The sequence below is a fragment of the Acidovorax sp. BoFeN1 genome (assembly GCF_003345135.1).
GTDB lineage: Bacteria > Pseudomonadota > Gammaproteobacteria > Burkholderiales > Burkholderiaceae_C > Acidovorax > Acidovorax defluvii.
Map to the genome: position 1 here is coordinate 57672 of NZ_QOZT01000001.1, position 52294 is coordinate 109965.

General features: G+C 63.2%; 58 protein-coding genes and 1 pseudogene (1 of these 59 running past the window's edge). 47 read left to right on the plus strand and 12 right to left on the minus strand.

Annotated elements, in window-relative coordinates; all coding sequences use genetic code 11:
• The 3 genes from typA to DTW89_RS00230 form a co-directional block, all read left to right on the plus strand.
• A protein-coding gene (typA, locus tag DTW89_RS00220) for a translational GTPase TypA (protein WP_024814843.1) crosses the window boundary here: on the plus strand, positions 1–1344 show its 3' portion. Its footprint begins 477 nt before the window's first position; 1344 of the gene's 1821 nt are visible here — the last part of the coding sequence; its start codon lies beyond the left edge, outside the window; it ends in the stop codon at positions 1342–1344.
• Positions 1345–1449: 105 nt separating this feature from the next.
• A complete protein-coding gene (locus DTW89_RS00225; protein ID WP_114654463.1) occupies positions 1450–2322 on the plus strand; it encodes a DMT family transporter in 873 nt (290 codons plus the stop codon).
• On the plus strand, positions 2319–3434 hold the full coding sequence (locus DTW89_RS00230; RefSeq protein WP_236636978.1) for an enoyl-CoA hydratase/isomerase family protein: 1116 nt from the start codon (positions 2319–2321) through the stop codon (positions 3432–3434). The genes DTW89_RS00225 and DTW89_RS00230 overlap by 4 nt, the downstream gene beginning before the upstream one ends.
• 255 nt (positions 3435–3689) lie before the next feature.
• Here DTW89_RS00230 and smpB read toward each other — a convergent pair whose 3' ends face one another.
• Entirely contained in the window at positions 3690–4163 is a 474-nt protein-coding gene (gene smpB / locus DTW89_RS00235) for an SsrA-binding protein SmpB (RefSeq protein WP_024814846.1), read from the minus strand.
• A gap of 132 nt (positions 4164–4295) precedes the next feature.
• On the opposite strand from smpB, the gene DTW89_RS00240 reads away from it, so the two are divergent.
• Positions 4296–4736: a type II toxin-antitoxin system RatA family toxin gene (locus DTW89_RS00240; RefSeq protein ID WP_024814847.1), complete on the plus strand. Its 441-nt coding sequence runs from the start codon at positions 4296–4298 to the stop codon at positions 4734–4736.
• The gene (locus DTW89_RS00245) at positions 4729–5076 is read left to right on the plus strand and encodes an RnfH family protein (RefSeq protein WP_024814848.1); all 348 of its coding nucleotides are present in this window, start codon (positions 4729–4731) and stop codon (positions 5074–5076) included. Before DTW89_RS00240 ends, DTW89_RS00245 begins: the two co-directional genes overlap by 8 nt.
• Before the next feature lie 54 nt (positions 5077–5130).
• Here DTW89_RS00245 and DTW89_RS00250 read toward each other — a convergent pair whose 3' ends face one another.
• Positions 5131–5664 (minus strand): DUF4124 domain-containing protein, encoded by a 534-nt coding sequence (locus DTW89_RS00250; RefSeq protein ID WP_024814849.1) that lies wholly within the window; start codon positions 5662–5664, stop codon positions 5131–5133.
• Between the two features lie 108 nt (positions 5665–5772).
• On the opposite strand from DTW89_RS00250, the gene guaB reads away from it, so the two are divergent.
• The 5 genes from guaB to DTW89_RS00275 all read left to right on the plus strand — a co-directional run bounded on the left by guaB (position 5773) and on the right by DTW89_RS00275 (position 11361).
• On the plus strand, positions 5773–7248 hold the full coding sequence (gene guaB, locus DTW89_RS00255; protein ID WP_024814850.1) for an IMP dehydrogenase: 1476 nt from the start codon (positions 5773–5775) through the stop codon (positions 7246–7248).
• 70 nt (positions 7249–7318) lie between these two features.
• Complete coding sequence (gene guaA / locus DTW89_RS00260; RefSeq protein ID WP_114654464.1) at positions 7319–8938, plus strand: glutamine-hydrolyzing GMP synthase; 1620 nt, start codon at positions 7319–7321, stop codon at positions 8936–8938.
• 301 nt (positions 8939–9239) lie between these two features.
• The gene (locus DTW89_RS00265; protein WP_028838258.1) at positions 9240–10496 is read left to right on the plus strand and encodes a tyrosine-type recombinase/integrase; all 1257 of its coding nucleotides are present in this window, start codon (positions 9240–9242) and stop codon (positions 10494–10496) included.
• Between the two features lie 60 nt (positions 10497–10556).
• Entirely contained in the window at positions 10557–10832 is a 276-nt protein-coding gene (locus tag DTW89_RS00270; protein WP_083881241.1) for a hypothetical protein, read from the plus strand.
• A gap of 4 nt (positions 10833–10836) precedes the next feature.
• Complete coding sequence (locus DTW89_RS00275) at positions 10837–11361, plus strand: helix-turn-helix transcriptional regulator (protein WP_028838257.1); 525 nt, start codon at positions 10837–10839, stop codon at positions 11359–11361.
• Between the two features lie 14 nt (positions 11362–11375).
• On the opposite strand, the gene DTW89_RS00280 is transcribed toward DTW89_RS00275, so the two are convergent.
• The gene (locus tag DTW89_RS00280; protein WP_028838256.1) at positions 11376–11759 is read right to left on the minus strand and encodes a helix-turn-helix transcriptional regulator; all 384 of its coding nucleotides are present in this window, start codon (positions 11757–11759) and stop codon (positions 11376–11378) included.
• Between the two features lie 268 nt (positions 11760–12027).
• Between DTW89_RS00280 and DTW89_RS00285 the strand changes: the two genes are divergently transcribed.
• Genes DTW89_RS00285 through DTW89_RS00300 form a run of 4 tightly spaced genes read left to right on the plus strand, consistent with a single transcriptional unit; the run spans position 12028 to position 14932 of the window.
• Positions 12028–12495 (plus strand): TIR domain-containing protein, encoded by a 468-nt coding sequence (locus tag DTW89_RS00285; RefSeq protein ID WP_028838255.1) that lies wholly within the window; start codon positions 12028–12030, stop codon positions 12493–12495.
• Positions 12495–13121, plus strand: a complete 627-nt coding sequence (locus DTW89_RS00290) for a hypothetical protein (RefSeq protein ID WP_083960885.1) — start codon at positions 12495–12497, stop codon at positions 13119–13121. The genes DTW89_RS00285 and DTW89_RS00290 overlap by 1 nt, the downstream gene beginning before the upstream one ends.
• Positions 13122–13124: 3 nt before the next feature.
• Positions 13125–14261: a nucleoside triphosphate pyrophosphohydrolase family protein gene (locus DTW89_RS00295; protein ID WP_028838254.1), complete on the plus strand. Its 1137-nt coding sequence runs from the start codon at positions 13125–13127 to the stop codon at positions 14259–14261.
• Positions 14258–14932 (plus strand): uracil-DNA glycosylase, encoded by a 675-nt coding sequence (locus DTW89_RS00300; RefSeq protein WP_083960884.1) that lies wholly within the window; start codon positions 14258–14260, stop codon positions 14930–14932. Before DTW89_RS00295 ends, DTW89_RS00300 begins: the two co-directional genes overlap by 4 nt.
• A gap of 3 nt (positions 14933–14935) precedes the next feature.
• On the opposite strand, the gene DTW89_RS00305 is transcribed toward DTW89_RS00300, so the two are convergent.
• From DTW89_RS00305 to DTW89_RS00315, 3 genes are read right to left on the minus strand one after another with little or no spacing between them, the layout of a single operon-like run.
• Positions 14936–15421: a TIR domain-containing protein gene (locus DTW89_RS00305; RefSeq protein ID WP_114654483.1), complete on the minus strand. Its 486-nt coding sequence runs from the start codon at positions 15419–15421 to the stop codon at positions 14936–14938.
• 46 nt (positions 15422–15467) lie between these two features.
• Entirely contained in the window at positions 15468–16055 is a 588-nt protein-coding gene (locus DTW89_RS00310) for an SLOG domain-containing protein (protein WP_028838252.1), read from the minus strand.
• Positions 16056–16057: 2 nt separating this feature from the next.
• Positions 16058–17200, minus strand: coding sequence for a toll/interleukin-1 receptor domain-containing protein (locus DTW89_RS00315; RefSeq protein WP_083960882.1), 1143 nt, complete (start codon positions 17198–17200; stop codon positions 16058–16060).
• Between the two features lie 396 nt (positions 17201–17596).
• On the opposite strand from DTW89_RS00315, the gene radC reads away from it, so the two are divergent.
• The 6 genes from radC to DTW89_RS00345 all read left to right on the plus strand — a co-directional run bounded on the left by radC (position 17597) and on the right by DTW89_RS00345 (position 23039).
• The gene (gene radC, locus DTW89_RS00320; RefSeq protein ID WP_028838250.1) at positions 17597–18103 is read left to right on the plus strand and encodes a RadC family protein; all 507 of its coding nucleotides are present in this window, start codon (positions 17597–17599) and stop codon (positions 18101–18103) included.
• Positions 18104–18384: 281 nt separating this feature from the next.
• Positions 18385–18735, plus strand: a complete 351-nt coding sequence (locus tag DTW89_RS00325) for a DUF2958 domain-containing protein (protein ID WP_028838249.1) — start codon at positions 18385–18387, stop codon at positions 18733–18735.
• Between the two features lie 8 nt (positions 18736–18743).
• Positions 18744–19079: a hypothetical protein gene (locus DTW89_RS00330; RefSeq protein ID WP_442858077.1), complete on the plus strand. Its 336-nt coding sequence runs from the start codon at positions 18744–18746 to the stop codon at positions 19077–19079.
• A 724-nt stretch (positions 19080–19803) separates the two neighbouring features.
• Positions 19804–20631 (plus strand): DUF932 domain-containing protein, encoded by an 828-nt coding sequence (locus DTW89_RS00335; protein ID WP_028838247.1) that lies wholly within the window; start codon positions 19804–19806, stop codon positions 20629–20631.
• Between the two features lie 64 nt (positions 20632–20695).
• The gene (locus DTW89_RS00340; RefSeq protein WP_114654466.1) at positions 20696–22771 is read left to right on the plus strand and encodes a ParB/RepB/Spo0J family partition protein; all 2076 of its coding nucleotides are present in this window, start codon (positions 20696–20698) and stop codon (positions 22769–22771) included.
• 88 nt (positions 22772–22859) lie between these two features.
• Complete coding sequence (locus tag DTW89_RS00345) at positions 22860–23039, plus strand: hypothetical protein (protein ID WP_004355972.1); 180 nt, start codon at positions 22860–22862, stop codon at positions 23037–23039.
• 174 nt (positions 23040–23213) lie between these two features.
• Here DTW89_RS00345 and DTW89_RS00350 read toward each other — a convergent pair whose 3' ends face one another.
• Positions 23214–23879, minus strand: coding sequence for a hypothetical protein (locus tag DTW89_RS00350; protein ID WP_004355974.1), 666 nt, complete (start codon positions 23877–23879; stop codon positions 23214–23216).
• 892 nt (positions 23880–24771) lie between these two features.
• Between DTW89_RS00350 and DTW89_RS00355 the strand changes: the two genes are divergently transcribed.
• On the plus strand, positions 24772–25086 hold the full coding sequence (locus DTW89_RS00355) for a DUF736 domain-containing protein (protein WP_004355976.1): 315 nt from the start codon (positions 24772–24774) through the stop codon (positions 25084–25086).
• 105 nt (positions 25087–25191) lie between these two features.
• On the opposite strand, the gene DTW89_RS00360 is transcribed toward DTW89_RS00355, so the two are convergent.
• The 3 genes from DTW89_RS00360 to DTW89_RS00370 are packed head-to-tail and all read right to left on the minus strand — an operon-like array spanning position 25192 to position 26924.
• Complete coding sequence (locus DTW89_RS00360) at positions 25192–26028, minus strand: macro domain-containing protein (protein ID WP_114654467.1); 837 nt, start codon at positions 26026–26028, stop codon at positions 25192–25194.
• 33 nt (positions 26029–26061) lie between these two features.
• Complete coding sequence (locus DTW89_RS00365) at positions 26062–26625, minus strand: TIR domain-containing protein (RefSeq protein WP_114654468.1); 564 nt, start codon at positions 26623–26625, stop codon at positions 26062–26064.
• Positions 26622–26924, minus strand: a complete 303-nt coding sequence (locus tag DTW89_RS00370; RefSeq protein WP_114654469.1) for a helix-turn-helix domain-containing protein — start codon at positions 26922–26924, stop codon at positions 26622–26624. The genes DTW89_RS00365 and DTW89_RS00370 overlap by 4 nt, the downstream gene beginning before the upstream one ends.
• 240 nt (positions 26925–27164) lie before the next feature.
• On the opposite strand from DTW89_RS00370, the gene DTW89_RS00375 reads away from it, so the two are divergent.
• From DTW89_RS00375 to DTW89_RS00425, 9 genes are all read left to right on the plus strand, one after another.
• Positions 27165–27515 (plus strand): DUF2958 domain-containing protein, encoded by a 351-nt coding sequence (locus DTW89_RS00375; protein WP_114654484.1) that lies wholly within the window; start codon positions 27165–27167, stop codon positions 27513–27515.
• Positions 27516–27808: 293 nt separating this feature from the next.
• Positions 27809–28570: a DUF2285 domain-containing protein gene (locus DTW89_RS00380; RefSeq protein WP_114654470.1), complete on the plus strand. Its 762-nt coding sequence runs from the start codon at positions 27809–27811 to the stop codon at positions 28568–28570.
• A gap of 83 nt (positions 28571–28653) precedes the next feature.
• Positions 28654–28935 (plus strand): helix-turn-helix transcriptional regulator, encoded by a 282-nt coding sequence (locus DTW89_RS00385; RefSeq protein ID WP_114654485.1) that lies wholly within the window; start codon positions 28654–28656, stop codon positions 28933–28935.
• A gap of 26 nt (positions 28936–28961) precedes the next feature.
• Positions 28962–29819: a replication initiator protein A gene (locus DTW89_RS00390; protein WP_114654471.1), complete on the plus strand. Its 858-nt coding sequence runs from the start codon at positions 28962–28964 to the stop codon at positions 29817–29819.
• A 253-nt stretch (positions 29820–30072) separates the two neighbouring features.
• Positions 30073–30711, plus strand: a complete 639-nt coding sequence (gene parA, locus DTW89_RS00400; RefSeq protein WP_114654486.1) for a ParA family partition ATPase — start codon at positions 30073–30075, stop codon at positions 30709–30711.
• Positions 30708–30992, plus strand: a complete 285-nt coding sequence (locus DTW89_RS00405; RefSeq protein WP_114654487.1) for a chromosome partitioning protein ParB — start codon at positions 30708–30710, stop codon at positions 30990–30992. The genes parA and DTW89_RS00405 overlap by 4 nt, the downstream gene beginning before the upstream one ends.
• Entirely contained in the window at positions 30989–31522 is a 534-nt protein-coding gene (locus DTW89_RS00410; RefSeq protein ID WP_114654473.1) for a DUF2840 domain-containing protein, read from the plus strand. The genes DTW89_RS00405 and DTW89_RS00410 overlap by 4 nt, the downstream gene beginning before the upstream one ends.
• A complete protein-coding gene (locus DTW89_RS00415) occupies positions 31519–32118 on the plus strand; it encodes a S26 family signal peptidase (protein WP_004355992.1) in 600 nt (199 codons plus the stop codon). Before DTW89_RS00410 ends, DTW89_RS00415 begins: the two co-directional genes overlap by 4 nt.
• Before the next feature lie 436 nt (positions 32119–32554).
• Entirely contained in the window at positions 32555–34546 is a 1992-nt protein-coding gene (locus tag DTW89_RS00425) for a relaxase/mobilization nuclease domain-containing protein (protein ID WP_114654474.1), read from the plus strand.
• Here the strand turns inward: DTW89_RS00425 and DTW89_RS19575 are convergent.
• A complete protein-coding gene (locus DTW89_RS19575) occupies positions 34535–34987 on the minus strand; it encodes a MarR family winged helix-turn-helix transcriptional regulator (protein WP_202904314.1) in 453 nt (150 codons plus the stop codon). The genes DTW89_RS00425 and DTW89_RS19575 overlap by 12 nt on opposite strands.
• Complete coding sequence (locus DTW89_RS00435) at positions 34984–35640, minus strand: TetR/AcrR family transcriptional regulator (RefSeq protein WP_049756488.1); 657 nt, start codon at positions 35638–35640, stop codon at positions 34984–34986. The genes DTW89_RS19575 and DTW89_RS00435 overlap by 4 nt, the downstream gene beginning before the upstream one ends.
• A gap of 223 nt (positions 35641–35863) precedes the next feature.
• Between DTW89_RS00435 and DTW89_RS00440 the strand changes: the two genes are divergently transcribed.
• From DTW89_RS00440 to DTW89_RS00520, 17 genes and pseudogenes are all read left to right on the plus strand, one after another.
• Positions 35864–37399 (plus strand): efflux transporter outer membrane subunit, encoded by a 1536-nt coding sequence (locus DTW89_RS00440; protein ID WP_035481259.1) that lies wholly within the window; start codon positions 35864–35866, stop codon positions 37397–37399.
• The gene (locus DTW89_RS00445; protein ID WP_052814404.1) at positions 37396–38970 is read left to right on the plus strand and encodes an MFS transporter; all 1575 of its coding nucleotides are present in this window, start codon (positions 37396–37398) and stop codon (positions 38968–38970) included. Before DTW89_RS00440 ends, DTW89_RS00445 begins: the two co-directional genes overlap by 4 nt.
• A gap of 13 nt (positions 38971–38983) precedes the next feature.
• Complete coding sequence (locus DTW89_RS00450; RefSeq protein WP_236636979.1) at positions 38984–40012, plus strand: HlyD family secretion protein; 1029 nt, start codon at positions 38984–38986, stop codon at positions 40010–40012.
• Between the two features lie 25 nt (positions 40013–40037).
• A complete protein-coding gene (locus tag DTW89_RS00455; protein ID WP_226285475.1) occupies positions 40038–40355 on the plus strand; it encodes a DUF3861 domain-containing protein in 318 nt (105 codons plus the stop codon).
• 36 nt (positions 40356–40391) lie between these two features.
• Positions 40392–41336, plus strand: coding sequence for a LysR family transcriptional regulator (locus DTW89_RS00460; protein ID WP_052814403.1), 945 nt, complete (start codon positions 40392–40394; stop codon positions 41334–41336).
• The gene (locus DTW89_RS00465; protein WP_011806066.1) at positions 41333–41611 is read left to right on the plus strand and encodes an EexN family lipoprotein; all 279 of its coding nucleotides are present in this window, start codon (positions 41333–41335) and stop codon (positions 41609–41611) included. The genes DTW89_RS00460 and DTW89_RS00465 overlap by 4 nt, the downstream gene beginning before the upstream one ends.
• Before the next feature lie 235 nt (positions 41612–41846).
• Positions 41847–43850, plus strand: coding sequence for a conjugal transfer protein TraG (locus DTW89_RS00470; protein ID WP_035481265.1), 2004 nt, complete (start codon positions 41847–41849; stop codon positions 43848–43850).
• The gene (locus DTW89_RS00475; RefSeq protein WP_035481266.1) at positions 43847–44311 is read left to right on the plus strand and encodes a ribbon-helix-helix protein, CopG family; all 465 of its coding nucleotides are present in this window, start codon (positions 43847–43849) and stop codon (positions 44309–44311) included. Before DTW89_RS00470 ends, DTW89_RS00475 begins: the two co-directional genes overlap by 4 nt.
• Positions 44308–45360, plus strand: coding sequence for a P-type conjugative transfer ATPase TrbB (trbB, locus tag DTW89_RS00480; protein ID WP_035481267.1), 1053 nt, complete (start codon positions 44308–44310; stop codon positions 45358–45360). The genes DTW89_RS00475 and trbB overlap by 4 nt, the downstream gene beginning before the upstream one ends.
• The gene (locus DTW89_RS00485; protein ID WP_035481269.1) at positions 45357–45752 is read left to right on the plus strand and encodes a TrbC/VirB2 family protein; all 396 of its coding nucleotides are present in this window, start codon (positions 45357–45359) and stop codon (positions 45750–45752) included. Before trbB ends, DTW89_RS00485 begins: the two co-directional genes overlap by 4 nt.
• On the plus strand, positions 45749–46021 hold the full coding sequence (locus tag DTW89_RS00490) for a VirB3 family type IV secretion system protein (RefSeq protein WP_035481271.1): 273 nt from the start codon (positions 45749–45751) through the stop codon (positions 46019–46021). Before DTW89_RS00485 ends, DTW89_RS00490 begins: the two co-directional genes overlap by 4 nt.
• Positions 46022–46036: 15 nt before the next feature.
• On the plus strand, positions 46037–48490 hold the full coding sequence (gene trbE, locus DTW89_RS00495; protein WP_035481272.1) for a conjugal transfer protein TrbE: 2454 nt from the start codon (positions 46037–46039) through the stop codon (positions 48488–48490).
• Complete coding sequence (trbJ, locus tag DTW89_RS00500) at positions 48487–49212, plus strand: P-type conjugative transfer protein TrbJ (RefSeq protein ID WP_035481274.1); 726 nt, start codon at positions 48487–48489, stop codon at positions 49210–49212. Before trbE ends, trbJ begins: the two co-directional genes overlap by 4 nt.
• 12 nt (positions 49213–49224) lie before the next feature.
• The gene (locus DTW89_RS00505) at positions 49225–49557 is read left to right on the plus strand and encodes a hypothetical protein (protein ID WP_035481276.1); all 333 of its coding nucleotides are present in this window, start codon (positions 49225–49227) and stop codon (positions 49555–49557) included.
• Positions 49554–50924: a P-type conjugative transfer protein TrbL gene (gene trbL, locus DTW89_RS00510; RefSeq protein WP_114654475.1), complete on the plus strand. Its 1371-nt coding sequence runs from the start codon at positions 49554–49556 to the stop codon at positions 50922–50924. The genes DTW89_RS00505 and trbL overlap by 4 nt, the downstream gene beginning before the upstream one ends.
• Before the next feature lie 12 nt (positions 50925–50936).
• A complete protein-coding gene (trbF, locus tag DTW89_RS00515) occupies positions 50937–51641 on the plus strand; it encodes a conjugal transfer protein TrbF (RefSeq protein ID WP_004358717.1) in 705 nt (234 codons plus the stop codon).
• Positions 51638–52180 (plus strand): annotated as a pseudogene (locus DTW89_RS00520) (TrbG/VirB9 family P-type conjugative transfer protein); the annotation flags it as partial. The gene trbF and the pseudogene DTW89_RS00520, both read left to right, overlap by 4 nt.
• Between the last annotated feature and the right edge of the window lie 114 nt (positions 52181–52294).

A 52294-nucleotide genomic window follows, 5' to 3' on the forward strand; every position in this document is an offset into this window, starting at 1 on the left:
TTCCCCGTGGTGTATGCCTCGGGTATCAACGGCTGGTCTTCGCTGGAAGAGGGCGCTCCGGGTGAGCAGTGGGGCCCCGACATGTCGGCCCTTTTCAACACGGTGCTCAAGCATGTGCCCGCACAGAAGGGTGATCCCGCTGCACCGCTGCAGCTGCAGATCTCCGCACTCGACTTCTCCACTTTTGTGGGCCGCATTGGCGTGGGTCGCATCAGCCAGGGCACCATCAAGCCCATGATGGACGTGCTGGTCATGGAGGGCCCCGATGGCAAGAGCATCAAGGGCCGTGTCAACCAGGTGCTGACATTCCAGGGGTTGGACCGTGTGCAGGCTACCGAAGCTGGCCCGGGCGAAATTGTGCTGATCAACGGCATTGCTGACGTCGGCATCGGCGTGACCATCACCGACCCGCTGAACCCCGCACCGCTGCCCATGCTCAAGGTGGACGAGCCCACTCTGACCATGAACTTCTGCGTGAACACCAGCCCGCTGGCCGGCCGCGAAGGCAAGTATGTGACCAGCCGCCAGATCTGGGACCGTCTGCAAAAGGAGCTGCAACACAACGTGGCCCTGCGCGTGAAGGAAACCGACGAAGAAGGCATTTTCGAAGTGATGGGCCGGGGCGAACTGCACCTGACCATCCTGCTGGAAAACATGCGCCGTGAAGGCTATGAACTGGCGGTTTCCAAGCCACGCGTGGTGTTCCGGGAAATCAATGGCGAGAAGTGTGAGCCTATCGAGCTGGTGACTGCTGACATCGAGGAAGCCCACCAGGGCGGCGTCATGCAGGCATTGGGCGAGCGCAAGGGTGAGCTGGTCAACATGGAGCCGGACGGTCGTGGCCGTGTGCGCCTGGAATACCGCATTCCAGCGCGGGGCCTGATCGGTTTCACCAACGAGTTCCTGAACCTGACCCGTGGCTCTGGTCTCATTGCCAATATTTTCGATAGCTACGAGCCGCACAAGGGTGAAATTGGCGGCCGCAAGAACGGCGTGCTGATCTCGATGGACGACGGTGAAATCTTCACCTACGCCCTGGGCAAGCTGGACGACCGTGGCCGCATGTTCGTGAAGGCGAACGACCCCGTGTACGAAGGCATGATTGTGGGCATCCACAGCCGTGACAACGACCTGGTGGTGAATGCCACGCGCACCAAGCAGCTGACCAACTTCCGCGTGTCCGGCAAGGAAGATGCGATCAAGATCACGCCGCCCATCGATGCCACGCTGGAATACGCCGTGGAGTTCATTGAGGACGACGAGCTGGTCGAGATCACGCCCAAGTCCATCCGCATCCGTAAGCGCCACCTCAAGGAAAGCGATCGCAAGCGCGCTGGTCGCTGATCCCGGCTCCAGGGGCTTTTGAACCGCTCCTGGCTGCGTCCATCAGGGCCACTGCAGTGCAGTGGCCCTTTTGCCGTCTGAAGCGATTTTTGTCGACTCCCTCCCATGAAACTCACGCATTCCCGCGCCGTCGCATTGATGCTGGTCGTTACGTTGCTGTGGTCCATCGCCGGGGTGGTGACGCGCCATCTTGAGCATGCGCGCAGCTTTGAAGTGACCTTCTGGCGCAGCTTTTTTACCGTCGCTTCGCTGCTGGTGATACTGCCTGTCTTTCAGGGCCGTGGCGTGTTTTCGGCCATGCGCCGCGGTGGTAGCGCCCTCTGGCTCTCTGGCTTGTGCTGGAGCGTGATGTTTACCACCTTCATGCTGGCCATGATGCTCATGCCGGTGGCCAATGTGCTGGTCACCATGGCGGCTGGTCCATTGCTTACGGCCCTCTTTGCGCGCATCTTCATCGGACACCGGGTTGCCGCGCGTACATGGATTGCCATTGGAATTGCCGGTGCGGGCATGGCGTGGATGTATGGCTCGCAGATGGCTGGCTTGCCGCTGGCGGGCACGCTGGTGGCCCTGTGCATTCCGGTGGCTGCTGCCGCAAACTGGACCGTGGTGCAATCCTCGCAGCAGCATGGCCATGCGGTGGATCTGGTGCCGGCTGTCTTGGTGGGTGCCGTGCTATCAGCGCTGGCCACCTTGCCATTGGCGTTGCCGCTACAGGCGACGGGCCACGATATCCTGCTGCTGGCGTTGCTGGGACTGTTTCAGCTGGCCATTCCGTGCGTTCTGGCGGTACGCTGCGGGCGAGTGCTCAAGGCCCCAGAAATGGCTTTGCTGGGTCTGCTGGAGGTTATCTTTGGCATTTTGCTGGCATGGGGTGGCGCGGGCGAGCGCCCGGGCCCGGCCGTGTTGACTGGTGGCCTGCTGGTGATTGGTGCGTTGGTACTTAACGAATTTTTAGGTTGGAAGGAACAAAAATGACGGAGATGAAAGTGCAAGTGTCGGGTGAGGTGCCGAGCGAAGTTCTCAGCGAGGTGCGAGGTCAGGTGGGTTTCATTACGTTGAATCGCCCCAGGGCGCTCAATGCGCTGTCTCTGGGCATGGTGCGGGACCTCATGGGCATCCTGCTCGCCTGGAAAGACGATGCACGGGTGCTGGCCGTGGCGATTCGTGGCAGCAACAAGGAAGGTCCGTTCGGGGCCTTTTGCGCGGGCGGTGACATCCGCTTTCTGCACCAGGCAGGCAGCCAGGGCAATCCGCTGCTCGAAGACTTCTTCACCGAGGAATACGCGCTCAACCACCTGATCCACAACTACGGCAAGCCCTACATCGCGTTCATGGACGGCATCGTCATGGGTGGCGGCATGGGCATCAGCCAGGGCGCGGCCCTGCGCGTGGTGACTGAGCGCACCAAGATGGCCATGCCCGAGACGGCGATCGGCCTGTTCCCTGACGTGGGTGGTGGCTACTTTCTGAGCCGCTGCCCTGGCCGTGTCGGCGAGTGGCTGGCTTTGACGGGCGACACCATCGGTGCTGGCGATGCGGTAGCGTTTGGTCTGGCCGATGGCTGCCTGTCCGTGGAGCAGCAGGCCATGGTGTGGGAGAACCTGGGATCCGGGCACTTTGCTGATGGCGCAGCGGTGAAGAACTATGTTGCTTCTAAATTAATAGCTGATAGCGCAAGTGCATCAAGCGCTAGAGGCACTATTGATCAATATTTTTCGTTGACCTCCGTGCGCGAGATCGTGGGCCAGCTCGAAGCGGCCGATACCGACTGGGTCCGTACCACGGCGGCCACGCTGCGCAAGCGCTCGCCGCTGATGCTGCATGTGGTGCTGGAGCAGGTACGCCGCGCCCGCAGCATGGGCCTGGCCGACGATTTGCGCATGGAGCGCGACATGGTGCGTCACTGCTTTTTTTTGCGCGCCGGCCAGAGCGAGACGGTGGAAGGCATCCGTGCCCTCGCCGTGGACAAGGACCATGCGCCAAAGTGGAACCCCGCGCGCATTGAAGACGTGACACCCGAGATGGTGGCACCGTTCTTCGTCAGCCCCTGGCCGGCGCACGCGCACCCACTGGCCCATTTGTGTTGATCAAAGGCCCCGCCAGCGCTTCCAGCACGTCAGCGCGCAATGCAGGGTCGAAGACGATGGATACCTTCTGAGCCCTTCAAGGGCAGTGAGACATCTGAAAAGAGTGCTTCCCCTACCGGTGGCGCTTGACCAAGGCGCTGTTCACACCCAAGCCGCCGTGCAAGTGCCGCCCCGCTGCACGGGTGGCGTCCCTCTTCCCGCAAAGCGCAGCTTTGCAAGAGAAGGGGAGCGGCGCGCAGCGCCACATGGGTATGCTCACCGGTTGCGGCTTTTCATCGCGCGTTCGACCTCGCGCTTGCCTTCACGGTCCTTGATGGTGTCGCGCTTGTCATGCTCGGCCTTACCCTTGGCTAGCGCTATCTCGCATTTCACATAGCCGTTCTTCCAGTGCAGGTTCAGCGGCACCAGGGTGTAGCCTTTTTGCTCCACCTTGACGATCAGGTGTTTGATGTCGTCCTTTTTGAGCAGCAGTTTCTTGGTCCGCGCTGCCTCGGGGTTGACGTGGGTGGACGCGGTTTTGAGGGGGTTGATCAGGCAACCGAGCAGATACAGTTCACCCTCGCGGATGAGCACATACCCATCGGTCAGCTGGACTTTGCCCTCGCGCAGCGCTTTGACTTCCCAGCCATACAGCACCATGCCGGCCTCGTGGCGCTCTTCGAAGAAGTAGTTGAAGGCCGCCTTCTTGTTGTCGGCAATGCGGGACGTGGGATCGGGTTTTTTGGCCATGAGATGTAGATGCGGCGCAAACCGGGAGATAAAAGGCCTCCCTACAATGGTTGGGTCTCGCAAGAGTGATTCTAATTTCCTCTGGGTGCCCTGGCCGATTCAATGTGCCAGTCGTGCCAAAGCTGCGTCTGCATGAAAACCGTCCACAAATCCGTCCTCATCTGGTACACCCCCGAAGAAATGTTTGCCCTCGTGACGGGGGTTGAGCAATATCCCGAGTTTCTGCCCTGGTGCGACCGATCGGCCGTGCTGGAGCGCAACGATGCCGGCATGACCGCCGAGGTGGGCATCTCGATTGCGGGATTGCGGCAGACGTTCGTCACCCGCAACATCCATGAGGCGGGTCGGCGGGTGCAGATGCACCTGGTCAAGGGGCCGTTTTCACAGCTGGAGGGGGATTGGCATTTTCACCCCGTTGCAGATGGCAGCCAGCGCGCCTGCAAGGTCGAACTGTTGCTGAACTACGGGTTTGACAGCGCGGCGCTGGCGGCTTTGGTTGGCCCTGTTTTTGACCGCATTGCCGCCAGCATGGTGGACGCGTTTGTTAAGCGCGCGGAGCAGGTCTATGGTTGACGGCGGGCAGCTGCTTCACATCACAGTGGTGATCTGTGTGCGGCCGGGCGGCACTGCAGAGTACACGTTGCAACTGCCTGAAGGGGCCACGGTGGCCGATGCCTTGACGGCCTGCGACGCTGGGTTGCAGCCGCCTGAAGATGGAAAGGGTGACGCTGTAGGCGTATGGGGGCGCCAGGTGGCTATGAATAGCAGCCTTGCGCAGGGAGACCGGGTTGAGGTGTATCGGGCCCTGAAAGTCGACCCCAAGGTGGCCCGCCGCGAACGCTTTGCGCGCCAAGGCGCTCGCACCACCGGCCTGTTTGCCCGGCAGCGCCCCGGCGGTAAATCGGGCTACTGAAGGGCGCTCCAGCCGGATGGCGGAGGGGGCGACGCAAGCGCCGTTACCCCAAAATTACCGTGCGCAATCTGTTGCAATGATGCCGTCGATGCGCTTGGATTCTGCCGCGCGGGTGGCATCGTCCAGAAACACCCGCTCGCCCTTGGCATTGGAGTGCGTGATGAGGCGGCCAGATTCAAAAGTGGCCTTGGCTTGGCGCGCGCGGGTGCAGTTGTCTGCCTTGGCTTTTGCAATCTTTTCGTCTTCGGCTTTTTTCTTGGCAGCCTCTGCGGCCTCTGCCTGCGCTTTTTTCTCTTCGAGTTCTTTGTCCTTGCCGCTGCCGGCGGTGCTGGCTGGCAGTTTGGGGGTGGGTGGTGTAGCTGCGGCGGCGGGCTCTGAGGAGTCAGCCGGCTGAACTGGTTTCGCAGCAGCACTCGTTCCCAGGTTGCCTCCAGGCTGTTTCAGGATGCTTTTTTCCGGAATATCCAGCGGTGGCGCGCGATCGCTGAACACCTTGCGGCCATCCTTGTCGATCCATTGCCATTGGGCTGATGCGCCCAGCGACCAGGTGCAGGCCAAGGCCAGCAGCAAAAACTTGTGCATTTTCATGGCGACAAGTTTAGCCGTGCGTCTGGGGAGCCGCCAGTGCACTTGCTTTGGATGGCTGCGTTTTTGCCACAGCCCGCGCGGGTACAATCCGTTTTTTGGAGCTTTCTCATGCGCCTTCTTGGAAAAGCGCTCACCTTCGACGATGTGTTGCTGGTGCCAGCGTACTCCCAGGTCCTGCCCAAGGACACGTCCCTCGCGACGAAACTCTCCCGCAACATCCAGTTGAATCTGCCGCTGGTGTCCGCTGCCATGGACACCGTGACAGAGGCACGGCTGGCCATCGCCATCGCCCAGGAGGGCGGCATCGGCATCGTGCACAAGAACCTCACACCGCAAGAGCAGGCTGCTCATGTGGCCAAGGTCAAGCGCTACGAGTCGGGCGTGGTGCGCGATCCTGTCGTCATCACCCCTGAGCACACCGTGCTTCAGGTGCTGGAGTTGTCGGAGCAATTGGGTATTTCGGGTTTCCCGGTGTGCGACGGTGGCAAGGTGGTGGGTATCGTCACCAGCCGCGATCTGCGCTTTGAAACGCGCTACGACGTCAAGGTCCACCAGATCATGACGCCGCGCGAGAAACTCATCACCGTTAACGAGAAGGACGGCACCACGCCGGCCGAAGCCAAGGCACTGCTGAACAAGCACAAACTTGAGCGCATCATGGTGGTCAACGATGCCTTCGAGCTCAAAGGCCTGATCACGGTGAAAGACATCACCAAGCAGACCAGCTTCCCCAATGCCGCGCGTGATGCCTCGGGCCGCCTGCGCGTGGGCGCTGCGGTGGGCGTGGGCGAGGGCACCGAAGAGCGCGTGGAAGCGCTGGTCAAGGCCGGTGTCGATGCCATCGTGGTGGACACGGCCCACGGCCACAGCAAGGGCGTGATCGAGCGCGTGCGCTGGGTCAAGCAGAACTACCCGCAAGTCGACGTGATTGGCGGCAACATCGCCACCGGCGCAGCCGCGCTGGCGCTGGTCGAGGCTGGTGCCGACGCTGTCAAGGTGGGCATTGGCCCCGGTTCGATATGCACCACCCGCATCGTGGCGGGCGTGGGCGTGCCGCAGATCATGGCCATCGACAACGTGGCCACGGCACTGCGAGGCACGGGCGTGCCGCTGATTGCCGACGGCGGCGTTCGTTTCAGCGGTGACATCGCCAAGGCCTTGGCCGCAGGTGCCAGCACCATCATGATGGGCGGCATGTTCGCAGGCACCGAAGAAGCGCCCGGCGAAGTGATCTTGTTCCAGGGCCGCAGCTATAAAAGCTATCGCGGCATGGGCAGCATCGGCGCCATGCAGCAAGGCAGCGCCGACCGCTACTTCCAGGAATCGAGCACCGGCAACCCCAATGCCGACAAGCTGGTGCCCGAGGGCATTGAGGGTCGCGTGCCCTACAAGGGTTCGATGGTTTCCATCGTGTTCCAGATGGCGGGCGGCGTGCGCGCCGCCATGGGCTACTGCGGTTGCGCCACGATCGAGGACATGAACAACAAGGCCGAGTTCGTCGAGATCACCACCGCCGGTATTCGCGAAAGCCACGTGCACGACGTGCAGATCACCAAAGAAGCGCCGAACTACCGCGCTGACTGACGCCACAGCCTCCCAGGCCCGAACCCACGCAACGGTGTTCGGGCCTTTGTCTTTTTTCCTGTCGCCCACCATGCAACACCAGAAAATCCTCATCCTCGATTTCGGCTCGCAAGTCACCCAGCTCATCGCCCGCCGCGTGCGCGAGGCCAATGTGTACTGTGAGGTGCATCCTTGCGACGTGACCGACGAGTGGGTGCGTGACTACGCCAATGACGGATCCCTCAAGGGCATCATCCTGTCGGGCAGCCACGCCAGCGTGACCGAGGACACCACCGACCGTGCCCCCCAGGCCGTGTTCGACTTGGGCCTGCCCGTGCTGGGCATCTGCTACGGCATGCAGACCATGGCACAGCAGCTGGGCGGCAAGGTGGAAACGGGCCACAAGCGTGAGTTCGGCTTCGCCGCGGTGCGCGCACGGGGCCACACCGCGCTGCTTAAAGATATTGCCGACTTCACCACCCCCGAAGGCCATGGCATGCTCAACGTGTGGATGAGCCACGGCGACAAGGTCACCGAGTTGCCCCCGGGCTTCAAGCTCATGGCCAGCACCGATAGCTGCCCCATCGCCGGTATGGCCGACGAAGAGCGCCGCTTTTATGCCGTGCAGTTCCACCCCGAAGTCACGCACACCGTGCAGGGCAAGGCGCTGCTCGAGCGCTTCGTGCTCGGCATTTGCGGCACCTCGCCAGACTGGGTCATGCGCGACCACATTGCCGAGGCGGTGGAGCAGATTCGCCAGCAGGTAGGCGATGAGGAAGTGATTCTGGGCCTGTCGGGCGGTGTCGATTCATCTGTAGCAGCGGCGTTGATCCACCGCGCCATTGGTGACCAGCTCACCTGTGTCTTCGTGGACCATGGCCTGCTGCGCCTGAATGAGGGCGACATGGTGATGGACATGTTTGTCGGCAAGCTACACGCCAAGGTCATCCGCGTGGATGCGAGCGACCTCTTCCTGGGCAAGCTGGCGGGTGTCAGCGAGCCCGAGCAAAAGCGCAAAATCATCGGCGGCCTGTTTGTCGATGTGTTCAAGGCCGAGGCCGCCAAGCTCAAGTCTGGCAATGCAGGCCACAAGGGCGCCACCTTCCTGGCCCAGGGCACCATCTACCCCGACGTGATCGAATCGGGCGGCGCCAAGAGCAAAAAGGCCGTCACCATCAAGAGCCACCACAACGTGGGCGGCCTGCCCGAGCAGCTGGGCCTCAAGCTTTTGGAGCCCCTGCGCGACCTGTTCAAGGACGAAGTGCGCGAACTCGGCGTGGCCCTGGGCCTGCCGCCCGAGATGGTCTACCGCCACCCCTTCCCAGGCCCCGGCCTGGGCGTGCGCATCCTGGGCGAGGTGAAGAAGGAATACGCCGATCTACTGCGCCGCGCCGACGCGATCTTCATCGAAGAATTGCGCAACTTCGTGGATGAAGCCACCGGCAAGACCTGGTATGACCTCACCAGCCAGGCCTTCACCGTCTTCCTGCCCGTCAAGAGCGTGGGTGTGATGGGCGATGGCCGGACCTACGACTACGTGGTGGCCCTGCGCGCCGTGCAGACCAGCGACTTCATGACCGCCGACTGGGCCGAGCTGCCCTACGCGCTGCTCAAGAAGGTGTCGGGCCGCATCATCAATGAAGTGCGCGGCATCAACCGCGTGACCTACGACGTGAGCAGCAAGCCGCCAGCGACGATTGAGTGGGAGTGAAATCAGGTCTTTCGGGGACTATCGTGACCTATCGAAAAACTGGCGTAACGTGTTGATTTAGAAAGAAATACGTCACGACAGCTATCGGTGGCTATCGCCGACCAGCAAAACGGATTGGCGGTAGAGGTGACGGTAGAAACCGGAGGCCGGATTAAGACCCTCCCGTTTACTATCCAGACCAAACCGGTCTTTGACGGTAAATCACTCCTCAGGAAAGCTTGTTTCATGCGGCTTTCCGAGCATCAGCAGGTCTCCTGACCCCTGACGGTAAAAGCCGTCATGAACAGGAGGAAAAACCTCGATGCTTACCGACACCGCACTACGCAATCTCAAGCCTAAGTCCAAGATTTACAAGGCTTCCGACCGCGACGGCATGTACGTAACGGTATCAACCACCGGTACCGTCACCTTCCGCTACGATTACCGTCTCAACGGCCGGCGCGAGACGCTGACCATTGGACGGTATGGGCCGTCCGGCATTTCGCTCGCGATGGCCCGCGAAAAGCTGCTGGACGCCAAGAAGGCCGTCGCCCAGGGCAAGTCCCCGGCGCATGAGAAGCAGCGCGAGAAGCGCCGCCTGACCGCCGCCAAGAACTTCGGCGACATGACCGCCCAGTGGATGGCCGGTGCCCGGATGGCCGACACCACGCGAGCGATGCGCAAGAGCATCGTCGATCGGGACATCCTGCCGGCCTTCCAGAACCGCCTGCTCAACGAAATCACCGCCGACGACTTGCGCGCCTTGTGCGGCAAGGTGAAAGGGCGGGGCGCCCCGGCCACCGCGGTGCACATTCGCGACATCGTGAAGCAGGTCTATGCCTTCGCCATCCTGCATGGGGAGAAGGTGGACAACCCGGCGGCCAACGTGGGCGCTGCGTCGATTGCGACCTTCGTGCCCAAGGACCGTGCCTTGTCGCCCTTGGAGATCCGTCTGATGTCGCGGCAGATGGAGTCGGTGGCCACCTATCCGACCATCCGGCTGGCGTTGCGAATGATCCTGCTGACGCTGGTACGCAAGAGCGAGCTGATCGAGGCCACCTGGGACGAGGTCGATTTCGAGAACGCGACCTGGACCATCCCGAAGCAGCGGATGAAGGGGCGCAACCCACATGTGGTCTACCTGTCGCGCCAGGCGCTGGACATTCTGGTGGCACTGCACACTTGCGCGGCCGGCTCGAAGTTTGTGCTGCCATCGCGCTACGACTCAGACCATTGCATGTCTCACGCGACTCTCAATCGGGTCACGCAGATCGTGGCGCAGCGGGCCAAGGCCGCAGGCCTGCCGCTGGAGCCGTTCACCGTCCACGATCTGCGCCGCACAGGTTCGACGTTGCTCAACGAGATCGGGTTCAACCGAGACTGGATCGAGAAGTGCCTTGCGCACGAAGAAGGGCGTTCCTCGCGCTCGATCTACAACAAGGCCGAGTACGCCGAGCAGCGGCGCCACATGCTGCAGGAGTGGGCCAACATGGTCGATGCCTGGATCGACGGGCAGACCTATGTGCCGAAGCTGATGCCGGACAACGTGATCGTGCCGGTGTTGAGCGCAATGGCCTGAAGCAGGACCAAGGTTGTCACTTGACAACCTTGGTAAGTATTCTCATACTGGAGACTGTTGATGGCCCGGTCCTCTCATCCGAAGAAAGAAGTCGAGGAAGCACTCAGGCACGCCGAAGGGCAGGGCTGGCGTGTGGAAGTCGGTGGCAGCCACGCCTGGGGGCGGATTTATTGTCCGTACAACGATGCGGAGTGTCGCTGCGGCGAGTTCTGTATCACCAGCGTGTGGAGTACGCCGAAGAACCCTGGCAACCATGCGCGTGCCTTGCGGCGAGTCGTGGACAACTGCACGACGCACCGCAAGCAGCAGGAGGCAGCCGACGATGCCGAGGAGTAGCACGATGGAATACACCTTCACCCTGAAATACCAACTCACCGACGATGACCGTGACCCGGATGCACTGGTCGAGCGTCTGGGCGAGGCCGGGTGCGACGATGCCCTGGTCGGCATCGGGCAGCCGGGGCGGCTCGCGCTGGAGTTCACCCGAGAGGCGGACAGTGCGGACGCGGCTGTGCGCAGCGCGTTGGCCGACGTGCGGAGCGCGGTGCCAGCGGCCAGGCTGATCGAAGTCGCACCGGATCTGGTTGGGCTGACCGACGTGGCCGACATCGTGGGCGTGTCGCGGCAGAACATGCGCAAGCTGATGCTGGCCCATCCGGGCAGCTTCCCAGCGCCGGTGCATGAGGGCAGCGCGTCGATCTGGCACTTGGCGGATGTGCTGGCCTGGCTGCAGGCAAAGGGTAGCTACTCGCTGGCCATGGACGTTCTGGAGGTGGCGTGCGTTGCCTTGCAGGTCAACGTGGTCAAGGAGGGGCGGCGGTTATCGCGCTCAGCTTCCGACGAGCTGGAAGCTCTCGTTGAATGAGGCCGTCGCCAGCCTCATTCCCGACCGGAACCCGCCCGAACAGGGCGGGTTTTTCGCAGGTGGACATCCGGCTTGGCGGCGCTGATGCGAGGGGCTTGCTTGCGCTCCTCGATCCAGGCCTCCACCTCGGCCAGGTCCCACACCACGCAGCGCGGCGTCAGATTGAAACGCCGAGGGAACTCGCCGCGACGCTCCATTTCGTAGATCGTCGTTTCGGCCAAGGGGACGATCTGACGCAACTCATGACGGCGGATGGTGCGCCGAAATGGAAGTGGACTGCGCTTGGGGAACTGTGGCAGCGCCTCGTAGGCCTCCGTCCCAGGCAAAGGGAGAGACTGGCCGGGGACGGCCTCGAGCACATTGGATAGGTGCGATAGGGTTTTCACCTCGAACTCCATGAATACGCTGCATGGCGATATGGTGAATTTCAGTACCTATCGGCACAACCTGTTGTGGCGTAGGAGGGCATAGGAGGTCTACGGCTTCGTGCGCACTCGGTTAAGCGTCATGTCCCAACCAGCGCGCTTCGCCTCGCCCAAAGCGATGGATTTTGACTCTCGGCCCGTCCGGCAGCAGTTCGACCTCAAGCTGGCCAGGAGCCCCTACCACGCCGGCGGTAAACCCGGTTACGATCCATCAAAACATGCGAAACCATGGAGGTGACAGGTGGCAGACAAAAGGAACGTATTCATCAGCCATGTCCATAAGGACGATCATGGGCTCCAGAAGCTCAAGGATTTGTTGGCGCCGAAGGGGGTGGAAGTCCGGGATTCCTCCATCCACACAGGAAAGTTCAACAATGCCACTGATGAGCACTACATCAAGACGCAGATCCTTGCGCCTGCCATCAATTGGGCTGGGGTGTTCATTTGCTATGTCTCACCCCAAACCAAGAACAGCGATTGGGTGAACTGGGAAATCGAATACGCGGCCAAACAGGGCAAGCGCATTGTTGGTGTTTGGGAGCATGGCGAAAAGGAATGCGACCTGCCGGATGCGCTGAAAGAACATGCGGACGCACTGGTTGGGTGGAACGGTGATTCAATCATCGACGCGATCAACGGAAAGGATTCGTGGGAAAAGCCTGACGGCGGTGCCTGCGACCCGGTTCCACTCAAGCGGCATCCCTGCTGATGGCACGTATTCACTCCTATGTCGTGCGGTACGACAGTGGTTTTGCGCCCAACCCCTTTTACAGCTACTGCACGCTCGCGACTTGCAAACCCAGCATCCGAAGAAGCGCCAACATTGGTGATTGGGTGGTTGGCAGCGGAAGCAATGATCAAAGTGTTCGACGCGGTGGGCACCTGGTCTATGCGATGCGGGTCACCGAGGCAATGACATTTGACGAGTACGGCCGAGACCCGCGTTTTGAATCCAAGAAGCCGTACCGCAATGGCAGTCGGAAGCAAAGTTGCGGGGACAACATTTATTTCAGAGTTGCGGCTGGGGCTGCTTGGCAACAGCGCGATTCGTTCCACTCCCGCCCTGATGGCTCTCTGAACCCTGATCACGTTGCTCGTGATACGGGCGTCAACAGGGTTTTGATCAGCAACGATTTCGTATATTTTGGGGGGGAGGGGCCTGAGTTTCCCAATGAGTTGCATGATCAGCAGGGACGTCCTCTATGTAAAACTGGAATAGGTCTCACCACCTTTGACGATGCGCAATTGGTCGCGAATCTTGAGCATTGGATACGCAGCTTGGCCGTGAGCGGCTACCAAGGCGCCCCCTTTGAATGGCTGACGCTTCGCAGGTGACCGATGAAAAAGGAAGGCTCCCTCTTGCTTTCGGATTACGCTGCAGAAATTGCAGCCACGGACGTGCTCAATCCGAGCGACTTCAATCCGGTTCTCCAAGGACTGTACGGAGAAGTTGGCGGAATAATGGCCACGGTTAAAAAACATGTTCGTGACAAATCGGCATACCCTGGCTTTAAGAAAGCTGCGGAAGAAGAATTTGGCGACACCCTTTGGTACCTGGCTGCAATCTGCAGGCGCTTGAATGTTCCTCTCGATGAGATCTTCGGGGAAGCGGCCAATCACGGAAATTTCAAGAATGTTGGTGCTGCAAGTGATATCGCCGAAGGTGCAATGGCCTATATCGCAGTGCCTATTGCTGCGCCTGCATCGTTAGACACTACTCTTGTACGTTTGGGGCAGTCAGCCGCAGCGCTATTGGGAAGTACCCCTGCGCGCACTGAATTGGTCGCGTTCGCACGGGCTTACTTGGATGCAATCCATGCGGCCGAGCTAGCATTTTCGGAAGTGGCTCGCTCCAACCTTCGTAAAGCTCGCGGTGCGTTCTTGGAGCCACAAGCAGATGATCTGCTTGACCTTGATTTCGATAGTAAATTTGGAATCGAGGAACAGTTGCCCAGAGAATTCAGAATCCGCGTCAACCAACGAGGTAGTGGCAAAAGCTATCTCCAATGGAATGGAGTGTTCATTGGAGACCCTTTGACTGACAACATTGCCGACCGCGATGGCTACCGGTTCCATGACGTTTTCCATTTTGCTAACGCGGCGATCCTTCACTGGTCGCCCGTGATGCGGGCATTGATCAGGCACAAGCGGAAGAGCAATCCGAAATTCGATGAAGAGCAGGACAGTGGCCGAGCCATCGTCGTTGAGGAAGGAGTTGCTGCCTGGATTTTTTCAAGAGCCAAAGAACTGAATTTCTTCGAGAATCAGGAGAAAGTCTCACTCGGAATTCTCAAAACCATCGGCGAGTTTGTGAGCGGTTATGAAGTAGAGAAATGCCCGCTGAAGCTCTGGGAAAAAGCTATCCTGGAAGGGTATGCTGTTTTCCGACAGCTCAAGGCAAATCAAGGCGGCTGGATCATTGGAAACCGAGAACAACGCACCATCAAATACATGTCACTTGAGTCCGAAAAATGAAGATCCATCCATTCGTTGAGGCAGTTGCTTCGCTGCAATTCGAAGACTGCTTCAATCCGTATTCGGATCGATGTGAAGTCCATGATCGGCGCGATGCGCCACGGCGCCGCGCTGCAGCACTCTCCGCCATGCTGCGTCGTGCAACCGAGGAGTCTGTAGATGCCATCTGGATCGGAAGGGATCTCGGATATCGCGGAGGGCGCCGTACTGGTTTAGCCCTGACTGATGACGTGCACATGGGCCAGCACGCTAAGCGCTGGAATCTCGATCTGGTCGCAGAGCGGCCCACGATAGGAAGCGCTGTAGCCGAGCGAACTGCGGCGGTCATATGGGGCATGCTGGAACACATTGATGCTCGCATCTTCCTTTGGAACGTCTTTCCCCTTCATCCGCATGAATCCGGAGATCCGTTTACTAACCGCCAGCACAACGCGCAAGAAAGGCGAGCAGGCGAAGAACTGCTCCAGCAACTCATTGTCCTGCTGAAGCCTTCTCGCATCGTCGCCATCGGCAACGATGCCGCCGCTGCAGCTCATCGCATCACAGATGCTGTGCCGGTGATTTGCGTGAGGCACCCCAGCTACGGTGGACAGACACAATTCCAGTCGCAAATCTCGGAACTCTATGGGTACCCCATGAGTACCGGATCGTTGTTTGACGAAGTGCTCTGACTTCTAGCGCGCGGCGATCGCTGCTTCGATCCAGTTCGACAAGTTGTTGCTGATAGAGGTGTAGACCGCGCTACTGCTGGTCCCTGGCGGATCGTAGACGCGGGCGACGGTGGATAGTTTTCTACCGTCATTCAAGGTAAATGAATCGAATGGATTTTCCCCCGCCACCGATGGTTGCTGGTTGTGGTCCAGCAGTTTGTGGATACGTATCCCCAAGAGCCCCTTTCCGCTGTTCCATGATTGCTCGATCTCATATCGAATCCAGGGGCGATTTGCCGTTTCCGTGCCAATCAAAACAATGGTGCAAGTCCGCCCTTGCAATTGGTCGTCGATCCAGCGCTTGATCGCGGCGTCTCCGCCTCGCTTCACCTCTTCCCATTTGTTATCGGTCGCTGACGGGTTGCCCTCTACAACGCCAATATTGCGTATCTTGGAGGCGCGCCAACTGTCGCGCTGATAGTGAAAGCTGTAGAAGACTTTCCGTGGCATGAACAATCCTCGGTTGATGTTCTAGAGGCCAGCGCCGAGAAATGAATTAACTTGGTTTGCCAGCCAAGGGCACCGCCAGGTGCGTATGGAAGAGCTGAGCGAAGTCCACATCAACGAGCGCTTCACCGGTGAAATAGCCATGGTCCTTGGCTAGATTCAACGCCGCTCCGCCCGGCGAGGACACCGGGAGCACCTTGGCTGCAGGATGGAATCGCCTGAAAAGCTCATGCTCGGTTTCTACCCCATCCATTCCACCAATAAACACAGCAGCGCTTAGGTCCGCACGCGAGAGCATCTTTTCACGCATGACAAGCAAGCTCGCCGCCTTGTCATTGGGGACAGCGTCAGTGAAAACTACATTCTGGAAATGCTTGTTCTCTTCAGGGAACACATCTGCAAAGAACGTGCTCTGATACAAGACGACAGACTGCGAGTAATCGACGCCCAAGTCTTCACATATGCTCCAAATCATCGGGGTAATCGCAGGATGCCCACCCCAGACGATCTTGTGCTGGCGAATGACTGCTATGACCAGTTCTCTCACCGCACATTGGATGAGAAATGGATTGGCAGTTTCGTGGTAGGTGCCACGTCCAACAAGTGGCACGCTGGCCGAGAGGAATATTGCGCTCATGGCTACGCCGCCCAGTCAGCGAATTGCCAACCCGCCTCGCTGGCTTTAACCCACCTGGCGGAGTGAATGTGCTGACCCAGCCAGTCCAGATGGCCCAGCCACCTAGGATGCAGGCCTACGTGATCGTAGACAACGGCAACGGATTGTTCCGGTGAATTCGTAGACGCATCGTGCAATGTAGTTGACGTGGGAACTCCGACTGTTGGATAAACAACTACATTCCGCCCATCCGGCAGTTGGACATAAACAGCTCTGTTGGCGCCCACTCCGACAACTTGGCCGCCGATTGTTTGAATAGCGTTGCGCAGATTGCTCACGAGATTGACAGAGCGAACCGCATGGCTCTGGCTGCGAACTTCCTCCAACTGAAGACAGATGCGATCCACCGCGCCGTCTGCGATGCGTCCGGTCGCCGGATCGACTTCTTCGGGTAGCAGTTCCGCCCGACTGGCCGTCGCCGTACGCGCAGAAGGCGTTGTATCCGGCCACCCCACCCGCAAGACGCTGATGCCTTTGGCCAGAGCGCGGCCGAATTCCGCACTCGTCCAACGGCTTTCAAAGTATCCTGGGGTGTCGAGCATCAGCAGGACATCCGAGTCACAAAGCCGATGCCATAGCATGGTCTGAAAATCTTCAGCAGGTGGAATGCCATGTGTATCGAGAAACACATCGAATAGCCGAGCAGACAGCGCATCGAACAACTGCAAGGCAGCTTCCCTAGCCTCGCCCCGCCGATAGCTTACGAACACCCGGCGCTGTCGAGGAAGGAGCCCTGCACATTCCAGCAAAGCAGTTGCGACACGTTGCGCCCCGCCAGCGGTGTATGCCAAGCAGTTGAGCGGTTGCAGCAAGGCGGGGATTTCTGCGCCGACTCGATTGATGTCAGAGGCGACTGGGAGCAGCGGGATGCCTCGCGCCAGGAGCCTTGCCACATTCGCAAGGGGAGGCTCATGACCTCCGAAAAATGCCGCCGCAGACGATCGCTGTTGGTCTGGATTGAATTCATCGGGACAAACCTCCCATCCAATCTCATGCCCCAACCGCAAATTGAACATGCCGACAGCCTTTCCGACAACTTCCTCAAGTTCGGAAATTTGAGCTGCCGTTGGGGTGCCGAGCAGGGCAAGTTGATATAGCGCTGGCATGCCTTTCCTCGCAATTGCGGTGTTCTGACTATCAGACCGGGCGAGACCCAATTCGGGAATCTGTTGGCTCTAAAGATACCCGATTTCAGGGCGTCCCCGAACGGGACGCGCTGTCGTACTTCGCATCGAGCCGCTCTTGGCATCTCGCCCCTACGGGCGTCCATCGCTGACGCCTCCGGCCTGGTCAGGCCTGCGCGCTCCGCTTGCCCAGTCAGTCAGCGTGGGCGGGGAGGGCGGTCTTGCTGTTCCCTTCACCGTATCACGGCGTTCTCGCCGTCAAGGGCTGCGCGCCTTTGGCGCTTGCGGCCGTAGCCGTCTTCGACCCTGTGACGGCTTGCGCTGCGCCGTGTTGCGGCCGGTTCCAGGCAATTCCGCCTGAGCAACCGGAGCACGATCATGTCGCAACTTTCTCTGTCTCTCGATTCTTCGCTGCTGGTGCGTGACGCGCAGGGCCGTTACCTGCAGGCGTCGGCGGACCAGATTCTGGCGGCGGCACGCCAGGTCATCGATCTGAAGAACCCACGCGGAACGCTGTTCACTTCGCCGGCGCTGGTCAAGGACTACCTGCGCACCAAGCTGGCCAGCTTCGGGCACGAAGTCTTCGCGGCGCTGTTCCTCGACAGCCAGCATCGGCTGATCGAGTATGTGGAACTGTTCCGCGGCACCATCGACCAGGCATCGGTGTATCCGCGCGAGGTGGTGAAGGAGGCCCTGCGGCTCAACGCGGCAGCGGTGGTCTTTTCGCACAATCATCCGAGCGGGAGTCCCGAGCCGAGCCAGGCCGACAGGGTCCTGACCCAGCGCCTCAAGGAGGCCCTGGCGCTGGTGGACGTGCGCACGCTGGATCACATCGTCGTGGGTGGCGCAGTCACTACGTCATTCGCCGAATGTGGCCTGCTCTGACCACGGGGGCTTCGGCCCCCTTTTTTTGCTCCGCCCAGCGGTGCAACTCCGGCCCTCGCGGGCCTGCGCGTGCTGCGCACTTGCCGAAGGCAGGTCTGCGTGGGTGGTGGGGTGGGGCGGTCTTGCTGTTCCCTTCATCGTGCCACGGCGTTCTCGCCGTCAAGGGCTGCGCGTGCAAGCACGCTGGCGGCCTCCGGCCGTCTTCGACCCCTGACCGCTTGCGCTGCGCCGTGACCCGGAGGTGACGGGCAATTCCGCCCGGCAATCTTCAGGAGTTCACCATGAACAACGCACTCATCACCGATGAGCAGCGCGTGATGCTGCTGGCCAATGGCCGCGAATCCTTGCAAAACCCGGACTTCGATCCGGAGCCCGTAGTCAAGCTCTTCACGCCGGACGCCGGCGCGACCTGGCTGCTGACCGAGATTGATCCCGACGACCACGATCACGCCTTCGGCTTATGCGACCTGGGCTTGGGGATGCAGGAACTTGGCTGGGTCAGCCTGGGCGAGTTGGCGACTGTGCGCGGTGGGCTGGGCCTGCCGATTGAGCGTGACCTGTCGTTCGGCGCCGAGAAGCGCTTGAGCGCCTATGCGCGCGATGCGCGCCTGGCTGGGCGGGTCGTCGTTTGACCCGGCCCTTGGAGCGCCGCAAGGCGCTCCTTGCACTTTCTCAACCGTTACAGGAAATCAATGCCATGAGCAGCCATCACGACTACATCATTGAAATCACAGCGCAGCACGATGAACTCAAGCCATTCGCGCCGGAGAACGGCCAGCCTTTGCGCTTCAAGATCGGCGACGCGGTGATTTACACGAACGATGCCGGCTTGCAGTTCCGGCGCCGCGTTACCGGGTTCTACCGACCTGCCGAACCTTCGGGGCTGTACGCGCGCGGCGCGCGCTATCTGCTGAACTCGTGCTCGCCGTGGATGCCGGTTTCGGTATCCACCCTGCGTCCTGACGACTCGGCCTGAAGCCTTCGCGCCCCTGACGGGGCGCTCCGCGCTTCGCTTGCCTCCAGGGGAAAGCCCTGCGGCCTATCCCCGCCGCGCAGGCTTGGCGCCCCTCAAAGACCGCCGAACCGGATGCGCCGGATCGGCCATATACCAATCGCAGTTCCAGCAGCAGAGGCCGCTCCTCGATGCTTTGCGCATGAGGGCCGTCCTGGGCGTGGTGTTCGTTGAGGATTGCAGTCTGGGCGTCCCCGGCCAAGAAACATGGCCGGTCGCGCTGTCGTGCTGCGCATCGAGCCACCTGCGGCGTCTCGCCCCATGTCGGGCTTCCATCGTTCCCTCGCTCCGCTCGGCTGACGTCTCCGGCCCGGCTTCCAGATCCGGGCCTGCGCGCTTCGCTTGCCATGCGGTCGGCGCACAGGATGGCCGTTGCCTGTTCAGCCGTCTCCCCTGACTCCATCACCTTGCTCGCGACTGTAGCCCGCGGCCATGTGCCGTCAAGGCGCGCAGGGCCGTGTCCTCGGCTGCGCCTGCGGGCCGCACCCACCCTGCGCTTGTTTCCTTGACGGCCCCCGTCCGCGCGCTCCTGACCGTCGCGGGCGATGAACTCAGGAAAGACGGTGGCAACGAGGCCAACCGGGTTCTTCGTGCCGACCGCACCGAACAGCCGAAAGGCTGGGCTCCGAATCTTGGAATCCGGTGTGCGGTGTGAACAGCAACCCCCTTTTTTGTCAGGAGAAAGATCATGCAACTCGCATCCCGTTTCGCTTCCCGCTCCCCGTCGCTGCGCAGCGACTCCCCGCTGTCCGATGACCAAATCCGCCGCGTGGCCCCGTCCATCTTCGCGGACGCCCCACATGAGAGCCGTTCCGAGCGGTACAGCTACATCCCCACCGCCGCCGTGCTGACCGAACTGCGCAAAGAAGGCTTCCAGCCTTTCATGGTGACGCAGACCCGCGTGCGCGATGAAGGCAAGCGCGAGCACACGAAACACATGCTGCGCCTGCGCCACGCCAGCCAGATCAACGGCGCGGAAGCCAATGAAATCGTCCTCCTGAATTCCCATGACGGGACGAGCAGCTATCAGATGCTGGCCGGGATGTTCCGTTTCGTTTGCAGCAATGGCCTTGTCTGCGGCGACACCGTGGCCGATGTGCGCGTGCCCCACAAAGGCGACGTGGCCGGACACGTCATCGAAGGCGCTTATCAAGTGTTGGGCGGCTTCGAGCAGGTGAAGGCATCGCGCGACCTGATGCGCGGCATCACGCTGGACGATGGCGAATCCGAAGTGTTCGCCCGCGCCGCGCTGTCCCTCAAGTACGACGACCCGGACAAGCCTGCGCCCATCACCGAATCGCAAATCCTGATGCCGCGCCGGTTCGACGACCGTCGCCCCGACCTGTGGAGCGTGTTCAACCGCACGCAGGAAAACTTGACCAAGGGCGGATTGCATGGCCGCGCCGCGAATGGCCGCAGGCAGAGCACGCGCCCGGTGCAGGGCATTGACCAAAACATCCGTCTGAACCGCGCCCTGTGGCTGCTGGCCGATGGCATGCGCGCCCTCAAAGCCTGATCCGTCCCCCGCCGGAGGGGCGGTTTCCCCTCCATTCCTTGTTTCATTCGATTGGAGATACACCATGAACGCCATTACCCAAACCGAAGCCCGCGCCATCAACACCGCCGCCGCTATTCCGCTGGAAGCCGCCGACCCGAGCAAGAACCTGATTCTGGTTCCCCTGTCGCGGCTGGTGCTGCGCCCCACGGGGCGCAACGTGCGCAAGACCCCGCGCATGTCCATCCCCGAACTGACCGCGTCCATTCAGCGCGTGGGCTTGCTGCAAAACCTGATCGTAATCGCCGCCGCCGATGGCGAGCATTACGAAGTCGTGGCAGGTGGCCGTCGCTTCGCAGCCCTCAAGCTACTGGCAAAGAAGCACCGCATCGCCAAAGATTGGGAGGTGCCTTGCCTGCTGGTAGCCGATGGCACCGCCCGTACCGCCAGCCTCACCGAGAACGTGCAGCGCGAAGCCATGCACGCGGCAGACCAGTTCGAGGCGTTCGCCGCGCTGGTGGCCGAAGGTCGGCCCATCGAGGACATTGCGGCGGATTTCAGCGTGACGCCGCTGGTGGTGCAGCGCCGCTTGAAGCTGGCGAACGTCTCGCCGCGCCTGATGGCCGACTATCGCGCCGATGCCGTCACACTCGATCAATTGATGGCCCTTGCCATCACCGACGACCACGCCGCGCAGGAAAGCGCGTTCTACGATGCGCCGACTTGGCAGCGGCACCCGTCCAACTTGCGCGAACGCCTCACCGAGCGCGAGATTGACGCGAACCGGCACCCGCTGGTGCGATTCGTGGGACTGGATACCTACGAAGCCGCAGGCGGTGGCGTGCGCCGTGACCTGTTCGCGGAAGGTGACGCGGGCGTGTATCTGATCGATTCCGCGCTGCTGGACAAGCTGGCACAAGACCGGCTGGCGGGCATTGCCGCCGAGGTGAAGGCCGAGGGCTGGGCCTGGGTGGATGCCACGCCGGGCGTGACCCATGCCGACCTGCACGTCTTCCAGCGCGCACCGAGGGAACGGCGCGAGCCGTCCAAGCGCGAGGCGCAGCGCATCGAGCGGCTGCAGGAGAAGATGCGGGCCATCGGTGAAGCCGTGGATGCGGCGATGGATGCCGACGACGAGGATAAGGCCGACGCCTTGCAGGAGGAAGGCGAAGCCCTGGGCGAGCAGTTGCAGGCGCTGGAAGATAGTTTGCAAGGCTACGGCTCGAACGTGAAGGCTGCAGCCGGTGCCATCGTCACCATCGACCGTAATGGCGAGGCCGTCATTCATCGCGGCCTGATGCGCGAGGCTGAGGCCAAGGCATTGCGCACGCTGGAACGGCTGCGGCAAGGTTCCGGCGGCGAGGATGCCGATAACGATGACGAAGGCGAGGACGGAGACGACGACAGTCAGCCCAAGACCGCAGCCATGTCCGACCGGCTGGCGCAACGGTTGAGCGCCCATCGCACCGCCGCGCTGCAAATCGAAGTGGCCCGGCATCCGCAAGCGGCGCTGGCTGCCGTGGTGCATGGCATGGTGCAGACTGTCTTGCAGGGGGGCCATTACGGCCACAATCTGCCGCTGGGCGTGCGCCTCACGGTGCAAGACCGACTGGAAGGCATGGCCCTGGACTGGCCGCAATCGCTTGCCGCCGTGGCGCTGCGCGAACTGCAACAGGTGGCCGGTGAAGGCTTGCCGGAGGACAGCGCCGAACTGTTCGCCGTGCTGCTGGCGAAGCCGCAAGACGAGCTGGTACGCCTGCTGGCGGTATGCGTTGCCGCAACGGTGGACGTGGTGACGCCCCGCGCCACGACGCACCAACGCGGCGAGGAACTGGCGCAGGCCGTGGGCCTCGATATGGCCGCATGGTGGAAGCCAACCGCAGAAGGCTACTTCAAGCACGTTTCCAAGGCCGTGATTCTGGATGCCGTGGGCGAGTACGCGCCCGAGCAGGTCAACCGGCTGGCGAAGCTCAAGAAGGCCGACATTGCCAGCGAAGCCGAACGGCTGGCGGATGGCACGGGGTGGATGCCCGCCATCTTCAAGGTCGCAGGTCCGCAGCAGGCAACGCAGCAAGGCGCGCAGGAAGAAGGCCCGGAGCAGGACGCCCCGGAGGATGCAGAAGCAATGGCGGATGAACCCGCCGAGGCGCTGGCCGCTTGACCCGCGCCGAAGGGAAGCGCCCCGGCCCCGACCGAGGCGCTTCGCTAGAAGGAGAACCGCCACCCACACCACCACCAGCCGCCCGCGCATGGCGGCGATCTACGCCCCCGGCACGGTACGCGCCCGCCGCTGGCACGGCGAAGGCGACGTGTGCGGCTATCGTCCGCCCTCGGGCTGGACGGCATACGCCGACCTCACCGACATTCACCCCGTCACGGGCTGCGCCTTGGCGCGGGCCGTGTGGTGGATCATCGAGACGAAGGAATAGCCGCGATCAGCACCGCGCCCAGGCCGCTCCGTCCTGGGCGCGGTGGGCGCAAAAATCCGGGCGCGGCAGTGGCCGCGCCCGGTGTTCAAGGCCAACAGCCGAACGAGAACGCCGCTGCCTACGCTTATGCGCAGGCGGCGTTGGCGTATCACTTGAGATGCCTCGTTGCGTCCATCACACCTTGATCGGGCCAAACATCCCTGTGTAGATCAGCGTCTCCCAGACCTTTTTGATGCCTTGTCCAGTTTCCTGGCTTACGAACAGCGATGACCGGGCACCGTGAGGCGCACCCAGGAAATACGAGCGCATCGACTCCCAGGTCTCGGCGACTTGCGACCACGTCCAGCAGGGGACTTCCTTCTCCAGAAGCAGGGGGACAGCGACAGACAGCGGAATCATGTGGTCTGGGAAAAGTTCTTCCCAATGACACTTGACCAGAATGGGCGTCGTCTGCGGGTTGTAGAACTGCACATCCAGCTTTTCCGCCGTGATGTAGGCCGCGTGGTGGCGGGGAAGTGCCAGAACGGAATCTAAAACCTCTTGGCCATCACCATACGGGCAGGTGATGAATCCGTTGACGAAGAACCTCGTGTGATCCAGCCCCTTGTAGCCGCAACGATCGCTGGGGACGGTGACGGGATGGCGGCTATCGTGATTGCGCACCAGCGGATGCCACGAAGGGTATCGGTCAACGACTGGCCCCAGCCCGTCAGCTATGTCCTCTAGCGCCCTCCTGCTTCGCGCCCGCTGGGCCTCATCGGCGTCCCGGGGACGGGGGACAAGGTACTTCTCCACTTCCTCGTACCCGGCGCGTGCTGCTTCATCTGCTCGGAAGGTCATGATTCACCTCAGTTGGCTATGTTGTGCATGATGGTCGATATTTTTGCATGAAAATGATGTTTTGTGCGCCAAATATATTTGTTGCGCATATGGCAGAATGATGCTGCGACGCTCCTGGGCGTGTCGGTGCCTTGCACCGCCGGGCTTTGCGGGCTGCGCCCCGTGCCGTCTTTGTCGTCACGGCCATTCGGCTCCAATCCCTCACGCCTTCGCGCCTGCGGCGCTGCGCGCTCTACTTGCCTCCAGGGGAAAGCCCTGCGGGCTATCCCCGCCGCGCACAGCTTGGCGCCCCTCGATGCGGCCGAACCGGCTGCGCTGGATCGGCCCGACCAGCGCCCCGCGGCGAGGGGACGGGGTGCTGGTGAACACGCTGGCGCTTTCTCCGGCAGGTTGTGCGGATGCGTACCGTCCTCGACGCTGGCGGTTCCTGCCCATCACGTCACGAAGGACGGTTCACGGACAACCCGCCCGGCATCGCTATGGAGCTTCCACGCCACGCCTCAAAACCGGCGCCGCAAGGTGCGGCAGGGGCGTTCTCGCTTGTCGTTGGGGGAATGACCTGGCCCGCGTCAATGTGCGAGCCGGAGAAGCATTCGTGCGGGGATGTCGAGCCGGCCCTATCTCCTTTCGGAGCGGTTCGGCCCAAAGCATCCTTGTCTCGTTGTGAATCCTGGCGGTGGCGCGGCTGCGCCTCGGGCTTCGTGGCTGCAACCGTCCGGCGAAAACAATTTCCCCTCTGCTGCGCAGATTCCTCGCGGGACAAATTCTTTTCGCCTCCCGGCCCTCCACAGCGTTGCGGCCGCAAGCGGTGCAGCCCGCCCGTCCCCCGCCGGCCGGATCACAACAAGGACGCGATGGGCGCGAACCTTGTTCAACCGAAAGGAGATCCATCATGGCCAACATCGGCACCTTCACCACCGACAAAGACGGCTTCACCGGCACGCTTCGCACCCTGACGCTCAACGTCAAGGTCAAGCTGGTGCCCAACGACAAGGGGGACAACGAGAAGGCCCCGGACTTCCGCCTGCAGGCCGCCGGCCACGACATCGGCGCGGCGTGGAAGAAGACCAGCGAGGCCGGGCGGGAGTACATCTCCGTGACCCTCGACGATCCTTCGTTCCCGGCCACGGTCTATGCCCGCCTGATCGAAGGCGAGGGCGGCACGCACGATCTGATCTGGTCGCGCAGCAAGCCCCAGGCGGCGTGACCGCCGCAGCGTCCCGCCCACGCGGCGGGGCGCTGTGCTGCTGATGCAGTACCTGCCCAGACAGCACCCATGAGCAGCAGGTTCGCCCCGAACTCCTATTGGAGATTACACGCCGTTCCTGGCGGATTTAATATCGAGAAGATTGATCTGGTCAATCTTGTCTTCGTGAATCACGATGGTCAGCTTCGCGGGGTACTTGAATCGCATTTCGCTGATTCTGAACGTCCACAGCATTATCTTCAGGAGATCCTCGTCGGAGATGTTTTTGTGTCCCTTGATCCGCGTTATTCCCGAACCGAAGATCGTGGTAGATACGCTTTGCTGGGCGTAGATGTTGTTTACCTTGTCCCAGAAATTGATGAGAAACTCAAGGTACTCCGGCATTGTCAGCAGCGCCTTGTTGTTCTCGTCGAACTTGGAGAACGCGGTCAGGAGGTAGTCCTTGTACAGGCAGATTGTGCCTATCTGATATCTTTTCTTCTTTCCATGCTTCCTGGCCTCGTTCTCATCCAGGATTTCGCTATTATCAAAAGCGTATTCCTCGATGTGGCGATCCAGTTCGGAGAGTGGGACGCCGAGATGCTTCTGGATGAAAACGCCGTTGAGGGAAGTCTCGCCAATTATCTTGTTGTCCACCTGCGTGTCGAAATATTCATTGAAGGCGATTGCCTTCAATCCAGGCTGCTGGAAAATGTCGCCAGTTTTGATCGCGACATCGCTGCCCTCAACATTGATTTCAATGCTGTTCAGGTTGTTCGACCAGAGCCATATCGCCAGATAGGTGAGTGCCAGTAGTGCCAGAAAAGCCAAGCCGACCGTCAGCTTCCACTTGGCAGGGATGTCAACAAAAATAACCACGAAAGACAGCGTGCCGCTGGCGACAGCGGTGATCTCAAGGAATTTCTTGAAGACACGTTTGTCAATAAAACTAACTTTTGCCATAAGATTTCGCCACTTCTCTCGAAGGTCAAGTGCTTACGGTTCGTACCAATAAAAGTCAGGATTTCCCTTGCTAGCTACCATGAAGTCGCCGTTATTCAATGCCTGCTTTATAAGGTCTTTATTCATGGGCACGTGAAGCGTAGGCACTTTGCTCATCGAATCCCGGAACATAGGAAGATTTCCCCAAAGGTTCTTAATGGCCTGTTTTAGTGATCCATTGATCAGCAGGCTTTCCTTCGTGGAGTATTCAGGGTAGATGACAATGACGGGCAATCCTTGATCGTTGATTCCGTAGTCGATTTCTTCCCGAAGGGCGCGAGAGTTTGTTGTGATCGAACTCAAGATAAGAATGATATTTTTCGAGTTCCGAAGGCGCTCCCTGAGTCTTGGCTTCAGGGTGTATTCCCAATCGCTGCCATCGCGGACGCTGTAAGTTTTTTCGTGCGAATCGAAGAAGGGGAACGTCGCATCAGCGCCTTTCCACATCCGCAGGGTGTTGTAATACTGAAAATCCTTCGTTGCATTAGCACCTAGCGAGCTGGGATGGAATGGCTCCGCAACGTAAAAGGCGGTGTAGTTTCCATTTCGATATGTCATGTCTTTTCTCGTTCTCCATCTGAGTCCAATACCGCCTCAAACTCTTGGCGCACCTGCGCCAGCAGCTCGTCGGCCTTGTGCGGGCTGTCGCCCGCGTAGGCCAACGTCAGCAGCGTGAGCGGGTGGATCCCCATCACCTCGCACAGCTCGGCCAGCTTGTTCAAGGTTGGGCTTTTGAGGTCGCGTTCGAGGGTACTCATATAGGTGCGGCTGGACACGTCGGAGAAGGCTTCCTGGCTCAACCCACGTGCCTTTCTGACTGTCTTCAATGCCTTCGCCAATGAATATCTTGCCGCCACCTATGGTTTTCCTTCAAAAACCAAGATGACAGCCTATTGCGCTCTATAGGGCTACAATCTATAGTGTTCATTTGGTGTTCTACGTTTTTGCGTCTTTACGGACATCCGCATCGGCGGGTTCTAGCAATGCCACGCAGGCGCATCCGTGCTTGCGCACGAAGGCGTAAATCCGGTTTGGCGGTTCTGCGCTTGGGCGTGAAACCGCATCCGTGCATCATTGGATTTGTGGGATTGCCGACCATGCCCCAGCTACTCGCCACCGCCCCGGAGCGCGCGCAACTGCTCGCCAACGGCGAGGCCCGTGCCGCTGGCCAGGCCATCGACCCGGTGCCCGTGGTGCGGCTGTTCACGCCGGACGCGAATGTGACCTGGCTGCTGGCAGCACTCGATCCCGCCGATGGTGATACCGCCTGGGGGCTCATCGACCTGGGAATCGGGATGCCGGCGCAGGGAACCGTCAAGCTGTCCGAGCTGGCCGACATCGTCGGGCCGCGCCAGCAGCCTGTGATGCGTGACCTCTACTTCCGCCCCACACGCACGTTATCCGAGTACACCCGGCTGGCCCAGCGTGATGGAGCCATCCCGGACTGAATTCGGCCTACTGTGACTTTTTCAGTCTGGTGCCATGCCGGGCGGGTCTCAATCGGGATTCTTGCGGCATAGCCGCTCCAGTCTGATCCAAATAGTCATGATGCCCAGCGCGGGCTGCGATAGTTTGGTCTGTACGGCGTCCCATGATCGGGACACTGCCGCCGCGGCAACCGCAACACATCGGAGCCAATCGGATAGCCCCATCCACCTTCTTGACCCATGACGTTTCGACGATGGCGATGTAGCGCGTAGTCCTGCCGTGGCGGCGATTCCTGTTCGCAGGAGGAGGCGTCATGGTCGATCCTCACCACGTCGCGCATTGGTATCCCACCGCTGCGTACTTGTATGTCCTTTGGCTGGATACGCTCGCGCTCGCCTGGGAGTACCTGCGCAGGCATCCTGATTACCGGATCGACTGGCAACGCCTTCGTCGCCGACCGCGGGCGGCACAGGAGGCGGCGCAGCGCTGGGGCCTGCGCCTGCTGGAAGACCCGGCCCTGGATGCGCGCGACGCGCATCCGGCCTGGGTACCCGGCCACGATGCCGTGGTGCAGCTCTACCCGGATGCCGATCCGCCCGTGGATACAGAGCTCTTCTCTTTCTGGCGCATCCCCGGCCATAAGCAACTGCTGCACGACGGCAGGGGGCTGACGCTGATTGCGCGAAGCCTCGGCCGTTGTCGGCGCTTCGTGCTGGCGCCCGGCCTGGAAGACGGCATGGTGGTGGCCTATGCCTATCGCGGTCGTGGCATCACGCATGCGCCCGACACGCCGGCGCCAATGGCTCGGCCCAGGCCGCCGCCTGCGGCGCTGCTGGAGCTGCACACCCTACAGGCGCTCGATGCGACCCTGGCGGGCGCGTCCTTGCGCGAGGTCGGCGAAGGGCTGTTCGGTGCCGACGCCGTGGCCGATTGGTACAGCGACGGTGGCCTGCGCTCCAAGGTGCGCCGCCTCACGCGGCGCGGCGATGCGTTGATGCGCGGCGGCTATCGCCGCTTAGCACAACTGTCGCCGCTTGAGAAGGGTCGTCTTGACGACGACGCAAAACGGCCCTGAGCGGCAAGGCCGCGTTTTCTGAGACTGCCTCCATCCGGTCGCGCTGTGTGACCGGGCGCTTTCAACCGATGGAGGTTCACACCATGCGTCTCGCTCCCTTGCGGCCTGCCGCCACTGTCTCGACCGCTGCCGCACAGCCCCAACGCTATCTCACCAACGACGAAGCCGCCGAGTACCTGCGCCTGTCGCCGCGCACGCTGGAAAAGCAGCGCGTGATCGGCGGCGGCCCGCGCTTTCGCAAGTTCGGCCGGCGCGTCATGTACGCCGTGGCCGACCTCGATGCCTGGGCCGCCGACCGCAGTTTCGAGACGACCTCCGATCCCGAATACGCCGAGCACCACTCGGCCGACAGCCGTGCGCGCTGATCGGCGGCGCGCGGCAGGCCATCGCCATGTCCAGCACCGCGCTGCCGTCCCGGCAGCGACCGTTGCAGGAGCGCGAACAGCTCGACCTGTTCCGCGCCTTGCCCGGCGACATGGCGCCGCGCGACAGCCAGGATTTGATGGCCTATCCGTTCTTCTCGCTCGGCAAGTCCAAGCGGGTCAAGCCCATCGACTTCCGTGCGGGCAACGTGACGATCTGCGTAGAGGGCACGCAGGAGCACGGCATCGCCACGATTTGGGATGCGGACGTGCTGATATGGGCGGCTTCGCAGATCGTGGAAGCGAAGGACGCGGGCCTGCGCCCGTCGCGGCTGATGCGCGCGACGCCCTACGAGATCCTGCGCTTCATCGGGCGCGGCAAGTCGCTGCGCGACTACCAGCGCCTCAAGGCCGCGCTCGATCGGCTGCAATCGACCACCGTGGCCACGTCCATCCGCGAGACGACCGGGCGGCGCCTGCACCGCTTCTCGTGGATCAACGAATGGAAGGAGCTGGCCGATGCCAGCGGCACGCCGCTGGGCATCGAGCTGATCCTGCCGGACTGGTTCTTTGCCGGCGTGCTCGACGCCGCGCTGGTGCTGACCATCGACCCGGCGTATTTCCGGCTCACCGGCGGCATCGAGCGGTGGCTGTACCGCCTGGTGCGCAAGCACGGCGGCAAGCAGGCATACGGCTGGCAGTTCGACTTTCGCTATCTGCACCAGAAGTCCGGCAGCACCGCGAAGCCCTACGACTTCGCCTGCGATCTGCGCGCGCTCGTCGCGCGGCAGTCGCTGCCCGGTTACGTCCTGGGCATCGAGCGGATGCCCGACAACGGCATGGAACTGCTGACGTTCCGGCCCGTGCCGCAGACGGCACGGGGATAACTTCGGGAAAACCTGTGAATGGTGTCGTGCTATCAGGCGTGCGGGGTATCGTGCTATCAGGCGTGGGACTATCGTGCTATCAGGCGTGCCGATCGTCCGCAAACCCGCGCCAGCATTGGGCTTGCGCGCGCTCTAACTTCCCTAACTTAATTTCTCTAACTTTTAGTAGGGAAGCGCCGCTGCGGTGGACAACCACCACACGGCCACAAGCGCAGCAGCAAAAGCCCGGCTTTCCAGCATGGAGGGCCAGGCCATGATCGTCGCCTTGCTCAACCAGAAAGGCGGCGTCGGCAAGACCACGCTCGCCACCCACATCGCCGGCGAGCTGGCGATGCGCGGCCAGCACGTCGTGCTGCTGGATGCCGACCCGCAAGGCTCATCGCTGGACTGGACGCAGCGCAGAAGCCAGCAAGGCTTGCCACGGCTTTTCAGCGCCGTGGGCCTCGCACGCGAAACGCTGCATCAGGAAGCGCCGGAGCTGGCCCGCCGCGCCGATCATGTCGTCATCGACGGCCCGCCCAGGATCGCCGCCTTGGCGCGCTCCGCGCTGCTGGCGGCCGAGCGCGTGCTGATCCCGGTACAGCCCAGCCCCTACGACCTGTGGGCCAGCGCCGAGATGGTGGCGCTGATCCGCGAGGCGCAGGTGTTCCGGCCTGCGCTGCGCGCGGCCTTTGTCATCAATCGGCGCGTCAGTACCACCGTGATCGGGCGCGAAGCGCGCCAGGCGCTCGCCGACCAGCCGCTGCCTGCGCTGCGCGCGGAAGTGCATCAGCGCATCGTGTTTGCCGATAGCGTGGCCGCTGGCCGGCTTGCACGCGAGACAGCGCCGGACAGCGCCGCCGCCCGCGAAATCACCGCGCTGGTGGATGAACTGCTGCGGTGGCCGGCATGACCGCAAAGCCGCCACCGAACAGCAAACGCACGGCAAAGCGCGTCGGCATCGGTGCGCGTCCGCCCGCGAATCCGCACGCCGAGGCGTGGATTCGCCAAGGCGACGCCGATGCGCTGAACAAAGGCGACCTCTACACGGCCCGCCTGACCCTCGACATCACGCCCGCGATGCGGACGCACATCAAGGTTTCGGCTTTCACGCAAGGCGTGACCGTGGCCGACCTGCTGCGCGGCCTGCTGGAGCGGGAGTTTCCAGAACACCGCAGGGAGAACACCACATGACCGCATCCGCTTCGCCTGCCGCTGGCGCGGCCACGGCTGCGCTCGCAGCATCCTCCGGCCAGCCTGCCAGCGCGCCGCTGACGCGCGTGGCGCTGGCCTACATCGAACCACGCTTCAAGCTCTACCTGCGCTTCGGCGAACCTGCGCGCACGCACCAGCTCGACCGCTGGCGGCGCTGCGCCGTGTTCCTGCCGGGCGCGGTGTTCTGCCGCATCCGCTGGCAGGCCAACGACTACGGCACGATCCGCTGGCAGCTCATGGTGATGCAGGCTTGCACGTCGCTCGACGCGGCGCAGCGCATCCCCGGCGTGCAGCCGGGCGCGCGCCTGCTGCTGCACGCCGAGGGCGAGAACCAGGTGCGCGCCGTGCTGGAGTGCATCGACGCTATCGAGGCGCTGGGCATCGCGCCTGTCGGTGCTTCGCCCGCGTACTGGCGCACGCTCGCCAACCGACTCGCTGCGCGCCTGCCGCTGCCCGAATACACCGCCGAGCGGCACGCCGCATGGCTGATCGGGAGGGCGCTGCCATGACCGCCGTTTCTACTGCCAGCACCGCATCGCGTGCTCGCCCGCGACCCCGCGCACGTTTGCGCACCCGCATCGTGCTGGCGGGCCTGTCCGCCTGCGGCCTCGCTGCGCTGGGTTGGGCGTCCTTCGCGCATCCGCTGCCGCGCCTGATCTACAACCCGTCCGACAGTGTGGCGGTCGGCTGGTATCGCGTCGATTCGCTGGACCACGGTGCCGGCTCGCTGCCACGTCCTTTGTCCGTGGGCAGCATCGTGCTGACCACGCTGCCGCCAGAGGCTGCCGCGCTGGCCGCGCAGCGCGGCTACCTGCCGGCGCGCGTGCCGCTGCTCAAGCGCGTGGGCGCTGTCGCTCCGCAGGAGGTGTGCATCACTGGCCGCATCGTCCGCATCGACGGCCTGCCTTCGGCCACCGTGCTGCCCGCTGACCGTTGGGGCCGGCCGCTGCCATCCTGGCAGCAATGCCGTCTCCTTAATTCCGGCGAACTGTTCCTGCTCAGCGTGACCAACCCGGCATCGTTCGACAGCCGGTATTTCGGGCCGGTCAGCGTATCCGCCGTGATCAGCGTCGCGCATCCGGTCTGGCTGGAGTCTCGCCCATGATGGCCGCCGATTCGCTGCACGTTGCCGTGCATCTCATCGTGCCATCGGGCGTGCCGATCCGGTGGCTTTCCGCATGTCGTCGCGTGTGCAGTGCGAGCGCATCCGCGCTGCACTTCGCGCTGCCTTCCCATGTGCAGGCGTCTTGCCTCGAATGCGCCCGGCCTATGGCCGTCGCCGCGTTCGCCGGCGCGCTGGCTGCTCGCGCAGTAGCGCCGCCGGGCAACCGCTGCCCGAAGCGCCAGCGAGGGGCAAAGGCGGAAGGCAAGACAAAAGGACGCGGCACCGGGCCGCGTCGAAAGCCAGTCTGCACATGGGGGTGGCGCGGCACACAGCGGCTTCGCCGCCGTGCCGCTTGTGGCGCGAGGCCCGCGCCAATGCGGGTGTGTCCGCGTGCTTTGCACGACCGGACACGCCAGAGCTTGCAGGGAGCACAGCCATGAGTGACCGCCGAGACGACGATTTCCGTATCCGCCCGAACCCTCCAAAGGCCCCGATGAACCGGGGCCAGGGCTTCGTCTCGAAGGTGCTCAAGCAGGCGGGCAAGGCCAGCGGCGGCAAATCGGCGATGCGCCGTCCTCGCACTGGCGGCAACGGACAGCACTCCGGCCAGCGGCCCGGCTCGCGCCTCGGGCGCGGCCACACGGCGGCGCGCTTCGCGGGCGCGAAGCTCACTCCCATGTCGCGGCGCGTAACCATCAAGACGCTGCTGGTCAATCAGCGCCAGGCCAGCCCGCAGTCGCTCGCCAAGCACCTTCGCTACATCGAGCGCGATGGCGTAGGCCGCGAAGGCGAGCATGGCCAAGCCTACGGGCCACAGACCGATGCTGCCGACCTCGACGTCTTCACGGAGGGCTGCGCCGACGACCGGCACCATTTCCGCTTCATCCTCTCGCCTGAGGATGGCGCGGAGCTGGAAGACCTGCGCACCTATACGCGGCACCTCATGGGTCGCATGGAGGCCGACCTGGGCACGGGCCTCGATTGGGTAGCCGTCAACCACTGGAACACCGACAACCCGCACACGCACATCGTCGTGCGTGGGCGCGACGACACCGGCAAAGACCTCATCATCGCGGGCGACTACATCGCCGATGGCTTCCGCCATCGCGCTGCTGAGCTGGCGACCGAATGGCTGGGGCCGCGCACGGAGCTCGAAATCCAGCAGACCTTGCAGCGCGAGGTGGAACAAGAGCGGTGGACGAGCCTGGATCGCACCCTGCAACGCGAGGCCGGCGAGGACGGCCGAGTGCAGATCGAACGCTTCAACGAACCGCGGCTGCAACGCCAGCGCCTGTTGCTGATCGGCCGCCTGCAACGCTTGCAGCGCCTGGGCCTGGCCGGCGAGATGCAGCCCGGCACATGGGCTGTCCATGCCGACGCGGAAAAGACCCTGCGCGCCCTGGGCGAGCGTGGCGACATCATCCGCACCATGCAACGGGCCATGCGCGGCGAGCCGCGTGAGCTGGCGGTATTCGAGCCGGGCGACGACGGCCGCACCATCCTCGGCCGCGTGGCCGCGAAGGGGCTGGCCGACGAGCTGCGCGACCGGGGCTATCTGGTCATCGACGGCGTGGACGGCAAGGCCCACTACGTCGCGCTGAACGCCCGCGACGAGCTGGCGAACTATCCGATCGGCGCCGTGGTGGAAGTGAAGGGATCGGCCGACGTGCGCGCGGCCGACAAGAACATCGCCGCGCTGGCGAGTGATGGCCTCTACCGTGCCGACCATCACTTGGCCGTGGCGCAGGGTCAGGCCGTGCCGGGCCGCGACCCGCACGAAGTCGTAGCAGCCCACGTCCGGCGCCTGGAAGCCCTGCGCCGGGCGGGCATCGTGGAGCGCGTGGCCGAGGGGCTATGGAAAGTGCCGGACGATCTGCCCGAGCGTGGCCGCCAGTACGACGCGCAGCGCCTAGGCGGTGTGGCCGTGGAGCTGAAATCGCACCTGCCGATTGAGCGGCAGGCCCGCGTGATAGGTGCCACCTGGCTCGACCAGCAACTGATCGGCGGCGGCTCTGGCCTGGGCGACCTGGGCTTCGGCAGCGAGGCCAAACAGGCGATGCAGCAGCGCGCCGACTTCCTGGCCGAACAGGGGCTGGTCGAGCGGCGCGGGCAGCGCGTAATCCTAGCCCGGAACCTGTTGGGCACGCTGCGCAATCGGGAGCTGGCGCAGGCCGCCAAGGGCATTGCGGCCGAAACCGGCCTGGAACACCGGCCTGTGGGCGACGGTCAGCGCGTGGCCGGCATCTACCGGCGCAGCGTCATGCTCGCCAGTGGACGCTACGCGATGCTGGACGATGGCATGGGGTTCAGCCTGGTACCGTGGAAGCCCGTGATCGAGCAACGGCTGGGACAGCAGATTGCCGCAACGGTGCGCGGTGGTGGCGTGTCGTGGGAGATGGGGCGGCAGCGCGGGCTGTCAATCAGCTAGTGCTAACTCATGTATTTCGCTTTGTTTGCAAACCTCCGTCAATTCCGAGAGCGCGCAGTGCCAATGTGATTTCAACTCACGTATCGCGTTGTTTCCACGTTCAGTCAGAACAATTTCGATAACTCTGCGGTCATGCGTGCGATCCAAACGCTCTTGCGCCGTTCTTTGGATCATGCCCTTATTCTCAAGACGGTCTAATAGCCTAGTAACCGAGGCAGAATCGACTGCCAGGCTACGAGCCAAAGTGCTAGGCGTACATGCTGGAGTGACCGACATCTGGTGTAGCGCCATCACCTGCACAGCGGTCAAACCAAACGGAGCAGCCACGCGATTCAGCACTTGATTCCTTGCTGTGAAAAGCCGCGTGATGGCCGTAGAAAGCGCCATCACCCTAAGGGCAACGTCTGATTTCTCCGTGCCGGTTGCCCCATTCGGCATCATGATCGGGAGCGTCTACTGGGCGCTTCCTCACCGCAACCATAGGCACGCATGAATGTCACCACGGCTGCGTTCGCCCACTGGTCAATCTGCGCCGAGGAAGGTGCGGCATCCGGATGAGTCAGGCACTGAAGCTGGGGTTCGCCGCGAACCAAGTTGATGAACAGGCTCGCGGCAGTGTCACGGCCAATTTCTCCAAGATCGACTTCGCCGGACGCTGCCGCTCTGGCCAGTTGTTCGGACACCATCGTCGTCATCACCTGCGGGCCGGCCAGATAGAACGTCCGTGCGAGCTTCGGAAAGCGCGGGCCTTCGGCGATCACGACGCGGAAGACAGCCAGCCCGCCCGGCGAGAGCACGATGTCCAAGTAGGCCCGAGCCAACATGGTCAACGTCTCTCTTAGCTTCCCCGGACGGAATCCGATGCCACGCACCGTGTTCGTGAACGCAGCACATTCGGCTTCGATCACCGCGACGAAGAGTGCTTCCTTGTTTGCGTAGTGCGCGTAAACGGTGGACTTGGACACGCCGGCCTCACGCTGGATCATGTCGGTTGTCGCGCTGAACCCATGGGTCAGGAAGACGTTGCGCGCAGCGCGCAGGACGGTGAGAGCCTTGGTGTTCAGCTCGTCACTGCTCGGCGGCTGGGTGGTCATGACTTGGTTGGTGCGTCGCATCTGCTTGGGGTGAAGTTTTTGACACAATGGCCTAGATTCGGTATAGTACCAAACCGCTCGGTACGTATCAACTTGGTCAGCCGTCTCATAGAGTATTCGCATTTATGTGGATGCCCGAAATTTTCTGTGAGGCGGCGGCCTGATTTTTGCCTCGATATCAAACCGAGCGGTTCGGTACAACTCATATACTTGGTGAACCTTCATGACGTCACAACCGCTGCTCTCACAACTGCTGCGACAAGCAGGCACGGCGCTCTGCACGATCTCACTGGTCGGCTGCGCGGTTGGTCCTGACTTCGTGAAACCCGACGACAGGCTTGCGACCGTTCAACTGTCGCCCAGGGCGGACTACGCGCAACCGAATGAAACATCCGCTGCGAACTTCCCATCTTCGTGGTGGACCTTGTTCAACGACCCCGTGCTAGCGGGTCTGCAATCCCGTGCGCAGGCGGGCAACCTCAACTTGCAGATCGCCTCCGAACGCATCGAGCAAAGCCGAGCGCAGTTGGGGATTGCCTCCTCGCTGCTGCTGCCCAGCGTGGGCGTCTCGGCGGGCTATTCCCGCGAGACGATCAGCGAGCACGGCAAGTTTGCCGCGCTGGGCGCACCGACGAGCGCGAGCGATTTCTGGCAGTTGGGATTCGAAGCCAGTTGGGAACTCGATCTATGGGGCCGTGCGCGGCGATCGCGTGAAGGCGCCGCGGCTGCCTTCGAGGCCACGGTGTATGAGCGCGAGGCGGCACGGGTGGCCTTGTCCGCCGAGGTGGCCCGCGCCTATCTCCAGTTGCGCGGTGCGCAAGCGCAACTGGACATCACCCGGCAGAACCTGGAGGTCGCCGATCGCACTCTCCGCCTTGCAGAAAGCCGTGAGCGCAATGGTGTCGCCACGCGCTTTGAAACCTCTTCGGCGCGCGCGCAATTGGCAACGGTCGAGGCGCTGGTGCCCGAACTGGTCCAGCGCCGCAACACGCTGATGAACGCCTTGGCACTGCTGCTGGGTGAGGAGCCGCGCGCCCTCGATGCGCAGTTGCTTGAAGCGATGCCCTTACCTTCGCTTCCTTCCAATGTGCCGGTGGGCTTGCCCTCCGAATTGGCGCACAGGCGGCCGGACATACAGCGCGCCGAAGCCCAACTCCATGCTGCAACGGCGGCCATCGGCGTCGCCAAAGCCGATTTCTACCCGCGGATCGGCCTGCGGGGAAGAGTCGGCGTCGAAGCCTTCGAGTTCAACGACCTCGACAGTTGGGATTCCCGGTTCTTCTCCGTCGGCCCGACGGTCTATCTCCCCATCTTCCAAGGCGGTCGGCTGAAGCAGCGCGTGGCGCTGAACGAGGCACGGCAAAGAACAGCCGCCATCGCCTACCGGCAGACGGTACTGCAAGCCTGGCATGAAGTGGACAACGCTCTGGACGCTTGGGCCGCTCAGCAGAACAGCCATGCCGAATTGCGGGTCTCGTATGAGCAGAACAAGCAGGCGCTGCATGCTGCCGAGCGCGGCTATCAGGAAGGCGCTGCCGACTACTTGAATGTCCTGGCCGCGCAGCGCGGCGTCCTCGCCAGCCAGACCAGCCTCAATGCCAGCGCCACCAACGCCGCGCTCACCCTGGTCAATCTCTACAAGTCGCTGGGCGGTGGCTGGGACCCTGATGCACTCACATCCGGGCGACAGGCCGGTGGCGATGCACCTCTGACGACCACCACATCGCCGGCCAGCTTGCAATCAAAGGTTGACCAATGAGTGCCGCAGCGTTGCAGCCGACAGCGGCGCCACCCGCACCTGCTGCTGCGGCAGCCCCGCCGAAGCGGGCGATTGCCGGGTTGGTCGGCATCCTCATCGCGGCCATGATGGCCGGACTGAACAACCGCGTGGGTGCGTTGGCACTGGCGGACGTGCGTGGCGCGCTGGGCTTCGGCCTGGACGATGCCTCCTGGCTCACGACCGTCTATAGCGCGGGCGAAGTGATCGCGATGCCTTTCTCGGCATGGTTCGCCATCACGCTTTCGGTGCGCCGCTTCGAGCTATGGATGATCGGCACATGCACTTTGCTGGCGGTGTGCATTCCCTTCATCCATGACCTCGATCTGCTGCTGGCCATGCGTTTCCTGCAAGGCATCGCCAGCGGCACGATGATTCCCGTGTTGATGATGGCGGCGTTGAAGTTCCTGCCGCCCCACATACGGCTGCACGGACTGGCGCTGTATGCGCTTACGGCCACTTTCGCGCCGAACCTTTCGATCTGGCTGGCGGGTCATTGGACGGACGGCCTGTTCGATTGGCGCTGGGTGTACTGGCAGATACTTCCGCTCGCGGCCATTGCCGCCTTGTTGATCGGATGGGGCCTGCCGAAAGACCCGATCCAGACAGACCGCTTCCCGCAGGCCAACTGGCCCGGCCTGGCTTTCGGCGTGCCGGCATTTGCCCTGATTACCGTCGCCTTGGATCAGGGCGTGCGGCTGGACTGGTTCAACTCCCCCCTCATCGTCGTCTCGTTGGCGGCCGGGCTGACTCTGCTAGGGGCCTATCTGCTGACGGAGTGGTATCACCCGGCGCCGTTCATCAAATTGCAGATGCTCAGTCGCCGCAACCTGGCGTTGGGCTTCACCTTGTTCATCTGCCTTCTTGTCGTGCTGAACTCTGGCGTGATGTTGCCGATGACCTATCTTGGGCCGCTCCAGAGCTACCGGCCGCTTCAGATGGCACCGATCGGCCTGATCGTCGCGCTGCCTCAACTGGTCCTGGGTTCAGTGGTAGCGCTGTTCCTATACCGGAAATGGGTCGATGCCCGATTCGTGTTCGCAGGCGGCCTGCTGCTGATCGCCCTGGCGTGTTTCTCCGGCGCGCAACTGACTTCCGACTGGAACCGTGACCAGTTCGTGATGACGCAGACGCTGCAAGCCTTTGGCCAGCCCATGGCTGTCGTCTCGCTGCTGTTCCTGTGTACCAGTGTCGTACACCCCAGCGAAGGCCCGTATGTGTCGGGGAACATCAACACGCTGCGCGCCCTGGGGTCGGTATTCGGGGGCGCGGTGGTTGGGCAACTCGTGACCGTGAGGCAGCGGTTCCACGCGGAAATGCTGCTGGACCACGCCGCGTTGGTAGGCAACTCCGTTCCGCTTGCCCCGGAGCCCGCTCAACTGATGGGAATCATCGGCCAACAGGCACTGGTGCTGTCGGTCGCGGATGCCTATCGCGTGCTGGGCGTTCTGGCGCTGGTGATGGTTCCCTTCGTACTGCGGCTGACCTACATTCCCGCGCCCGACTTGCAGGCCCCCGCTTCTCATTCCACACCGTCGTCGTCCCAAGGATAGTTTCACCATGGCAATGCCGAAGAAAGCCAAGATCACCAGTGCCGTGCTGCTGCTCGCAGTCGCAGCGGGCTGTGTCATTTATCTGAATCGTCCCGAGTCCAGCGCATCGACCCAATCCACGGACGACGCCTATGTACAGGCTGATTTCACCCTCGTCGCGCCCCAGGTGTCGGGAGTGATCGGCAAGGTACTGGTCGAAGAAAACCAGCCAGTGAAGGCAGGGGATTTGCTCGCAGCCATCGACGACCGGGATTTCATCGTTGCGGTGGATGCGGCAAAGGCACAAGTCGCCGCCGCCGAGGCCAGCGTCGCGGGGCTTGCCGCGCGTGTGGCGCAGCAAGAAACCGCGATCCGCCAAGCGCAGGCAGCCGTTGCGGTGGACGATGCCGAACTCAAACTGGCAGAGGCCAACCAAAAACGCTATCGCAACTTGGCAGCCGATGGATCTGGTTCGATCCAGGCACAACAACAGGCCGAAGCGCAGTTGGCCATTCGGCTGGCCAGCCGGGACAAGAACCGCGCGGGCCTGCAAGCGGCGCGGCAGCAAACGGACATCCTGAAAGCCGATCTTGAAAAGGCCAAGGCTGCGCTTTCTCAAGCGCAGGCCGCACAGGCGGCTGCGGAGTTGAAGCTTTCCTATACCCAAATCACCGCGCCCATCAACGGCATGATCGGCCAGAAGTCGGTACGTGTCGGCGCATTCGTGAATGCTGGCAAGCCGTTGCTGGCGGTGATTCCACTCGATGCCCTCTATATCACGGCCAACTTCCGCGAGACGCAGTTGGCGCGTGTACGGGCCGGACAATCGGTGGACATCAAGGTGGACGCCTTGCCGGGTGCCGTACTGAAGGGAACCGTGGAAAGCCTGGGGCCGGCCAGTGGCGTCAGCTATTCGGCTGTCGCGCCACACAACGCCACGGGCAACTTCACCAAGATCGTCCAGCGCCTGCCTGTGCGCATTCGCATCGACCCCGACCAGCTTGACGCTGCAAACCTGCGCGTCGGCATGTCCGTGACGCCGAAGATCCGCATCGGTGAATAGCGTCATTAGCCCAACGTGAGGACCCATGCAAATGAGGCAATACCGTTATCGCGTAACTCTGGAGCAATTGACTGATTCACATGGCGTTCCCACCGATCGCAAGCCTCTACAGTTTGAGGTTGGAAATCATGACGACATCATCTCTGTCGTGACGTGGATTCGCAGCAGAGGTGATTTCAGTAGCCAGGCGGAAGCCGCTGCTTTTGGAGTTGGGTTGAAGTTATTTGGTGGAGCCATCTTGGCAAACAAGGATGACCCGCTTCTGTCTTCGTTCCTGCCGCAGCTATATCAATTCGTGAAGGATTTCAAGGCAGGATCAAGCGACATCCAAGGAAAAGATTGATTCGGCTTCTCTGCGCGACACGGGATATGAATCACTATGGAGCTTCGTCACCTTCGATACTTTCTGGCTGTGGCCGAAGAACTCCGCTTCGCTCGCGCAGCGGAGAAGCTGCATATTGAACAATCGCCGCTGTCGCGGGCCATCAAGGAACTGGAAGAAGAACTCGGCGTGGCGCTGTTTGCCCGTACCACGCGCAGCACGCGGCTAACCCATGCCGGAACATTGTTCTTGGAGCATGTGCGTCGTGTGTTCGCTGCCCTGGAACAAGCGCGTGACAGCGTGAAAGCGGCGGCTAATGGCTTTCATGGGCAATTACGTGTGGCCATGTCGGATGGCATCACGCCGTCGCGCTTGCCGGCCTTACTGGCGTTGTGTCGTCAGGAAGAACCCGAGGTCGAAATTCGCTTCTTCGAGGTGCCGTTATCACAGCAGATCAAAGGGCTTCATGATGATCTGTACGACGTGGGGTTTGCCCAATCCGACGAAGTAGGCGATGGCATCGTCGCCGTGCCCGCTTGGAGCGATGCGCTCATGGTGGCGGTTCCCGCCCGCCATCCGCTGCTGGCCCACAAGCGCATTCCCTTGGACGAGTTGCTGCGCTATCCGCTGGTCCTGTGCGATCCGCAAGTGTGTGAAGGCCATGCCAAGCACGTTGAACGAGTGCTGCGTCGTGCTGACATGGAGCCGCTCATCGCAGAACGAGTTGCCACGTGCGATCTGATGATGGCACTGGTATCGGCCGGCTTCGCGCTCGGGTTGGCGGGCGCTGCACACATTGCCACCAGCCGTGAGCTAGGTGTCGTGGCCCGGCCGCTGGCGTCGCGCGTTCCGCCGCTTACGACCTACTTGCTTCGTCTTGACGGTGATCCGTCCGACGAACTGACACGGTTCATTGAGCGCGTACAGGCCATCGAACTGCCGGAAACTCCCAGGCCCATACGAGGCCGCAACCCTGATCCCCCGGAGGAATTGATGCCATGAAGAAGATCATTCCGTTCTTGCTGGTGACTACCTTGGCCGCTTGCGGCCAATCAGAGGCACCTCAGAAAGCTGCCGATTCGGAGGCAAGCATTCCGACGGTGGAAGAACTGGCGGCCAACCCCGACCGGCTCAAGGAACTGCGCCAGCAATGCAAGACCGACCGCTCCAAGCTGGGCGACGTGCTGTGCAACCGGGTAGCAGAAGCCACGCGCAAACGGTTCTATGGCGACGGAGAAACGCCCTACACACCGCCGAAAGAGTCGCCAAAGTTCTGATTGTTGGCCGTTCGCCGATTCGCCTTCACTTTTTTCTCGACACGCCGCAATGCGCCCGCGCTTGCGGCGTTTTTCTTTGGCTCGCCACCGCACTCATTCTTTCTTTTTCCTCGACCTTTCTGCTCTAAACGGTCTTTGACCGGCACTGACCCGGCACCGATCCTGACGCCTGCGGCACGCCCTTGTGCCGCTTCTTCCATGAGGAATCAGCGCAGGAGAAATCGGAGGCCAGGTCATGCAAGGGACGAACGTGCTGTTCGGTCAGATTGCCGTGGTATTCGGCATCTTGATCGCCGGCGTGTGGGGCGCCACACAATGGACAGCAGCCGCCCTTGGCTATCAAGTACGCCTTGGCTCGCCCTGGTTCGATTTTCTTGGCACGCCGATCTACCACCCGTGGAAGTTGTTTGAGTGGTGGTTCGTTTTCGATGCTTACGCGCCGCGCGTGTTCGATACCGGCGGCGCCATCGCGGGCGGCAGTGGGTTATTGGCGGTGGTCGTCGCCATCGGCATGTCGATCTGGCGATCGCGGCAGTCGCGCCTGGTCACGACTTACGGCTCGGCCCGCTGGGCGAACGCGGATGACATTCACAAGGCGGGCCTGACGCAACCGGCCGGCGTTTTCCTCGGCCAGCACGGCCGCCAGTACCTGCGCCACGAAGGCCCGGAACACGTCCTGACCTTCGCGCCCACGCGCTCGGGCAAAGGTGTCGGTCTGGTGGTGCCGACGCTGCTGTCCTGGCCCGCGTCGGCCGTCATCCACGACATCAAGGGCGAAAACTGGCAGATCACCGCCGGCTGGCGCTCGCGCTTCTCGCATTGCCTGCTGTTCAACCCGACCGATGCGAAGTCAGCGGCCTACAACCCGCTGCTGGAGGTTCGGCGCGGCGCGCATGAAGTGCGCGACGTGCAGAACATCGCGGACATTCTGGTCGATCCCGAAGGCGCGCTGGAGAAGCGCAACCATTGGGAAAAGACCTCGCACGCGCTGCTGGTCGGGGCCATCCTGCATGTCCTCTACGCGGGCGAAGACAAGACGCTGCGCGGCGTCGCCAACTTTCTGTCCGACCCGGCCAGCCCGTTCGAGCTGACCTTGCACCGGATGATGACCACGCCGCACCTCGGCGATGGGCCGCATCCGGTCGTCGCATCGGCGGCGCGTGAAGTCCTCAACAAGAGCGACAACGAACGCTCGGGCGTGCTGTCCACGGCCATGTCGTTCCTCGGCCTGTACCGCGATCCGACCGTGGCCGAAGTCACATCGCGCTGCGACTGGCGCATCGCAGACCTGATCGCGGCCGGGCATCCGGTGTCGCTGTATCTGGTGGTGCCGCCTTCGGACATTTCGCGGACGAAGCCGCTTATCCGCCTGATCCTCAACCAGATCGGGCGACGCCTTACCGAATCGCTCGATGGCTCCGATGGCATCGCGCGCCGCCACAAGCTGCTGCTGATGCTCGATGAGTTCCCGGCGCTGGGGCGCCTGGATTTCTTCGAGACGGCGCTGGCCTTCATGGCCGGCTACGGCATCCGCAGCTTCCTCATCGCGCAGTCGCTCAACCAGATCGACAAGGCGTATGGGCAGAACCATTCCATCCTCGATAACTGCCACGTCCGCGTGACGTTTGCGACGAACGACGAACGCACCGCCAAGCGCATTTCCGAGACGCTGGGTACGGCCACCGAGTTGCGCGCGCAGCGCAACTACGCTGGCCACCGGCTCGCGCCGTGGCTCGGGCATCTGATGGTGTCGCGCCAAGAAACAGCGCGCCCGCTGCTGACGCCCGGCGAGGTGATGCAGCTTCCGCCCGACGAGGCAGTAGTGATGGTGTCCAGCGTGGCGCCGATCAAGGCCAGGAAGCTGCGCTACTACGCGGACAGCAATTTCAAGCAGCGCGTGCTGCCGCCGCCCACGCTGGCGGATGGGCAGTACGCCGACGCGCCGCCGCTGCGCCCCGACGACTGGAGCGGGTTGGCGATTCCGGTCGTGCCAGCCGCGCCTGTGACCGATACCGCCGAAGGCTTCGGCGCATCGACCGACGACGGCGGCCCACGCCGTCAGCCCGAACTCTCGGAAACCGTCGCCTATGACCCCGACCTGGCCGCGCCTGCGGCCGACCTCGCGCTGCTCGATGACGACGACGACCTGCCGCTTCCCCTTCCTCGCCAGCTTGATCCGGCCATGCAGCGCACGGCCCGGCTGGCTTCCCTCGACCCCAACGACGGAATCGAGCTATGAGCCACTACCGCCTCAACCTGTTCATCCAGCCGGAGCACGCCAAGCGCCTGGACGAGCTGGCCGCCAAGAAAGGCGTATCCAAGTCCAGCATCGTAGCCGCTGCTTTGGCGTCCTGGTTGTCGCCGGACGCAGCAGACCAGCGCGAGGCGGCAGTCGCCAAGCGCCTTGATCGCCTGTCGCGCCAAGCCGAGCGCCTGGAGCGCGACCAGAACATCCAGATCGAGACGCTGGCGCTGTTCATCCGCTACTACCTCACGGTCAGCACACCAGTCCCCGAGGCTCACCAAGAGGCCGCCCGCGCCCAGGGCAAGGCGCGCTTCGAGCAGTTCGTTGAACAGTTGGGCCGCCACCTGCTGCGCGGGCGCAGCCTGGTGCGCGACGTGGTGGAAGAACTGCATCCCGACCCGATGCGGATGGAGGACGCGGCGGCAGCCGCGCAAGCGCAGGAGCGTGCGTCATGAGCGCCGCTCCGCAGTCCATGAGCGCCACGTCGCTCGACCGTCGCATCCAGATGCTGCGCACAGCGATGGGGCCGCTGATCGCCACCGCGCTCGAAGACCCGGACGTGGTGGAAATCATGCTCAACCCCGATCGCACCCTTTGGGTAGATCGGCTGTCGTCGGGCCGCGCGCCGATGGGCGTGGAGCTGTCCGAAGCGGACGGCGAGCGAATCATCCGCCTCGTGGCCGCCCACGTCGGCGCGGAGGTGCATCGCGGCCAACCACTGCTGTCGGCCGAGTTGCCCGAAACGGGCGAACGCTTCGAGGGCATCTTGCCGCCCGCCTCACCGGGGCCGGCCTTCGCGTTGCGCAAGCGCGCCATCGGCGTGATCCCGCTGGAGCGATACGTCATCGACGGCATGATGACCAGCGCCCAGGCGGGCTTTCTCGTTCGCGCGGTGCGCGAGCGGCAGAACGTCTTGATCGCCGGCGCCACCAGCAGCGGCAAGACCACGCTCGCCAATGCCTTGCTCGCGGAGATCGCCGCCACGGGCGACCGCGTGCTGGTGCTCGAAGACACGGTGGAGCTGCAATGCGCGGCTCGCGACCACGTACCGCTGCGCACGCGCGCAGGCGTGGTGTCCATGACGGAGCTGGTGCGTTCGTCCATGCGCCTGCGCCCGGATCGTGTCGTCGTCGGCGAGGTGCGCGGCGCCGAGGCACTGGATCTCATCAAGGTGTGGGGCACGGGCCACCCCGGCGGCATCGCCACGATCCATGCCGGCTCCGCGCTCGGCGCGCTGCTGCGCCTGGAGCAACTGATTCTCGAAGTGGCGGTGAACCCGCCGCGTGCGCTGATCGCCGAGGCGGTCAACGTGGTGATCCACATCGCCGGGCGCGGGCGCAAGCGCCGCATCGAGAGCATTGCCCGCGTCGTCGGCTTCGACGGCGTGGGCTACCAACTGGCGGATGCCCTGGAAACGCCGTTCCCCGAGCTGCTGCCGATCCCCAATGCCGCACCTGCTGCGGCGACATCCCTGTCCCCTGACTCTCTTGGAGAACTGCCATGACACACGCCCATGCTTTCCGTGTTTCCGTAAATCCGCCTTCCCACCTGGCCGAGCTGTCCGGCTTCGCGCGGTTGCGCAGTCTGGCCCGCCCTGCGGCGCAAGGGCTGCTGCTGGCCGCGCTGCTGCTGTTCCTGGCCGGAACCGCGCAGGCCGCCGGTTCCTCGATGCCGTGGGAAGGCCCGCTGCAATCCATCCTTGAATCCATCCAGGGGCCGGTGGCGCGCATCGTCGCGGTCATCATCATCATCGCCACCGGCCTCGCGCTCGCCTTCGGCGACACGTCGGGCGGCTTCCGCAAGCTGATCCAGATCGTGTTCGGTCTGACCATCGCATTCGCGGCTTCGAGCTTCTTCCTGTCGTTCTTCAGCTTCTCCGGCGGGGCTGTCGTATGAGCGCCCCGGATACCTTCGCGGCCGGGTTCGAGGTGCCTTTGCACCGCTCGCTCACCGAGCCGATCTTGCTGGGCGGTGCGCCGCGCACCGTGGCGATTGCCAACGGCACGCTGGCTGCCGCTGTGGGGCTGGGCCTGCAACTCTGGATTCCCGGTGCCGTGCTCTGGATCGTCGGCCATTCGCTGGCGGTGTGGGGAGCACGCGTCGATCCGCAGTTCATGCAGGTCTTTGCGCGACACATCAAGCATCGCCCGCTGCTGGACGTGTGAGGGGAGGACGCCGCGATGCTGAACCTCGCCGAATACCGCCAGCGCCCGGCGCTGCTCGCCGACTGGCTGCCCTGGGCCGGGTTGGTCGCGCCGGGCATCGTCTTGAACAAGGACGGCAGTTTCCAGCGCACGGCCCGGTTTCGTGGGCCTGACCTCGACAGCGCGACGCAAGGCGAGCTGATCGCCACGTCGGCGCGGTTGAACAACGCGCTGCGTCGCATGGGGTCGGGCTGGGCGCTGTTCATCGAGGCCGAGCGCCGGCCCGCTGCCGACTATCCGCACTCGGAGTTTCCCGAGCCGCTGTCGTGGCTGGTGGACGAGGAACGCCGCGCCACCTTCGAGGAATCAGGCAACCACTTCGAGAGCGGCTATCACCTGACGCTGGTGTACCTGCCGCCCGAGGAATCGCGCGCCCGTGCGGCGGGGATGCTGTACGAGAACCGGCCCACCGACGGCGTGGACTGGCGCGAGCGGCTGCAAGCCTTCGTCGCGGAAACGGATCGCGTCTTTGACCTGCTCGATGGCGTGATGCCGGAAATCGCCTGGCTCGATGACGGCCAGACACTGACCTACCTGCACGCCACCATCTCGACGCGGCGCTATCGCGTCGGCGTGCCCGAAGTGCCGTTCCACATCGACGCGCTGCTGACCGACTCCGCACTGGTCGGCGGCCTGGCGCCCATGCTTGGCGACCAGCACCTGCGCGTGGTGTCGGTGCGGGGCTTCCCGACCTCGACCTGGCCGGGGATTCTGGACGACCTCAACCGCCTCGGTTTTGCGTACCGCTGGAGTACGCGCTTTCTCTGCCTGGACAAAGCCGAGGCGGAAAAAGAACTTTCCCGCCTTCGTCGCCAGTGGTTCGCCAAGCGCAAGAACGTCGTCGCGCTGCTGCGCGAAACGATCTTCCAGCAGGAAAGCCCGCTGGTCGATACCGACGCCAGCAACAAGGCGGCTGACGCCGATGCCGCCTTGCAGGAACTGGGCAGCGATCAAGTCGCCTTCGGCTACCTCACCGCCACGGTGACGGTGCTCGATGCCGACCCGGCCGTAGCCGACGAGAAGCTGCGCATGGTGGAGCGCGTCATCCAGGGCCGGGGCTTCGTCACCATTCCCGAAACCCTCAACGCCGTGGATGCCTGGCTGTCGTCCCTTCCCGGCAATGCATACGCGAACGTGCGCCAGCCCATCGTCTCGACGCTGAACCTGGCGCACATGATGCCGCTGTCGGCGGTATGGGCTGGCCCAGAGAAGAACGAACACCTCGACGGCCCGCCGGCCATCGTCACCCGCACCGATGGCGCCACGCCATTCCGATTTGTTACGCACATCGGCGACGTGGGGCACATGGCCGTGGTCGGCCCGACCGGCATGGGCAAATCCGCATTTCTAGCCGTGTTGGCGATGCAGTTTCGCCGCTATCCGCGTTCGCGCATCTTCGCATTCGACATGGGGCGCTCGATGCGCGCCACGATCCTCGGGCTGGGCGGCGAGCACTACGACCTGGGTGTCGATGGCGGCATCGCGTTCCAGCCGCTCGCGCGCATCGAGCGCGATGGCTATCGCACCTGGGCGGCCGAGTGGGTGGAAGGCCGGCTGCTGCATGAAGGCGTGGCGGTCGGACCCGACGAGAAGGCGGCCATCTGGTCGGCGCTGGGCAGCCTTGTCGGTGCGCCGCTGGAGCAGCGCACGATGACCGGCCTGTCGGTGCTGCTGCAATCGAACGCGCTGCGCCAGGCACTCGCGCCCTACGTGCTCGGTGGCGCGCACGGCAAGCTGCTGGACGCCGACCACGACCGGCTGGGTACGGCCGACGTGCAGTGTTTCGAGATGGAGGAATTGATGGCCAGCCCGGCCGCCGTGCGGTCGGTTCTGGGCTATCTGTTCGCGCGCTTCGATGAGCGTTTCGACGGCGCACCGACCCTGCTGATTCTCGATGAGTCCTGGCTGTTCCTGGACGACCCGATGTTCGCCGCGCGCATCCGCCAGTGGCTCAAGACGCTGCGCAAACGAAACGTGAGCGTCATCTTCGCCACGCAGTCGCTGGCGGACATCCAGAACTCCAGCATCGCGTCCGCGATCATCGAGAGCTGCGCCATCCGCATCTTCTTGCCGAACCCGCAGGCGACCGAGCCGCAGATTCGCACGATCTACCAGGGCTTCGGCCTCAACAGGCGGCAGATCGAAATCGTCGCCACCGCGCAGCCCAAGCGCGACTACTACTACCAATCCCGTCTCGGCAACCGCCTGTTCGACCTCGACCTGGGGCCGGCGGCGCTGGCCTTCGCGGGCGCGTCCACGCCGCAAGACCAGCGCGACATAGACCGCCTGCTGCTGGACGCCGGCGCACCCGGCTTCGCGGGCGCCTGGCTGCGCCATCGCGGCCTCGATTGGGCGGCCGACCTGCTGCCCTCGTTCCCCGGCCTCGCGCCGGGTTCCCTCGCTGACCAACCTCTGGAGAACCTGCCATGAAAAAGCGTCTTGTCGCCGCCGCCATCGCGGCCATGCTTTGCACCGCCACCGCCCATGCGCAATGGGTCGTGGTCGATCCCACGAACCTCGTGCAGAACACGCTGACCGCGATCCGCACGCTGGAGCAGATCAACAACCAGATCCAGCAGCTCCAGAACGAAGCGCAGATGCTGATGAACCAGGCGCGCAACCTCGCCAGCCTGCCGTCCAGCGTGGTGAACCAGTTGCGCGCCAATCTGGCGACGACCGAGCGGCTGATCGCCCAGGCGCGCGGCTTGGCCTACGACGTGACGAACCTCGATCGGGAGTTCGCGCGCCTTTATCCCGAGCAGTACGCCGCCACCGTCAGCGGCGACCAGATGTACCGCGACGCGCAGGAGCGTTGGCGGAACACGCTCAACGGCTTGCAGACCACTATGCAGATGCAGGCCCAGGTGTCGCAGAACCTGGGCGAAGACGAAAGCGTGCTGGCCGATCTCGTTGGCAAGAGCCAGTCGGCCGAAGGTGCGTTGCAGGCGATGCAGGCCATGAATCAGTTGCTGGCCTTGCAGGCCAAGCAGTCGATCCAATCGCAGCGGCTCCAGATCACGCAAGACCGGGCGGCGTCGCTGGAGCTGGCGCGGCAGGCGGCAGCCACGGAGCGCGCCCGCGAAGTGCGGCGGCGTTTCCTGGGCGAAGGCACGCCGTACACGCCCCAGTCAGTGAACTTCTACGGCAACTGACGGGAGGCCGCCATGCGATGCGTCCTCGCCCCGTCTGTTGTGGTGCTTGTCGTGCTGCTGGCCGCTTGCGGCAAGCAGCCGGCCGACAACCTTGCCGATGCTCTGGCCGCCGATCCCGTGCGGCTGAAGGCATTGCGCGCGCAATGCGCGGCAGACCGGCAGGCCGCGGGCGAGGACGCTTGCCGCGCCGCCGCCGAAGCCTTCCGGCGGCGCTTCTTCTCCGGCCAGGCTGGGCCGGATGAATACCAGACCTTGGCCGACCTGCCGCCGATCCCGCCGAGCTTCGATGAACCGGCCGATGGCATGGCGCCGGCCGTTCCCGCCGAACCGGAGGACACGCCATGAATGACGTGACCATCATCGACCAATTTCTCAACACCTTTGCCGCTTATATCGACTCGGGTTTCGGGCTGCTGCGGGGCGAAGTGGCGTTCCTCACGGCCACGCTGATCGTCATCGACATGACGATCGCCGGCCTGTATTGGGCCATGAGCCATGCCACCGGCCAGGGCGAGGACGTGATCGCCAAGCTGCTGCGCAAGGTGCTCTACGTCGGTGCCTTCGCCTACATCCTCAACAACTTCAATTGGCTGGCCAGCATCGTGTTTCGCTCGTTTGCGGGGCTGGGCATCACCGCCACCGGCTCGGCCATCACGATGGAGACCTTCTTGCAGCCGGGTCGGCTGGCGAAGACCGGCATCGACGCAGGGGCGCCGATCTTGAAGCAGATCGGCGATATGGCGGGGTTCCCCGAAGTGTTCGTGAACCTCGACCCCATCGTGGTGATGTTCCTCGCGTGGCTGGTCGTGGTGCTGTGCTTCTTCGTGTTGGCGATCCAGCTATTCATCACGCTGATCGAGTTCAAGCTGACCACGCTCGCCGGCTTCGTGCTGGTGCCGTTCGCGCTGTGGAACAAGACGAGCTTTCTGGCGGAAAAGGTGCTGGGCAACGTCGTGTCCGCCGGCGTCAAGGTCTTGGTCTTGGCCGTCATCGTTGGTATCGGCTCGGGCCTGTTCGCGCAGTTCCAAGTCCATCCCGCCGAGCCGTCCATCGACCATGCGCTGGTCATCATGCTGGCCTCGCTCACTTTGCTGGCGCTGGGTATCTTCGGCCCCGGCATCGCCACGGGTCTTGTGTCCGGTGCGCCGCAGCTCGGTGCGGGCGCGATGGCCGGCGCTGCTATCGGCGCAGCAGGAACGGCGGTGGCCGTCGGTGCCGCCGCAACGGGCGTAGGTGGTGCCGTCATGGCCGGGGCGCGCATGGCCCCGGCTGCCGCCAAGCTGGCCGGCAGCGGTGCGCGCGCCGCCACGTCGGCAGCCAGCAGCGCGAAATCGGCGTTCCAGGCCGGTTCCGCCGCCGCAGGCGGTGGTGCAAAGGGTGCAATGGCGGGCCTGGGCAATGTCGCCAAGACCGGCGCGCAGTCGGCAGGACGCGCGGCGGCATCCCGCGCTTCCGCCGCCGGGCAGCGCATGGCTGCGCCGTTCCGCGCTGGCTGGAATGGCGACGCTGGTGCGTCAGCCGGTCAGCCCGCCACAAGCGAAGCCCCCGCAGGCGGCACCGCTGCACAGACACCAGAGCAACCCGCCTGGGCCAAGCGGCTGCACCGCCGCCAGCAACTCACCCATGCCGCGACCACCACTGCCCACGCGCTGCGCGGTGGCGATGGTGGCGGCTCCGGCCAGGGGCCGAGCCTGCGCGATTCCGATTCATAAGGAGAACTGACCATGCGATTCAAGAAACCGCAGGTGCGCTACGCCGACACGCCGCCGCCTGCCACGCCATACCAAGCTGCCGGCCAGGTGTGGGACGAACGTATCGGCTCGCCGCGCGTGCAGGCGAAGAACTGGCGGCTGATGGCCTTCGGGTGTCTCACGCTCGCGCTGCTGATGGCCGGTGGCCTGGTATGGCGCTCGGCGCAGTCCATCGTGACGCCGTATGTGGTGGAGGTGGACAACGCGGGCCAGGTGCGAGCGGTCGGCGAAGCCGCCACGCCCTACAAGCCCAGCGACGCGCAGACGGCTTACCACCTGGGCCGATTTATCGGCCTAGTGCGCTCGCTGTCCATCGACCCCATCGTCGTGCGCCAGAACTGGCTCGATGCCTACGACTACACGACCGACAAGGGCGCAGTCGTACTCAACGACTACGCGCGCGTGAACGATCCGTTCGCGCGCATCGGTAAGGAATCGGTGACGGTGCAGATCACCAGCGTCGTGCGTGCCAGCGACACGTCTTTCAACGTGCGCTGGACGGAACGCCGTTACGTCAACGGTGCCGCGGCGGGCCTGGAGCGGTGGACGGCCGTGGTGTCCATCGTGCTCCAGCCGCCGCGCACCGAAGAACGTCTGCGCAAGAACCCCCTGGGCATCTACGTCAATGGCCTGTCGTGGAGCCGCGAACTGGATTCTTCCGAAGGAGCCAAGCCATGAATGATCTTTTCCGTAAAACCGCTTTGCCGGTGATCCTGCTTGCGTCGACTGTTCTGTCCACGGGCTGCGCCACACAGGGTAAACCGCCGCCCGTGATCTCGCTCGATGAGCCGGTGCAGGCCCAGCCGCTGCCGGAGCCGCCTGCGCCGGTGGAGGTGGTGGCCGTACCCGAGGTGCTCCCGATGCCGGCGCAGTTGAAGCCGTTGCCCGAAGCCGAGGACGCCAAGCCTACGCCGGAGCCTGCAGACGAGAAGGTGCGCGTCTCGCGCGCCAATGCCGAGGCGCGCGTCGCGCCCACGCGCGAGGGCTACGTCAATGCGATTCAGGTCTGGCCCTTCACCGATGGCGCGCTCTATCAGGTCTATGCGGCCGTGGGCCGCGTTACCGTGGTTTCGCTCCAGCCGGGCGAGGAGCTGGTGACGGTGGCCGCCGGCGATACCGTGCGCTGGATCGTGGGCGACACGTCCAGCGGCAGCGGTGCCGACCTGCGCGTGAACGTGCTGGTCAAGCCGATCCGCTCGGGCCTTAAGGCTACGCTGAACAAGCCGTCGAAAATTTCCGCGCAAACCTGGATGACGCAGTTTTTTGGACTTTTATGCCTCTCGCGCGGCCCATTTGGGCAGTTCGCGGGGCGCTGAGGCCCGATTTCCGCC

Excerpts from the sequence above, each read along its gene's own strand:
- DTW89_RS00345 (WP_004355972.1), top strand. The coding sequence starts at position 22,860 with ATGGCGGCGATCTACGCCCCCGGCACGGTACGCGCCCGCCGCTGGCAC.
- DTW89_RS00450 (WP_236636979.1), top strand. The coding sequence starts at position 38,984 with ATGCCGAAGAAAGCCAAGATCACCAGTGCCGTGCTGCTGCTCGCAGTC.
- DTW89_RS00435 (WP_049756488.1), bottom strand. The coding sequence starts at position 35,640 with ATGACCACCCAGCCGCCGAGCAGTGACGAGCTGAACACCAAGGCTCTC.
- DTW89_RS00305 (WP_114654483.1), bottom strand. The coding sequence starts at position 15,421 with ATGCCACGGAAAGTCTTCTACAGCTTTCACTATCAGCGCGACAGTTGG.
- DTW89_RS00360 (WP_114654467.1), bottom strand. The coding sequence starts at position 26,028 with ATGGCAAAAGTTAGTTTTATTGACAAACGTGTCTTCAAGAAATTCCTT.
- DTW89_RS00280 (WP_028838256.1), bottom strand. The coding sequence starts at position 11,759 with ATGGAGTTCGAGGTGAAAACCCTATCGCACCTATCCAATGTGCTCGAG.
- DTW89_RS00390 (WP_114654471.1), top strand. The coding sequence starts at position 28,962 with ATGTCCAGCACCGCGCTGCCGTCCCGGCAGCGACCGTTGCAGGAGCGC.
- DTW89_RS00350 (WP_004355974.1), bottom strand. The coding sequence starts at position 23,879 with ATGACCTTCCGAGCAGATGAAGCAGCACGCGCCGGGTACGAGGAAGTG.
- trbL (WP_114654475.1), top strand. The coding sequence starts at position 49,554 with ATGAATGACGTGACCATCATCGACCAATTTCTCAACACCTTTGCCGCT.
- DTW89_RS00355 (WP_004355976.1), top strand. The coding sequence starts at position 24,772 with ATGGCCAACATCGGCACCTTCACCACCGACAAAGACGGCTTCACCGGC.
- DTW89_RS00470 (WP_035481265.1), top strand. The coding sequence starts at position 41,847 with ATGCAAGGGACGAACGTGCTGTTCGGTCAGATTGCCGTGGTATTCGGC.
- DTW89_RS00270 (WP_083881241.1), top strand. The coding sequence starts at position 10,557 with ATGGCCCGGTCCTCTCATCCGAAGAAAGAAGTCGAGGAAGCACTCAGG.
- DTW89_RS00425 (WP_114654474.1), top strand. The coding sequence starts at position 32,555 with ATGAGTGACCGCCGAGACGACGATTTCCGTATCCGCCCGAACCCTCCA.
- DTW89_RS00245 (WP_024814848.1), top strand. The coding sequence starts at position 4,729 with ATGGTTGACGGCGGGCAGCTGCTTCACATCACAGTGGTGATCTGTGTG.
- DTW89_RS00455 (WP_226285475.1), top strand. The coding sequence starts at position 40,038 with ATGCAAATGAGGCAATACCGTTATCGCGTAACTCTGGAGCAATTGACT.
- DTW89_RS00490 (WP_035481271.1), top strand. The coding sequence starts at position 45,749 with ATGAGCGCCCCGGATACCTTCGCGGCCGGGTTCGAGGTGCCTTTGCAC.
- guaA (WP_114654464.1), top strand. The coding sequence starts at position 7,319 with ATGCAACACCAGAAAATCCTCATCCTCGATTTCGGCTCGCAAGTCACC.
- DTW89_RS00365 (WP_114654468.1), bottom strand. The coding sequence starts at position 26,625 with ATGACATATCGAAATGGAAACTACACCGCCTTTTACGTTGCGGAGCCA.
- DTW89_RS00410 (WP_114654473.1), top strand. The coding sequence starts at position 30,989 with ATGACCGCATCCGCTTCGCCTGCCGCTGGCGCGGCCACGGCTGCGCTC.
- DTW89_RS00315 (WP_083960882.1), bottom strand. The coding sequence starts at position 17,200 with ATGCCAGCGCTATATCAACTTGCCCTGCTCGGCACCCCAACGGCAGCT.
- DTW89_RS00335 (WP_028838247.1), top strand. The coding sequence starts at position 19,804 with ATGCAACTCGCATCCCGTTTCGCTTCCCGCTCCCCGTCGCTGCGCAGC.
- DTW89_RS00375 (WP_114654484.1), top strand. The coding sequence starts at position 27,165 with ATGCCCCAGCTACTCGCCACCGCCCCGGAGCGCGCGCAACTGCTCGCC.
- DTW89_RS00275 (WP_028838257.1), top strand. The coding sequence starts at position 10,837 with ATGGAATACACCTTCACCCTGAAATACCAACTCACCGACGATGACCGT.
- DTW89_RS00230 (WP_236636978.1), top strand. The coding sequence starts at position 2,319 with ATGACGGAGATGAAAGTGCAAGTGTCGGGTGAGGTGCCGAGCGAAGTT.
- DTW89_RS00385 (WP_114654485.1), top strand. The coding sequence starts at position 28,654 with ATGCGTCTCGCTCCCTTGCGGCCTGCCGCCACTGTCTCGACCGCTGCC.
- DTW89_RS00340 (WP_114654466.1), top strand. The coding sequence starts at position 20,696 with ATGAACGCCATTACCCAAACCGAAGCCCGCGCCATCAACACCGCCGCC.
- trbB (WP_035481267.1), top strand. The coding sequence starts at position 44,308 with ATGAGCGCCGCTCCGCAGTCCATGAGCGCCACGTCGCTCGACCGTCGC.
- DTW89_RS00265 (WP_028838258.1), top strand. The coding sequence starts at position 9,240 with ATGCTTACCGACACCGCACTACGCAATCTCAAGCCTAAGTCCAAGATT.
- DTW89_RS00250 (WP_024814849.1), bottom strand. The coding sequence starts at position 5,664 with ATGAAAATGCACAAGTTTTTGCTGCTGGCCTTGGCCTGCACCTGGTCG.
- DTW89_RS00290 (WP_083960885.1), top strand. The coding sequence starts at position 12,495 with ATGGCACGTATTCACTCCTATGTCGTGCGGTACGACAGTGGTTTTGCG.
- radC (WP_028838250.1), top strand. The coding sequence starts at position 17,597 with ATGTCGCAACTTTCTCTGTCTCTCGATTCTTCGCTGCTGGTGCGTGAC.
- DTW89_RS00300 (WP_083960884.1), top strand. The coding sequence starts at position 14,258 with ATGAAGATCCATCCATTCGTTGAGGCAGTTGCTTCGCTGCAATTCGAA.
- DTW89_RS00240 (WP_024814847.1), top strand. The coding sequence starts at position 4,296 with ATGAAAACCGTCCACAAATCCGTCCTCATCTGGTACACCCCCGAAGAA.
- DTW89_RS00445 (WP_052814404.1), top strand. The coding sequence starts at position 37,396 with ATGAGTGCCGCAGCGTTGCAGCCGACAGCGGCGCCACCCGCACCTGCT.
- DTW89_RS00505 (WP_035481276.1), top strand. The coding sequence starts at position 49,225 with ATGCGATGCGTCCTCGCCCCGTCTGTTGTGGTGCTTGTCGTGCTGCTG.
- trbE (WP_035481272.1), top strand. The coding sequence starts at position 46,037 with ATGCTGAACCTCGCCGAATACCGCCAGCGCCCGGCGCTGCTCGCCGAC.
- DTW89_RS00380 (WP_114654470.1), top strand. The coding sequence starts at position 27,809 with ATGGTCGATCCTCACCACGTCGCGCATTGGTATCCCACCGCTGCGTAC.
- DTW89_RS00295 (WP_028838254.1), top strand. The coding sequence starts at position 13,125 with ATGAAAAAGGAAGGCTCCCTCTTGCTTTCGGATTACGCTGCAGAAATT.
- DTW89_RS00460 (WP_052814403.1), top strand. The coding sequence starts at position 40,392 with ATGGAGCTTCGTCACCTTCGATACTTTCTGGCTGTGGCCGAAGAACTC.
- smpB (WP_024814846.1), bottom strand. The coding sequence starts at position 4,163 with ATGGCCAAAAAACCCGATCCCACGTCCCGCATTGCCGACAACAAGAAG.
- DTW89_RS00465 (WP_011806066.1), top strand. The coding sequence starts at position 41,333 with ATGAAGAAGATCATTCCGTTCTTGCTGGTGACTACCTTGGCCGCTTGC.
- DTW89_RS00225 (WP_114654463.1), top strand. The coding sequence starts at position 1,450 with ATGAAACTCACGCATTCCCGCGCCGTCGCATTGATGCTGGTCGTTACG.
- DTW89_RS00310 (WP_028838252.1), bottom strand. The coding sequence starts at position 16,055 with ATGAGCGCAATATTCCTCTCGGCCAGCGTGCCACTTGTTGGACGTGGC.
- DTW89_RS00485 (WP_035481269.1), top strand. The coding sequence starts at position 45,357 with ATGACACACGCCCATGCTTTCCGTGTTTCCGTAAATCCGCCTTCCCAC.
- DTW89_RS00475 (WP_035481266.1), top strand. The coding sequence starts at position 43,847 with ATGAGCCACTACCGCCTCAACCTGTTCATCCAGCCGGAGCACGCCAAG.
- DTW89_RS00415 (WP_004355992.1), top strand. The coding sequence starts at position 31,519 with ATGACCGCCGTTTCTACTGCCAGCACCGCATCGCGTGCTCGCCCGCGA.
- trbF (WP_004358717.1), top strand. The coding sequence starts at position 50,937 with ATGCGATTCAAGAAACCGCAGGTGCGCTACGCCGACACGCCGCCGCCT.
- DTW89_RS19575 (WP_202904314.1), bottom strand. The coding sequence starts at position 34,987 with ATGATGCCGAATGGGGCAACCGGCACGGAGAAATCAGACGTTGCCCTT.
- trbJ (WP_035481274.1), top strand. The coding sequence starts at position 48,487 with ATGAAAAAGCGTCTTGTCGCCGCCGCCATCGCGGCCATGCTTTGCACC.
- guaB (WP_024814850.1), top strand. The coding sequence starts at position 5,773 with ATGCGCCTTCTTGGAAAAGCGCTCACCTTCGACGATGTGTTGCTGGTG.
- DTW89_RS00405 (WP_114654487.1), top strand. The coding sequence starts at position 30,708 with ATGACCGCAAAGCCGCCACCGAACAGCAAACGCACGGCAAAGCGCGTC.
- parA (WP_114654486.1), top strand. The coding sequence starts at position 30,073 with ATGATCGTCGCCTTGCTCAACCAGAAAGGCGGCGTCGGCAAGACCACG.
- DTW89_RS00325 (WP_028838249.1), top strand. The coding sequence starts at position 18,385 with ATGAACAACGCACTCATCACCGATGAGCAGCGCGTGATGCTGCTGGCC.
- DTW89_RS00440 (WP_035481259.1), top strand. The coding sequence starts at position 35,864 with ATGACGTCACAACCGCTGCTCTCACAACTGCTGCGACAAGCAGGCACG.